The organism is Marinomonas flavescens (assembly GCF_004352835.1).
In the GTDB taxonomy this organism is placed as follows: domain Bacteria; phylum Pseudomonadota; class Gammaproteobacteria; order Pseudomonadales; family Marinomonadaceae; genus Marinomonas; species Marinomonas flavescens.
Genome location: NZ_SJSB01000003.1, coordinates 1 through 57,671, shown reverse-complemented (window position 1 = coordinate 57,671; position 57,671 = coordinate 1). Strand labels below are relative to the sequence as shown.

General features: G+C 42.6%; 50 protein-coding genes (1 of these 50 running past the window's edge). 25 read left to right on the top strand and 25 right to left on the bottom strand.

The window, feature by feature from the left end; genetic code table 11:
• The 9 genes from E0D70_RS04030 to E0D70_RS03990 all read right to left on the bottom strand — a co-directional run.
• Positions 1-261, bottom strand: the start of a protein-coding gene (locus E0D70_RS04030) for a D-alanyl-D-alanine carboxypeptidase family protein (RefSeq protein ID WP_133010998.1). 888 nt of this gene lie to the left of the window's left edge; the window shows 261 of its 1,149 coding nt (coding positions 1-261); its start codon is at positions 259-261; the stop codon falls past the left edge of the window.
• An 85-nt stretch (positions 262-346) separates the two neighbouring features.
• A complete protein-coding gene (locus E0D70_RS04025) occupies positions 347-1,267 on the bottom strand; it encodes a septal ring lytic transglycosylase RlpA family protein (protein ID WP_338068568.1) in 921 nt (306 codons plus the stop codon).
• The gene (gene mltB, locus E0D70_RS04020; RefSeq protein ID WP_240536979.1) at positions 1,264-2,322 is read right to left on the bottom strand and encodes a lytic murein transglycosylase B; all 1,059 of its coding nucleotides are present in this window, start codon (positions 2,320-2,322) and stop codon (positions 1,264-1,266) included. Before mltB ends, E0D70_RS04025 begins: the two co-directional genes overlap by 4 nt.
• Positions 2,319-3,440 carry a rod shape-determining protein RodA gene (gene rodA, locus E0D70_RS04015; RefSeq protein WP_133010997.1) on the bottom strand — a complete coding sequence of 374 codons (1,122 nt, stop codon included), beginning with the start codon at positions 3,438-3,440 and terminating at the stop codon, positions 2,319-2,321. Before rodA ends, mltB begins: the two co-directional genes overlap by 4 nt.
• Positions 3,437-5,320 (bottom strand): penicillin-binding protein 2, encoded by a 1,884-nt coding sequence (gene mrdA, locus E0D70_RS04010; RefSeq protein WP_133010996.1) that lies wholly within the window; start codon positions 5,318-5,320, stop codon positions 3,437-3,439. Before mrdA ends, rodA begins: the two co-directional genes overlap by 4 nt.
• An 11-nt stretch (positions 5,321-5,331) precedes the next feature.
• Positions 5,332-5,799: a 23S rRNA (pseudouridine(1915)-N(3))-methyltransferase RlmH gene (gene rlmH / locus E0D70_RS04005; protein ID WP_133010995.1), complete on the bottom strand. Its 468-nt coding sequence runs from the start codon at positions 5,797-5,799 to the stop codon at positions 5,332-5,334.
• A gap of 9 nt (positions 5,800-5,808) precedes the next feature.
• Positions 5,809-6,162, bottom strand: coding sequence for a ribosome silencing factor (gene rsfS / locus E0D70_RS04000; RefSeq protein ID WP_133010994.1), 354 nt, complete (start codon positions 6,160-6,162; stop codon positions 5,809-5,811).
• Positions 6,159-6,830, bottom strand: a complete 672-nt coding sequence (gene nadD / locus E0D70_RS03995) for a nicotinate-nucleotide adenylyltransferase (protein ID WP_240536978.1) — start codon at positions 6,828-6,830, stop codon at positions 6,159-6,161. The genes rsfS and nadD overlap by 4 nt, the downstream gene beginning before the upstream one ends.
• On the bottom strand, positions 6,820-8,100 hold the full coding sequence (locus tag E0D70_RS03990; protein ID WP_133010992.1) for a glutamate-5-semialdehyde dehydrogenase: 1,281 nt from the start codon (positions 8,098-8,100) through the stop codon (positions 6,820-6,822). Before E0D70_RS03990 ends, nadD begins: the two co-directional genes overlap by 11 nt.
• A gap of 134 nt (positions 8,101-8,234) precedes the next feature.
• On the opposite strand from E0D70_RS03990, the gene tsaA reads away from it, so the two are divergent.
• Together tsaA and E0D70_RS03980 are read left to right on the top strand one after the other, a co-directional pair.
• Positions 8,235-8,951, top strand: coding sequence for a tRNA (N6-threonylcarbamoyladenosine(37)-N6)-methyltransferase TrmO (tsaA, locus tag E0D70_RS03985; protein WP_133010991.1), 717 nt, complete (start codon positions 8,235-8,237; stop codon positions 8,949-8,951).
• Positions 8,952-8,962: 11 nt separating this feature from the next.
• Positions 8,963-9,214: a hypothetical protein gene (locus E0D70_RS03980; protein WP_133010990.1), complete on the top strand. Its 252-nt coding sequence runs from the start codon at positions 8,963-8,965 to the stop codon at positions 9,212-9,214.
• Positions 9,215-9,348: 134 nt separating this feature from the next.
• Here the strand turns inward: E0D70_RS03980 and rpsA are convergent, their stop codons facing one another.
• From rpsA to gyrA, 6 genes are all read right to left on the bottom strand, one after another.
• Positions 9,349-11,031, bottom strand: coding sequence for a 30S ribosomal protein S1 (rpsA, locus tag E0D70_RS03975; protein WP_133010989.1), 1,683 nt, complete (start codon positions 11,029-11,031; stop codon positions 9,349-9,351).
• 163 nt (positions 11,032-11,194) lie between these two features.
• The gene (gene cmk, locus E0D70_RS03970; RefSeq protein WP_133010988.1) at positions 11,195-11,878 is read right to left on the bottom strand and encodes a (d)CMP kinase; all 684 of its coding nucleotides are present in this window, start codon (positions 11,876-11,878) and stop codon (positions 11,195-11,197) included.
• Positions 11,879-11,897: 19 nt separating this feature from the next.
• A complete protein-coding gene (locus tag E0D70_RS03965; RefSeq protein WP_240536977.1) occupies positions 11,898-14,138 on the bottom strand; it encodes a prephenate dehydrogenase/arogenate dehydrogenase family protein in 2,241 nt (746 codons plus the stop codon).
• A 20-nt stretch (positions 14,139-14,158) separates the two neighbouring features.
• Positions 14,159-15,280, bottom strand: a complete 1,122-nt coding sequence (pheA, locus tag E0D70_RS03960) for a prephenate dehydratase (protein ID WP_133010987.1) — start codon at positions 15,278-15,280, stop codon at positions 14,159-14,161.
• A 5-nt stretch (positions 15,281-15,285) separates the two neighbouring features.
• The gene (gene serC, locus E0D70_RS03955; protein WP_133010986.1) at positions 15,286-16,365 is read right to left on the bottom strand and encodes a 3-phosphoserine/phosphohydroxythreonine transaminase; all 1,080 of its coding nucleotides are present in this window, start codon (positions 16,363-16,365) and stop codon (positions 15,286-15,288) included.
• Positions 16,366-16,435: 70 nt separating this feature from the next.
• Positions 16,436-19,108 (bottom strand): DNA gyrase subunit A, encoded by a 2,673-nt coding sequence (gene gyrA, locus E0D70_RS03950; protein ID WP_133010985.1) that lies wholly within the window; start codon positions 19,106-19,108, stop codon positions 16,436-16,438.
• Positions 19,109-19,454: 346 nt separating this feature from the next.
• On the opposite strand from gyrA, the gene ubiG reads away from it, so the two are divergent.
• The 3 genes from ubiG (at position 19,455) to E0D70_RS03935 (ending at position 23,942) form a co-directional block, all read left to right on the top strand.
• Positions 19,455-20,180: a bifunctional 2-polyprenyl-6-hydroxyphenol methylase/3-demethylubiquinol 3-O-methyltransferase UbiG gene (gene ubiG, locus E0D70_RS03945; RefSeq protein ID WP_133010984.1), complete on the top strand. Its 726-nt coding sequence runs from the start codon at positions 19,455-19,457 to the stop codon at positions 20,178-20,180.
• 31 nt (positions 20,181-20,211) lie between these two features.
• Positions 20,212-20,958: a YciK family oxidoreductase gene (locus E0D70_RS03940; RefSeq protein ID WP_133010983.1), complete on the top strand. Its 747-nt coding sequence runs from the start codon at positions 20,212-20,214 to the stop codon at positions 20,956-20,958.
• A 62-nt stretch (positions 20,959-21,020) separates the two neighbouring features.
• A complete protein-coding gene (locus E0D70_RS03935; RefSeq protein ID WP_133010982.1) occupies positions 21,021-23,942 on the top strand; it encodes an insulinase family protein in 2,922 nt (973 codons plus the stop codon).
• Positions 23,943-23,950: 8 nt separating this feature from the next.
• On the opposite strand, the gene E0D70_RS03930 is transcribed toward E0D70_RS03935, so the two are convergent.
• Entirely contained in the window at positions 23,951-24,511 is a 561-nt protein-coding gene (locus E0D70_RS03930) for a hypothetical protein (RefSeq protein ID WP_133010981.1), read from the bottom strand.
• A 103-nt stretch (positions 24,512-24,614) separates the two neighbouring features.
• On the bottom strand, positions 24,615-25,820 hold the full coding sequence (gene fabV, locus E0D70_RS03925; protein WP_133010980.1) for an enoyl-ACP reductase FabV: 1,206 nt from the start codon (positions 25,818-25,820) through the stop codon (positions 24,615-24,617).
• 166 nt (positions 25,821-25,986) lie between these two features.
• Between fabV and E0D70_RS03920 the strand changes: the two genes are divergently transcribed.
• Positions 25,987-27,222, top strand: a complete 1,236-nt coding sequence (locus tag E0D70_RS03920; RefSeq protein ID WP_133010979.1) for a glycosyltransferase — start codon at positions 25,987-25,989, stop codon at positions 27,220-27,222.
• A gap of 55 nt (positions 27,223-27,277) precedes the next feature.
• On the opposite strand, the gene E0D70_RS03915 is transcribed toward E0D70_RS03920, so the two are convergent.
• Both E0D70_RS03915 and E0D70_RS03910 read right to left on the bottom strand, forming a co-directional pair.
• Positions 27,278-27,484 carry a DUF1289 domain-containing protein gene (locus tag E0D70_RS03915; protein WP_133010978.1) on the bottom strand — a complete coding sequence of 69 codons (207 nt, stop codon included), beginning with the start codon at positions 27,482-27,484 and terminating at the stop codon, positions 27,278-27,280.
• Positions 27,485-27,613: 129 nt separating this feature from the next.
• A complete protein-coding gene (locus tag E0D70_RS03910; protein WP_133010977.1) occupies positions 27,614-28,330 on the bottom strand; it encodes a YebC/PmpR family DNA-binding transcriptional regulator in 717 nt (238 codons plus the stop codon).
• 455 nt (positions 28,331-28,785) lie between these two features.
• Between E0D70_RS03910 and E0D70_RS03905 the strand changes: the two genes are divergently transcribed.
• The 3 genes from E0D70_RS03905 to E0D70_RS03895 are packed head-to-tail and all read left to right on the top strand — an operon-like array spanning position 28,786 to position 31,873.
• Positions 28,786-30,192: an ATP-binding protein gene (locus E0D70_RS03905; protein WP_133010976.1), complete on the top strand. Its 1,407-nt coding sequence runs from the start codon at positions 28,786-28,788 to the stop codon at positions 30,190-30,192.
• An 18-nt stretch (positions 30,193-30,210) separates the two neighbouring features.
• The gene (locus E0D70_RS03900; protein WP_133010975.1) at positions 30,211-30,888 is read left to right on the top strand and encodes a response regulator; all 678 of its coding nucleotides are present in this window, start codon (positions 30,211-30,213) and stop codon (positions 30,886-30,888) included.
• 28 nt (positions 30,889-30,916) lie between these two features.
• Positions 30,917-31,873 (top strand): AEC family transporter, encoded by a 957-nt coding sequence (locus E0D70_RS03895; RefSeq protein ID WP_133010974.1) that lies wholly within the window; start codon positions 30,917-30,919, stop codon positions 31,871-31,873.
• A gap of 114 nt (positions 31,874-31,987) precedes the next feature.
• Here the strand turns inward: E0D70_RS03895 and E0D70_RS03890 are convergent, their stop codons facing one another.
• Entirely contained in the window at positions 31,988-32,620 is a 633-nt protein-coding gene (locus tag E0D70_RS03890) for a YiaD family glycine zipper/OmpA-like lipoprotein (RefSeq protein WP_133010973.1), read from the bottom strand.
• A gap of 206 nt (positions 32,621-32,826) precedes the next feature.
• On the opposite strand from E0D70_RS03890, the gene E0D70_RS03885 reads away from it, so the two are divergent.
• From E0D70_RS03885 to E0D70_RS03870, 4 genes are all read left to right on the top strand, one after another.
• On the top strand, positions 32,827-33,717 hold the full coding sequence (locus E0D70_RS03885; RefSeq protein ID WP_133010972.1) for a helix-turn-helix transcriptional regulator: 891 nt from the start codon (positions 32,827-32,829) through the stop codon (positions 33,715-33,717).
• A 22-nt stretch (positions 33,718-33,739) separates the two neighbouring features.
• Positions 33,740-34,276, top strand: coding sequence for a flavodoxin (locus tag E0D70_RS03880; protein WP_133010971.1), 537 nt, complete (start codon positions 33,740-33,742; stop codon positions 34,274-34,276).
• Between the two features lie 238 nt (positions 34,277-34,514).
• Positions 34,515-34,829, top strand: a complete 315-nt coding sequence (locus E0D70_RS03875) for a DUF3301 domain-containing protein (RefSeq protein ID WP_133010970.1) — start codon at positions 34,515-34,517, stop codon at positions 34,827-34,829.
• A gap of 226 nt (positions 34,830-35,055) precedes the next feature.
• The gene (locus E0D70_RS03870) at positions 35,056-36,942 is read left to right on the top strand and encodes a methyl-accepting chemotaxis protein (protein ID WP_133010969.1); all 1,887 of its coding nucleotides are present in this window, start codon (positions 35,056-35,058) and stop codon (positions 36,940-36,942) included.
• A gap of 87 nt (positions 36,943-37,029) precedes the next feature.
• On the opposite strand, the gene gltX is transcribed toward E0D70_RS03870, so the two are convergent.
• Both gltX and xni read right to left on the bottom strand, forming a co-directional pair.
• Entirely contained in the window at positions 37,030-38,511 is a 1,482-nt protein-coding gene (gltX, locus tag E0D70_RS03865; protein ID WP_133010968.1) for a glutamate--tRNA ligase, read from the bottom strand.
• 131 nt (positions 38,512-38,642) lie between these two features.
• Positions 38,643-39,425, bottom strand: a complete 783-nt coding sequence (gene xni, locus E0D70_RS03860) for a flap endonuclease Xni (protein WP_133010967.1) — start codon at positions 39,423-39,425, stop codon at positions 38,643-38,645.
• 117 nt (positions 39,426-39,542) lie between these two features.
• Between xni and E0D70_RS03855 the strand changes: the two genes are divergently transcribed.
• Positions 39,543-40,778 carry a hypothetical protein gene (locus tag E0D70_RS03855; protein WP_133010966.1) on the top strand — a complete coding sequence of 412 codons (1,236 nt, stop codon included), beginning with the start codon at positions 39,543-39,545 and terminating at the stop codon, positions 40,776-40,778.
• 174 nt (positions 40,779-40,952) lie between these two features.
• The gene (locus E0D70_RS03850) at positions 40,953-42,275 is read left to right on the top strand and encodes a TolC family outer membrane protein (protein WP_133010965.1); all 1,323 of its coding nucleotides are present in this window, start codon (positions 40,953-40,955) and stop codon (positions 42,273-42,275) included.
• Between the two features lie 166 nt (positions 42,276-42,441).
• Here the strand turns inward: E0D70_RS03850 and E0D70_RS03845 are convergent, their stop codons facing one another.
• Complete coding sequence (locus tag E0D70_RS03845) at positions 42,442-43,740, bottom strand: M18 family aminopeptidase (protein ID WP_133010964.1); 1,299 nt, start codon at positions 43,738-43,740, stop codon at positions 42,442-42,444.
• Between the two features lie 122 nt (positions 43,741-43,862).
• On the opposite strand from E0D70_RS03845, the gene E0D70_RS03840 reads away from it, so the two are divergent.
• The 5 genes from E0D70_RS03840 to E0D70_RS03820 all read left to right on the top strand — a co-directional run bounded on the left by E0D70_RS03840 (position 43,863) and on the right by E0D70_RS03820 (position 49,325).
• A complete protein-coding gene (locus E0D70_RS03840) occupies positions 43,863-45,923 on the top strand; it encodes a carboxy terminal-processing peptidase (RefSeq protein ID WP_133010963.1) in 2,061 nt (686 codons plus the stop codon).
• Between the two features lie 211 nt (positions 45,924-46,134).
• Entirely contained in the window at positions 46,135-46,434 is a 300-nt protein-coding gene (gene ybfE, locus E0D70_RS03835; RefSeq protein WP_133010962.1) for a LexA regulated protein, read from the top strand.
• Between the two features lie 67 nt (positions 46,435-46,501).
• Positions 46,502-47,077: a thymidine kinase gene (locus E0D70_RS03830; RefSeq protein WP_133010961.1), complete on the top strand. Its 576-nt coding sequence runs from the start codon at positions 46,502-46,504 to the stop codon at positions 47,075-47,077.
• Positions 47,078-47,082: 5 nt separating this feature from the next.
• Positions 47,083-47,985 carry a recombination-associated protein RdgC gene (locus E0D70_RS03825; RefSeq protein WP_133010960.1) on the top strand — a complete coding sequence of 301 codons (903 nt, stop codon included), beginning with the start codon at positions 47,083-47,085 and terminating at the stop codon, positions 47,983-47,985.
• Between the two features lie 176 nt (positions 47,986-48,161).
• Positions 48,162-49,325 carry a cation diffusion facilitator family transporter gene (locus E0D70_RS03820; protein WP_133010959.1) on the top strand — a complete coding sequence of 388 codons (1,164 nt, stop codon included), beginning with the start codon at positions 48,162-48,164 and terminating at the stop codon, positions 49,323-49,325.
• 5 nt (positions 49,326-49,330) lie between these two features.
• Here the strand turns inward: E0D70_RS03820 and E0D70_RS03815 are convergent, their stop codons facing one another.
• Positions 49,331-50,644, bottom strand: coding sequence for a DNA recombination protein RmuC (locus tag E0D70_RS03815; RefSeq protein ID WP_133010958.1), 1,314 nt, complete (start codon positions 50,642-50,644; stop codon positions 49,331-49,333).
• A 66-nt stretch (positions 50,645-50,710) separates the two neighbouring features.
• Here E0D70_RS03815 and E0D70_RS03810 point away from each other — a divergent pair, with 66 nt between their 5' ends.
• The 5 genes from E0D70_RS03810 to E0D70_RS03790 all read left to right on the top strand — a co-directional run bounded on the left by E0D70_RS03810 (position 50,711) and on the right by E0D70_RS03790 (position 56,304).
• Positions 50,711-51,328: a YigZ family protein gene (locus E0D70_RS03810; RefSeq protein WP_133010957.1), complete on the top strand. Its 618-nt coding sequence runs from the start codon at positions 50,711-50,713 to the stop codon at positions 51,326-51,328.
• A 2-nt stretch (positions 51,329-51,330) separates the two neighbouring features.
• On the top strand, positions 51,331-54,159 hold the full coding sequence (rapA, locus tag E0D70_RS03805) for an RNA polymerase-associated protein RapA (RefSeq protein WP_133010956.1): 2,829 nt from the start codon (positions 51,331-51,333) through the stop codon (positions 54,157-54,159).
• A 6-nt stretch (positions 54,160-54,165) separates the two neighbouring features.
• Positions 54,166-54,822: an RluA family pseudouridine synthase gene (locus tag E0D70_RS03800; protein WP_240536975.1), complete on the top strand. Its 657-nt coding sequence runs from the start codon at positions 54,166-54,168 to the stop codon at positions 54,820-54,822.
• A gap of 124 nt (positions 54,823-54,946) precedes the next feature.
• Entirely contained in the window at positions 54,947-55,564 is a 618-nt protein-coding gene (locus tag E0D70_RS03795) for a MarC family protein (protein WP_133010955.1), read from the top strand.
• Positions 55,565-56,049: 485 nt separating this feature from the next.
• On the top strand, positions 56,050-56,304 hold the full coding sequence (locus E0D70_RS03790) for a hypothetical protein (RefSeq protein ID WP_240536974.1): 255 nt from the start codon (positions 56,050-56,052) through the stop codon (positions 56,302-56,304).
• A gap of 383 nt (positions 56,305-56,687) precedes the next feature.
• Here E0D70_RS03790 and E0D70_RS03780 read toward each other — a convergent pair whose 3' ends face one another.
• Positions 56,688-57,506: an alpha/beta hydrolase family protein gene (locus tag E0D70_RS03780; protein ID WP_133010954.1), complete on the bottom strand. Its 819-nt coding sequence runs from the start codon at positions 57,504-57,506 to the stop codon at positions 56,688-56,690.
• Positions 57,507-57,671: the final 165 nt, after the last annotated feature.

Here is a 57,671-nt window from a genome sequence, read left to right as displayed (position 1 = left end):
AGTGACTTGGTCCGTCATTGCTATATCACCTCGAGCTAACTCGTACTCAGTAATATAGGCCGTCATTAATTTGGTTAAGCTTGCTGGTGGCAATTTTTCATCAGCATTATGCGATACCAAAATATCACCAGTATAGGCATCCATAAGGATGTAGCTACTAGCGGCAATTTCTGGAGGTGCTGGAATTAGCGTAGGTTCTGCGTGAAGGACATTGGCGGTAATGCCCAGAAATACGGATAAAATAATTAGGAGTCGTTTCATGCTCTACAACATCTGGTTAAAAAAAGTTTACAAATAATACTAGAGGATATGACGAATCTCTAGCCCATGGAATTCGCCTTTACAGTTACATGGCAACTCGTACAGGCTTAGCAAACCCAGCTTTATGAAGTTTATCTTGCCAATTCGACAACTCAACATCACTTGCATAAGGCCCTACTAACACTTTATACAGAGCATCATTCTGTTTAACTATCTCGATATTCACTTGAGTATCAAAAACAGAAAATAGCTGCTGTTTCAAACGATTAGCCGCTTCTTTAGTTGAGAATGCACCCAGCTGTAAGTGCGTAAAAACCGGTGTTTCTTTCGTACTTTTCGGCACGCTAACAACAGGGCTAGGAGCCAATATAATCGGGGGATTAACCTCTTTTTTCGTCACTGATGACGAGGTAGGTTCCGCACGATACACACCACCTTTAGGCGGTGTGATAGCTTCTATTCTAACACGAGCCAAACCTTTTTTCTGATAACCTAACCGCACGGCCGCTGCATAAGAAAGATCTATTAATCGATTACCGTGAAAAGGTCCTCGATCATTGACCCTAACAATTACCGAGCGCTGATTATCAAGGTTCGTCACTTTCAAATACGTCGGTAAAGGAAGGGATTTATGTGCCGCTGAAAAAGCATACATATCATATGTTTCCCCATTTGAAGTAGTGTGTCCATGAAACTTCATCCCATACCAAGAAGCAGTCCCTTCCGCAACGTACCCTTTAGCGGATTTCATCACCCAATACTTCTTACCCCAAACCTCATAAGGACTTTTATTTCCTCCGCGGCTTTTGGACTCCCATTTAGGGACCAAATTAGGTAAATGATCCACTTTGACATCATGATCCGGAGCGTGATCTTTAAGGATAGTATAGCGTCCGCCAGCAGAAGCCTTATCATAGTCAGCAGAACTCATCGTATTACCAGTACAACCACTCAACAATACGACACTAAAGCTCACTAATAAAAAAACAAAACAACGATTAATCACTGCTCTCCTATACTCTTGGCAAGTTCCAATACAGACATTGCGTAACGCCTGCTTGGATTATAATCCATGATAGTGAAAAAGTTTTCATAAGCTAGCCAATAAGACGTCTTATCTTCAGCTGTACGCAATCCAATCAGCCCCATTTTCTCTGGTAAAAATGACTGGCTTGGCAATATATCTAACGTAGACCACTGCGCTGCCGTTTTGATTGGTTTACTATCAAAATTCACCCATTTTTTCACTGTTTCAGGGGATTTTACATTTGCCATAACCAAGCAAGGCTTATCGAATTCCCAACCATGATGTTTCAAGTAATTAGCAACACTGCCTATTGCATCAGCATCAGAATGCCAAAGATCAATTCGCCCATCACCATCATAATCAATTGCTAATTTGCGGTAATTAGAAGGCATAAACTGAACCATTCCCATAGCACCACTATAAGAGCCTTTAGTCGCACCAATGTTCCAACCATTTTCACGAGCAAGCAAAAGATAGGCTTTCAGCTCACTTTGAAAGTACTTTTGTCGTCTAGGGTAATCAAAAGCAAGCGTAGTTAAAGAAGTAAAGACATCTTGCGACCCTGTAATACGACCATAATAGGTTTCAACACCAATCAAAGACACGATAATATGCCAGTCGACACCGTATTCTTTTTCCGCTTTATCGAGCCAATATTTATTCTTTATGGCAAAAGCCTTACCGCTTTCTATCCGCTGACTGCTTACAAAACGAGTGCGATATTTGTAATAGGGAATGAGTACTTCAGGTTGATTATTAGATTTTTCAATCACCTTCTCACGAACTTTAATTCGAGAAAAAGCAAGCTCTAATCTTTTCTTATCAAAGTGATCGTTTTTTACTAAACGATCTATGAAAGCTTGCACCTGAGGGTTGGCTGCGTAAGAAGACGCTATGCTTTGTGGTGCATCTTCAAGTAATTCATTGCTTACTTTAAGCTCATCCCCTAATTCTCTACTTTTTGCTTGGTCTAAACTACTGCACCCAGCGAGGCCAAGCACTAGTAGTATTCCTACTGCTAGTTTTATCATCATCTTGCTCTTTTGTGTGTTTGCACTGACATAAGAATGCCAAAGGTTGCCATAATCGTTATGATCGATGTTCCACCATAACTCACTAGAGGCAAGGGTACCCCAACCACAGGTAAAATGCCTGATACCATGCCGATATTTACAAACATATAAACAAAAAATGTGAGTGTTAAACTACCAGCCAATAAGCGAGCGTAATTATCTTCAGCCGTACCTGCTATATATAAACCACGAGAGATAACCAAGAGATATGAGAAAATCAAAATACCGCAACCCAGCATGCCAAATTCTTCGCCAAGCACTGCGACAATGAAATCGGTATGGCTTTCAGGTAAGAAATTAAGTTGCGCCTGAGTCCCTTCTAACCACCCCTTGCCGTACAAACCACCGGAGCCAATGGCTGTTTTAGATTGAATAATATTCCAACCAGAGCCAAGGGGATCGCTTTCTGGATTTAAAAAAGTAAGTACTCGCTGGCGCTGATAATCATGCATAAAATGCCAGAGAGCATAACCCGCAGCAGGCGCTAAAACAGCAGCACTGACAATATAGCGCCACCCTAGACCTGCCAAAAATAAAACAAAAATACCGGACACTGCCACCAATAACGCGGTCCCTAAATCGGGCTGTTTAGCAATCATGACGACTGGAATCAAAATAAGCGCCAGCACAGACAACACTTCTTTGAACGTTGGTGGGAGCTGTCGATCAGAAAAGTACCAAGCAATCATCATTGGCATAAGGATTTTCATAATTTCGGAAGGTTGAAAACGCAACCCGCCAGGCAAAGCCAACCAACGCTGCGCCCCCTTTGCCCCCACACCAAAAAGTAGCACGCCGATCAGCAGCAAAACCAAGAAAACAAATAACGCCGGAGATGCCCTACGCATGTACTTAGGTGGCAGTTGCGCCAAACCCAGACAAACTCCCATGCCAATGCAGAAACGGACACCTTGTCGCTCTACCATAGCCATATCTTCGCCAGAAGCAGAATAAAGCACAACTAGACCGCCAGCCATCAATAACAGCAGCGCGCCCAAGAGCAATATATCAACGTGGATCAGTTTCCAAAGACGAGCGTTAGCAAAAGTAAGCGCCCTCTTATAAACATTATCAGTCACTGATTTTTACCTTTTAAATAGTCGTAACGTTTTGGATATTTACCATCGATATAGGCATCAAAAATCTTTTTCGTTAAATCAGCTGGTAAAGCGGCACCGCCGCCATTTTCGAAAATGGCAAAAATCGCAATTTTAGGTTTTTCTACAGGTGCAAATGCAATAAACAACCCATGGTCATGAAGTCGCTTGACTAACTTATCTGCCTCGTACTCTTCACCATCTTGCAGACTGAAAACCTGACCAGTCCCTGTTTTACCCGCAATCGTATAATCCGTACCTTGCAAGCGACGACCAGTGCCTTTAGGGTCAGTGATAACTTTGCTCATGGCGGTTACTATCTTTTCCCAATTACTTTGGTCTTTGAGAATAATATTATGCACCCCACCAGAATCACCTTGGAAAGTAGCCGGCTTACCACCTATCGTCCTAGCCATACGCGGATAATAATAATGCCCACGTGCGGCAATAGCGGAAACCGCTGTTGCCATTTGTATCGGCGTCGCCACCATAAAGCCCTGACCAATACCAATATTTACTGAGTCACCTGGGTACCAAGGCTGGTTATACTTGGCGCGCTTCCACTCTTTAGATGGCAACAAACCCACACTAGCGCCATCAAGATCTAATAACGTGCTCTTACCAAAGCCAAAGCGCGATAAAAAATCATGAATAGGTGTCACGCCCATTTTATTTGCCAGCTGATAAAAATAGGTATCCACTGATTCAATAATAGCGCGCTGCAAATTAATCCAACCATGACCACCACGCTTCCAATCACGGTAGCGACGACCGCCTGGATTGATTTGATAATAGCCTCGAGCAAAATAGCGTTCAGTCCAAGAAGAAAAACCATATTCAAGCCCAGCCAGCGCCATAAAAGGCTTGATTGTTGAGGCCGGCGGGTACCCTCCTCGCAATGCACGATTAAACAAAGGCAGTTCTTTAGAATTACGCAGAGTAGAATAATTTTTGTAAGAGATTCCCCTCACAAATAAATTAGGATCAAACCCTGGTTTAGATACCAAGGCCAAAATGCCGCCCGTATTGGGGTCAATAGCAACGACAGAGCCTTTATAATCGCCCATCAAGTCATAGGCATATTGCTGTAGTCGTGCGTCCATATAAAGGTGAATATTCTTACCTGGAACAGGGTTGACCTGACTAAGCTCTTCCATGATACGACCACGGGCATTCACTTCTACTTTTTTAATACCAGCTTTACCAAATAAAGTGCTTTCGTAGTAACCTTCAACACCGGTTTTCCCGATAAACAAAGCGCCTTGATAAGCTTGCTTATCTACACGCTCTAAATCCTTGGAAGTAATGCGCCCAACATAGCCGATAGAGTGAGCAAAGGCTTTATCTTTTCCATAAGGGTAATATCGAGTTAGCTGCGCTTCGACTTGAACACCATCAAGCTTATAAAGGTTAACAGCAATTCTGGCCCACTGCGCATCAGTGAGTTGTGATTTTAAGGTAATAGATTGGTAAGGGCGACGATACTCTTTTAACTTTTCGTCAAACTGATCCCATTCGTCTTGGCTAATATCAATCATGCCCGAAAGCGTTTTTTTCAACCAAGGCAGACTCTTAATCCGTTCAGGAGTGACTGTTAAACTGTGTATAGGACGGTTATCAGCAAGCACAACACCATTGCGATCATAAATAAGCCCACGTGGCGGTGGCATAGTGACCAGCATCACGCGGTTCTCATCTGATTTAGTTTGATAAAGCTTGTACTGCACAACTTGAAGATAGAATAAGCGCGCCATCAAAACACCGGCTAAGAGCAACACCAAGAGCCCTGCGATAATAATACGCGATTGCGTCAGTGTTTTTTCTTTGCGGTAATTACGAAAATTTTGATGTCGACGACTCACCGAATTACCCTCTATCTGTGATACGGATGATTATTCATTAAGGTCCAAGCACGGTATATTTGCTCAGCAAGAATAATCCGTACCATAGGGTGCGGAAGTGTTAAACGAGATAATGACCAGACTTGGTCTGCTCTAGAAGTACAGCGAGGGTCCAGCCCATCAGGCCCACCCACTAACAAACTGACATTGTAGCCGTCCATTCGCCATTGTTCTGTTTGATCGGCTAATTGCGCTGTTGACCACTCTTTACCAAGCACTTCCATCGCGATAACTTTATCACCCTGGGGAATCGCATCGAGCATCAAATCACCTTCTTTGCGAATTGCTTTAGGAATATCGGTATTTTTCCCTCGTGGCGACATAGGAATTTCTACCAATTCTAAAGCAAAATCTTTGGGTAACCGTTTGGCATAATCATCATAGCCTTGTGTTACCCATTTCGGCATCTTTGTACCAACAGCAATCAATCGAACACGCATTTCAGAGCCTTACATTACTTCTGGTTTAATGTCCCAAAGCTTTTCTAGATCATAAAATGCTCTAGCTTCTTCCGTCATCACATGAACGACAACATCATGCAAGTCTACCAAGACCCAATCACTGCCTGACCCACGACCTTCAAAACCCAATGGCTGAAGTCCTTTAGATTTCAGATGCACGATGACATTTTGACCCAAGCCATTAACATGACGCTTAGAGGTACCAGTACAAATGACCATATAGTCCATCATGTCTGTGTGCTTTGAAACATTCAACACAGTGATCTTATCACCTTTGACATCTTCCAGTGCTTCCACTGCTAAAGCTAAGATTTGATCTGCTGTGAGATTAGGCTGACTCATAAAGTTACGATATCCTGATATAATTTATTTTCTATTATGTATGTTTGTACGGGCTCTGGTAGCAGATACGCAATGGATTCCTGTTTATTACACAAGATCCTTATCATGCTGGAAGAAATCTCCAAAGATGGCAGCATTTCTAGCCAAACAGAGCCTGAGGGCGCGCATTGTAACTCATGCGATGAAGCGGCACGATAGTTTTCGCAGAAAGCGCTCAATTCTGAGATTAATTCTGGCTCCCAACCAGGTCGAGAAACGACCAAGATGTGCGCATATTCAATTAATTTTCGCCATTCAGCCCAAGTCGGTAGTGATAAAAAGCTGTCCATTCCCAATACCATAATCAATGGCACATCCGGTCCGATTTCGGCTCGAATATCTCTCAAGGTATCAATTGAGTAACTCGGCCCCGCTCTTAAGATCTCTCTTGAATCTACCGCCAATCTAACATCGCTAGAAATAGCCATTTTAGCCATTTCCAAACGTTGCTGAGCGGTGACACTGGGTAGCCCTTTATGAACAGGTTGAAAACAAGGAATCAACTTCATCGCCTTGAAATTAAAACGATCTAAAATCTCCACGGCTACTCTTAAATGACCATTATGAATAGGATCAAATGTCCCACCCATAATGGCCACACCAGAAGACTTTTTTGTTTTAATTGTCACGCGTATGACCATCACCTAAAACTATGTATTTCTGACTGGTTAAACCAATCAAGCCAACGGGGCCGCGAGCGTGTATTTTATCCGTAGAAATACCAATTTCTGCCCCTAGACCATATTCAAAGCCATCTGCGAACGCTGTGGATGCATTCACCATTACAGACGATGAATCCACCTCTGCCATAAAGGCCCGAGTCTTTGAATAATCTTGAGAAACGATCGCATCTGAATGGTGCGAGCCATAGTGATTAATATGAGCGATCGCTTCATCCATATCTGTCATTATTTTAATTGATAATTTAGGGGCAAGGTATTCGGTAAACCAATCTTCTTCTGTGGCTACGCCAATTGTTATCTGCGATGCAACGGATTTGGCAACGATAAGTCGAGTCGTTTCACAACCGACGAGCTCAACCCCTTTTTCATGAAACGCCGACACCAGTGTTGGCAACACTTCTGCCGCAATCGCCTGATGAATCAACAAAGACTCCATCGCATTACAAACACCATAGCGACGCGTTTTTGCGTTTATCGCTATATTGAACGCTTTTTCTAAATCTGCCTCATCATCAATATAGACATGGCAATTACCATCCAAATGCTTAATGACAGGAATTCGAGCATCACGACTGATGCGCTCAATTAATCCCTTACCACCTCGAGGTACTATCACATCAACATAGTCTGGCATGGTAATTAATTTGCCTACGGCGTCACGGTCAGTGGTATTTAATACTTGCACCGCATGCTCAGGCAAACCAACAGCATTCAAACCAGCTGAAACCGCCTTGGCAATGGCTTGATTCGAATAGAAAGCCTCAGATCCACCTCTTAAAATGGTAGCGTTGCCGGATTTTAAACACAGACTTGCCGCATCAATCGTAACATTTGGACGAGATTCGTAAATGATACCAACAACACCTAAAGGCACTCGCATTTTTCCCAATTGAATACCAGAAGGTCTATAAAGCATATCGGTTATCTCACCAATAGGATCAGGCAAAGCCGCCACCTGCCTAAGACCTTCAATCATGCCGTCAATACGAGCATCATTAAGTAATAAACGGTCTAATAACGCAGCGTCTAACCCTTTTTCTTTACCATTTTTAATGTCTTTAGTATTTTCTTCTATTAGTCGAGGTCGAGCATTTTCTAACGCGTCAGCCATCGCCAATAACGCACTATTTTTATGTTCTGTGGAAGCTTTTACAAGCAAACGAGAAGCGGCTCTCGCTTGCTGACCAATTTGATTCATATAGGATTCTAAAGACATTTTTAATCTCTAATTACGTTAATAAGTAGTATCGATAGCAGTAAAGTTTATCGTGTGGGCAACCATATAATCAGTATACTAACACAAACTATTTAATCCTTTAGTCTTGAATTTGATCATAAAAAGGAAGCACCTTGTCTGTTCCACTACATTTTAACCTAGCCACCGTTGGCATCGTTCACTCATGCTACAAAGAAAAATTTGGCATCCCCAGACAACCGGGACTGGTCACGGAAGCGACCGCAAGAATAGAACTACTTCCTCCATACAACAGACTAGACACATTAAGTGGGTTAAGTGATTTTTCCCATATCTGGATTCAGTTCATTTTTCACGCCACCATGAGCGAAAACTGGAAAGCCAAAATACGTCCACCACGATTAGGCGGAAAAATTAAAATGGGGGTTTTTGCCACTCGTGCCACGCATAGACCAAACCCGATAGGGTTGTCTGTCGTAAAACTTGGCAAAATCTACCAGGAAAACAGCAAAATATTTATCGAGTTACACGGAGCGGATTTACTAGATGGCACGCCAGTTTTAGATATAAAGCCATATATTCCTTATGCCGACAGCATTCCAGATGCTCAAGGTGGCTTCGCACCACAAGCGGACAACACCACCAAGGTAGTTTTTTCTGAGCTGGCCAACATCCAATGCGCACACTACCAATCATTGCATCAACGAGATATTAAGACTTTAATTAAACAGATTGTTGAGCAAGACCCTAGGCCATCCTACTTACAGAATAAAGAAGGCAAAGAGCATGGTATAAGTTTGTGGGATTTGAACATTAGATGGCGAGCCCATCCAGAGCATTTTGAAATACTCCATATTGAGCACACCCAATAAGGACAACTAAGATGAATAAAAAAGACTTCTTAAAGACGTACAAGAATATCGATAAATTAAAACAAGCGGACGATTCTAAAAGCGAGAAAACTCCGCCACTGTACCGCTCTCCTTATGATGAAAAGCTCATCAAAGACATGCATTTTGCAAAATTTCAGAAGAACCTTCAGCAAACTCAAAACAATGACTCACTGAAACAGTTATTAGAAAAAGAAAACTGGGACGAAGAAGACACAAAGACACTGCTAAAATCACTCCGATAACAGGTCACACAGAGTCTATACCCACAGTTATCCACATGTTTTATGTATAGTTTTCTTGTCAACGCGTTATCGTAATTTTGACATAAAAAAAGCGGGCCTAAGCCCGCTTTTTAATAGCTAATGAAAATCAAAACTTAGTTTTGGTTTTCTAGTTGTGCTTTGATCAAATCACCGATAGTGGTAGGACCGTTCGCTTCAACTTGTTGCTTCTCAGAATGATTCTTAAGAGCAGTTTTTTCTTCAGTTGCATCTTTCTGCTTGATAGAAATTGTAATAGTACGAGCTTTACGATCAACACTAATGATCGCTGCTTCTACTTTATCGCCTTCTTTCAATACTGTTGTTGCATCTTCAACGCGCTCACGGCTAATTTCAGATACTTTCAAAGTAGCTTCAATGCCTTCAGCTAGAGTAACAACCGCACCTTTAGCATCAACAGAAGAGACAACACCGTTTACGATAGTGCCTTTGTCGTTTTCAGCAACGAAACCAACAAATGGGTCTTCTTCAAGTTGTTTAACGCCAAGAGAAATACGCTCGCGCTCTGCATCGATAGACAATACAACAGTTTCAAGAACATCACCTTTCTTGTATGCACGAACTGCGTCTTCACCTGTTTCTTCCCAAGATAGGTCAGAAAGGTGTACAAGGCCGTCAATGCCGCCGTCAAGACCAATGAACACACCAAAGTCAGTGATAGACTTGATTGCGCCAGAGATTTTGTCGCCTTTGTTGAAAGATGTAGCAAATTCTTCCCATGGGTTCATGGTGCACTGCTTGATACCCAAAGAGATACGACGACGTTCTTCGTCGATATCAAGAATCATAACTTCAACTTCATCACCGATCTGAACTACTTTAGATGGGTGGATGTTTTTGTTAGTCCAATCCATTTCAGATACGTGAACTAGACCTTCTACGCCTTCTTCAAGTTCTGCGAAGCAACCGTAATCAGTCAAGTTAGTAACTTTAGCCGTTACTTTAGTACCTTCTGGGTAACGCGCTTTGATAGCTACCCATGGATCTTCACCCAATTGCTTAAGACCTAGAGACACACGGTTACGCTCGCGGTCAAATTTAAGGACTTTAACATCGATTTCATCGCCAACAGCAATGATTTCGCTTGGGTGCTTAATGCGTTTCCAAGCCATGTCAGTGATGTGTAGAAGACCATCAACACCACCAAGATCAACGAACGCACCGTAGTCTGTAAGGTTCTTAACGATACCTTTAACTTCTTGGCCTTCTTCTAGAGAAGCAAGTAGTGTTTCGCGTTCAGCGCTGTTAGTCGCTTCCATAACGGCACGACGAGATACAACAACGTTGTTACGTTTTTGATCAAGCTTGATAAGTTTGAACTCTAGATCCACACCTTCTAGGTGAGACGTGTCGCGGATTGGGCGAACATCTACCAAAGAACCAGGTAAGAAAGCACGGATATTAGCGATATCAACTGTGAAGCCACCTTTGACTTTACCATTGATAACACCATTGACGATGGCGCCTTCTTCGTAGGCTTTTTCAAGAACAGCCCAAGTTTCAGCACGTTTCGCTTTTTCACGAGACAATTTAGTCTCGCCGAAACCATCTTCAACAGCTTCAAGTGCAACTTTAACTTCGTCACCGACTTTAACGTTGAACTCACCACTTTCCGTTAGGAACTGAGCACGAGGAATTACGCCTTCAGATTTAAGACCTGCATGAACAGTTACCCACTCGCTGTCAATATCAACAACAAGACCGGTAACAATTGAGCCTGGCGCCATTTCGACGGTTAACAGGCTTTCTTCAAACAGTTCTGCGAAGCTTTGAGTCATTGTATTTCCTATATAGTTGACCAAAAAATCTTGGTCTTATCCGTATCACCAGCAAATACGGGTCAGTTTTTATGATTGTTGCGATAAGAGCGTTGCTGGTCTCCCACCGACTTGAATAACATTTAATCTATTCTAGCACATTTAACACACACAAAAGAACAGGTTATATAAGACCAGCCTTTGCTGTTTCAGCAAATACCATCTCAACCACCTGATCTATTGTAAGTTCAGTACTATCTATAACTAGGGCGCCTGCTGCAGGCACTAAAGGCGCGATGGCTCGGTTGGCATCACGCTCATCTCTTTCTTTTATAGATTTTACTAATTCTTCAAAATTAACCACGGCACCTTTCTGCTCCAATTGAAGCAAACGTCTTTGCGCTCGCTCCTCTGCAGAGGCCGTTAAAAAGACTTTAATTTGTGCATCAGGAAACACAACAGTCCCCATATCACGCCCATCCGCAACCAACCCTGGAGTCTGTGCAAAAGCACGCTGACGCAACAATAAACCTTCTCGAACTTCAGGAATAGCCGCTAATTTAGATGCATTATTACCCACTTCTTCGGTTCTAATCGCCTGGGTAACAATTTCACCTTCTAAAATAATTTCAACTTTACCATCTTCCGCTTGCTCAAACTGAATATCCAAATGCTCAGCCAGCACCTTTAATGTTTCTGCATCGTCTACTGACATACCATGGTGAGACACAGCCAACGCCAACAATCGATACAATGCACCGCTATCAAGCAAACGCCATCCCAGTTTCTCTGCGATTAGCTGGCTGACAGTGCCTTTACCGGCACCACTTGGACCATCTATCGCGATGACTGGAGCTTGATTTATCATAAACATTCCTCTTCAATTACTACTGCATTACCGCACAATGAAAACCCAACTGTGCCGTAATACTCTCTAATTCGTTAAATTCTTCTAATAATTTCTGACAATCATTTACCTTGGTTATTTCTTTACTGCGCAAACCAAGCGTCAGCATAGCCAAAGCCAAACGATCGTCACCAGCACAGTCCACTTCACCACCCGATGGCATACCACCAGTGATTAATAAATTACCTGAGCTGTATTCACATACGATGCCAACATGCATTAATGCATCAATTAAAGACAAAATACGATCTTCATAATAATACGGTAAATCAGACACACCTCGTATTACACTAACACCAGAAGCATAAGCCGCCGCCACACAAACAAACGTCAACTCTTCACGCAAACAATAAACCTCGTCAGCACTGAGTTCAAAAGAAGATAATGGCGAAAATGAAACATTCACCGTACCAACAGAAAACCCACCTGACGCTTTTTCTATAATCCGAAGATTCGCCCCAATCCTTTTCAAAAAAGGCAAATAAGGTGATGCCATTTCACCAATCAACGCATTCTGAATACTCAATCTTGAACCCGGCGATAGCGCGGCAGACAGTGCTAACCAAGCCGTTTGATTAACATCTCCCGGCAACTCAATATCCGTTCCTTGCGGTGTTGTTGGCACCAGACTGACAACACGGTCGTCAATTGCAATATCAAGACCAAAACATGAAAACAAGGTTTTTATCTGCGACACACCCTGTCTACAGGCACGGAACTCAGAACCCTTTGGGCAATACAACATGGCAAACATAGCCGCAGCATGTAGCTTTTTCGAGCCATTACTTAATACTAAAGACACTCGCTGCGAATTTGATGGGGCCAAGGATACTGGCAAACAATCCGCAGTAGCCGTCATTACGTGACCACCCATGGAGCGTGCAATATCAAACAATTCTTTCATCGGCTGATTCAACAAAGCCCCTTCACCGATTAAAGTAACAGGAAAGCTTTGACCCGCTAAAACAGGCAACAAAAGAGACAAACTCACGCCAGACTGATGCACATTGATCGGTGCAATAGGTGCTTGCAACCCTTTCAAACCAACACCATGAACCCTTAGCTGATTGGAAGCAACCTCTTCAATGACTACCCCCATATCCCTAAAGGCCTGCATGGTCACACGAACATCGCCAGTCAAATCGACATTACGCAAATGACTCACACCATGAGACAGACTCGCTAGCGTAATCGCTTTATGTGACAATAACTTGTCACCTGATAAAGAAACATCTCCCTTTATCGATGAGGCCGGTGCAACACTGATAGTGACAGGCTTTACTTCTTTAATGACTTTAGAAGTACGCTGCTCTAATAATCTTAAAAAATGATCTCGCGCAGACTTTGCTCGGGTAAAAACACCAAACATACTCGCACCATCACCCTGTTCGATGGCAGACCTCATGACCGATAATCGCTCAGTAAAGTGATCTAAGGTCGCTAATGTTGCGTCTTTATTAGATAAGAAAACATCTCGCCACATGACAGGATCGCTTGACGCAATACGCGTAAAATCACGAAACCCACCCGCAGCAAATTTGAATACATCTTGACTACGATCACTGTTAGCTAATGCATCAACCAATGTATAAGCAAGCAAATGTGGCAAATGGCTAGACGACGCTAAAACATGATCATGATGCTCAACATCCATACTCACCACATCAGCACCAACCGCCACCCACAATTGATGCAACCGATCCAACAAAACCGGATCACTGCTGACCAAAGGCGTCACAATCGCCATGTGCTTTTCAAACAACTGAGAATTAGCGGCTAATACACCACTTTTTTCCGCACCTGCAATAGGATGACTCGGTATAAAATTCGCAGGCACTTCACCAAAGACTTTTTTGGCGGCACTGATTACACTGCCTTTCGTAGAGCCCACATCGGTCAGCAGAGTCGTCGCTTTTAAATACGGCTGTATTTCTAATAGCACGGACTCCATAGCTCTAACGGGAGTCGCTAAAATGATCACATCCATGCGCGCAATGTATTCTTCTGTCAGAGCAGCAGGATGATCAATAACACCTGTCGACACACCTAAGGCCAACTCACCTTCTCTACGGTCTGCACCGTAAAGCGTGGCCAAACCTCTTTCTTTTAGCGCCTTGGCAAAAGAGCCACCAATCATGCCAAGCCCGACAATCAATACACTACCGAACGGCTTAACCTCCTGGAGAAGATCAAGCACGCTTTCTGAATCATTTCTATTCACAAACAACACCAACCATTAGACTAAAGAACGGCAATCGGGTAAGAGCCAAGCACCTTCACTTCAGACGCTCGAGCTCTTAACTCTTCAATTACCGCCTGACAACCTTCGTCTTGATAATGACCAACAAAATCGATGTAAAAGATATATCCCCAACGACTCATCAGTGAAGGTCTTGTTTCAAGGCGGGTCATATCAACACCATGACGCTCAAACGCCTCCAACAAACGATATAGAGCACCCGGCTCATTTTTCGCACTGATCAACAAGGAGGTTTTATCTTTACCACTCGCTGGTACATCCTGATTCCCAACAATCAAAAAGCGCGTCGTGTTATCAGGACGATCTTCTATATTGGCAGATATCGTCATCAGACCATACAATTCACACGCCACTTCACCCGCAATGGCCGCTACAGCACGACCGTTCTTGCCCGCTTCTGCCGCAAGACGTGCCGCTTCTGCATTAGAACTCACCGCCACGCGCTCGGCATGTGGCCAATAACGATCCAACCAAGCACGACATTGCGCCAATGATTGTTGATGCGAGTAAATATGCGTCACTTCATCCGCATTACTATGCGGACTCACTAACAAATGGTGATGGATACGCACTTCCACTTCACCACAAATTTTTAATTGCGAATCTCGAAAGCTGTCCAAGGTGTGATTTACCACACCTTCAGTGGAATTCTCAACTGGCACCACACCATAATTGGCCGCGCCAGACTCGACTTCACGAAACACCTCATCAATCGCCGCCATCGGCGCACTGACAATAGATTTACCGAAGTGCTTCAATGCCGCCTGCTGCGTAAAGGTCCCTTCTGGCCCCAAAAACGCAATGCGCATCGGCTTTTCAAGCGCCAAGCAAGAAGACATAATTTGACGAAAGATCTTCGCCATTTCTTCATTGCCAAGCGGCCCTTCATTGCGCTCCATTACGCGACGCAATACTTGAGCCTCGCGCTCTGGACGATAAAACACCACGGCGTCGCCACCTTGATCAGCCAACTTCACTTCTGCTACTTTTTGAGCACACTGAGCTCGTTCATTAATCAATGATTGAATTTGCGAGTCGATCGAATCAATTCGATCCCTGAGCAAAGGCAGTGTTTCAGGCACAGACTGTTTCGTATTTGCCATAATAATTATCCGTGACGCTGTTCAAAAGAATGCATGAAGTCGATCAAGGCTTGCACCCCTTCCATCGGCAAAGCGTTATAAATACTCGCACGCATACCACCGACAGAACGATGGCCTGCTAAGGTTCTCAAACCGGCCGCTTCTGACTCTTCTAAGAACAAGGCTTCAAGAGACTCATCCGCCAACACAAAAGGCACATTCATACGCGAACGATACGCAGGGTCGATCGGATTAGAATAGAAACTGCTTTCGTCAATCGCACGATACAAGGCCTCAGCCTTACGGATATTGGCTTGCTCAATGGCGCCTACACCGCCTTGATTTTCCAACCACTCAAACACCAAGTCCGCTAAGTAAATCGCGAAAGTAGGTGGAGTATTGATCATCGAATCATTTGCCGCCAAATTTGCAAAATTCCACGTTGTCGGCAAGTCATCACTGCTGCGCGCCAACAAGTCTTTACGAATAATACAAATAACCACACCCGCCGGGCCCACGTTTTTCTGAGCGCCCGCGTAAATCAAACCGTATTTGCTAACGTCTATTTTACGAGACAAAATAGTAGACGATAAATCCGCTACAATCGGCAAAGACGTTTCTGGTAATTCAGAAAACTCCAAACCACCAATGGTTTCATTCGGACACAAATGCAGATACGCCGCACTTTCATCCAATACCAAAGAAGCAAAATCAGGTACAGTTTGGTACTTCTGCTTTTTAGAAGACGCTACCACATTAACCTGACCGTATTTTTTTGCTTCTTTAATTGCCTTGGTGGACCATGCGCCCGTATCCAAGTAACAAGCCGAGTCAAAGCCATTCATTAGGTTGGCAGGAATCTGTGCAAACAAGGTAGACGCGCCACCCTGTGCAAACAAGATTTCATAGTCATCACTAATATCCAGCAACCGCGTCAAACGCGCTTTTGCCGAAGCAAGAATAGACATGAACTCAGCACTACGGTGACTCATTTCCATTACGGAAACGCCAGCGCCATGCCAATCCAACAATTCAGACTGCGCTTTCTTTAGAACTTCTTCAGGGAGTGCAGCTGGACCAGAACAAAAATTATAAACTCGGCTCATCCTGTTTTTTACCTCTAGTATCCAGGATCTAACTTAAACAAAAGCGACGCACCAAGGTGCGCCGCTTTTATTACTCTTTGTCTTCGGTGGTATCAGGCGTCTCACCAGAAGCAGTAGTCGGCGCTGCCGCCTCATCTACTCCAAGCTCTTCACCCTCTTCCACATCACCTTCATCGTCCTCGACAACACGAACCACACCCACTAGGTGTTCATCATTTGTGAGGCGAATCAAGGTAACACCTTGTGTGTTTCGACCTTGACAAGAGACTTCGGTGACGCGCGTACGAACCAAGGTTCCTTGATCTGTGATCAAGATAATCTCATCCGTTTCGTCCACTTGAGTCGCACCAACCACTGGGCCATTACGCTCAGACACTTGGATACCGATAACCCCTTGACCACCACGACCATAGACAGGGAAGTCGTCAATCGCAGTACGTTTACCATAACCATTTTCACAGGCCATCAAGACGGCAGCGCCTTCTTGAGGAACGATCAAAGAAACCACTTTAGCGTCTTCGCCTAAACGAATACCACGAACACCTGCTGCAGTACGACCCATGGCACGAACATCGCCTTCAGAGAAACGAATCGTTTTACCAGAGCTAGATACCAACATAATGTCATCATTGCCAGTTGTTTGAGCAACACCCACAAGGGCATCCGTCTCATCCAAGCTCAATGCAATCAAACCGGTAGAACGAGGGCGAGCAAAATGCTCCATCGCCGTTTTCTTAACCGTACCGTTAGCAGTTGCCATAAAGATGTAGCTGCTTGCTTCTTGAGCGTCTTCATCAACTTCTGCATCAGCATCTGACTTTTCTGGCGCCGTCAGTGGTAGCAATGCTGAAATATGTTCGCCTTCAGCCAGTGGCAACAAGTTAACAATCGGACGACCTTTCGAGTTACGACTGGCCGTTGGAATCTCAAACACTCGCAACCAGTACACTTTACCGAAGTTACTAAACAGCATAACCGTGTCATGACTGCTTGTTACCAACAAATGACTAATGTGATCTTCGTCTTTCATGGCTGAAGCAGATTTACCACGACCGCCACGGCGCTGAGCTTTGTATTCTTCTAATGGTTGAGATTTCGTATAACCTGTATCCGAAATAGTCACAACCATAGGCGCTTCATCAATCAAATCAGCAATCGTCAAATCTTGACGAGAGGTTAAGATCTCAGTTCGACGCACATCACCAAAAGAATCACGAACATCCTCTAACTCTTCACGAATAACTTCCATCAAACGATCAGGGTTAGACAAGATTTCCAACAGTTCAGCAATCAACTCAATCAGCGCTTTGTATTCCGCCATGAGCTTTTCGTGCTCTAACCCTGTTAAACGATGCAGACGTAAATCAAGAATAGCTTGCGCTTGGTCTGGAGAAAGGTGGTAAGCACCATCAACAAAACCATATTGCACATCCAGATCATCAGGACGACACGCATCAGAACCTGCTCGCTCCAGCATTGCCATTACATTGCCTGGCTGCCAAGATTCCGCAACAATTCTTTCTTTTGCTTCAGCCGAGGTTGGCGACATTCTGATCAATTCAATAACACGATCGATATTGGCCAGAGACACTGCCAAACCTTCCAGAATGTGACCACGTTCACGCGCTTTGCGAAGCTCGAAGATAGTACGACGAGTCACCACTTCACGACGGTGTTTAACGAAACATTCAAGAATTTGTTTCAGGTTAAGCAATTGTGGACGACCATCTACCAAGGCCACCATATTGATACCAAAAACAGACTGTAGCTGTGTTTGAGTGAAAATATTATTTACCACTACGTCTGGATTTTCACCGCGACGCAATTCAATAACAATACGCATGCCGTCTTTATCAGACTCATCACGCAATTCACTAATACCTTCTAGCTTTTTGTCTTTTACCAGCTCAGCGATTTTTTCAATGACTTTCGCTTTGTTCAGCTGATAAGGAATTTCAGTGAAAACGATGGATTGGCGATTGCCCTTTTCCATGTCTTCAAAATGATGACGAGCACGCATATAAATGCGGCCGCGACCTGTTTTATAAGCCTCGACAATACCCGCACGACCATTAATAAAGGCCGCTGTTGGGAAGTCAGGCCCAGGCACATGCTCCATCAACTCTTCGATAGTAATGTCAGCATTATCAATGACAGCTAAGCAGCCATCGATTATTTCCCCTAGATTATGAGGGGGAATATTTGTCGCCATACCAACAGCAATACCTGCAGAACCATTTACTAATAAAGCAGGCACTCGTGAAGGCATTACTGACGGCATAAACTCTGTACCATCATAGTTAGGTACAAAATCTACAGTTTCTTTCTCAAGATCCATTAATAGATGATGAGCAATTTTCGCCATACGAATTTCGGTATAACGCATTGCTGCAGCACTATCACCATCAACGGAACCGAAGTTACCTTGGCCATCAACCAATGTATAACGCATGGAAAAAGGCTGAGCCATCCGTACGATAGTGTCATAAACTGCGACATCACCATGTGGATGGTATTTACCGATCACATCACCGACGATACGCGCGGATTTTTTGTACGGTTTATTCCAATCGTTTTTCAGTTCATTCATCGCGAACAAAACACGACGATGGACAGGTTTTAAACCATCTCGTACGTCTGGTAATGCACGCCCAACAATTACGCTCATTGCGTAATCTAGGTAGGAACCCTTTAGTTCGTTTTCGATACTGACGGGAATAATTTCTTTGGCTAATTCACCCATAGATACAACCGATCCTTATGCCTCGGAGTCTGACAGACGCCCTGATATCTTTTTATAAGCGCTGCATTGTATCATAAGGAAATAAATAACACCTCTGCGACAGGATCTTTTGTTTGCTAATTGGCGACTAATTCAAGACCTTCAATTTGACACATTTTAAGACTCGATTCAGACCATTAACTGACAAAGAAACCGTAAGCAAGCTAAGTTTCCTATTGGTTGCCTCTATTGATCTCGCTATAATACAAAGATTACTTTGGCCAATCCGCCACTAAATGGCAGACATCTATCCAAATCAACACCCTAGATGCCAAAAAGCGCCCTACAACACCACTGGAAATTAACCATGACCAACACAAAAGAACAGCACAACAATGTCGATTTTACTGAAGTGGCTAAATTTGAAGCGCTAGCCAGTCGTTGGTGGGATACCGAAAATGAATTCAAACCTCTACACGACATCAACCCATTACGAGTCGACTACATTAACGAACGCGCAGACCTCTCTGGCAAAAAAGTAATCGATGTAGGTTGTGGTGGTGGCATATTGTCAGAAGCCATGGCAAAACTAGGCGCTGACGTAAAAGGCATCGATATGGGCGAAGCACCGCTGGCCGTCGCCAAGCTGCACTTAGAAGAATCTAAACTCGACATCGATTACGAAAGAATCACTGCCGAAGAGATCGCGGCTCGCGAAGCCGGCACTTACGACGTCGTCACCTGCTTAGAAATGCTTGAGCACGTACCTGATCCAGCGTCTGTTATCACAGCATGCATGACTCTTGTAAAACCCGGCGGCCATGTGTTCTTCTCTACTATCAACCGCAATCCCAAGGCGTATTTATTTGCGATCATTGGCGCTGAATATATCTTAAACATGCTACCTAAAGGCACTCACGACTACGCCAAATTCATTCAGCCTGCCGAACTTAATAATTACGCACGACAAGCAGGACTAGAAGTCTCTCATATGACAGGATTGACTTATAACCCAATCACTAAGCAATATAAGCTAACGGACAAAGACGTGTCTGTGAATTACATGGTGCATACTCAAAAACCCAACCTGTAATTGATAAAAACAAAGAGATAAAGGAGGCGTTATGTTTGATTATCAAGCCCCAGAGCAACTACTCAAAGACAAGATAATTCTGGTTACTGGCGCAGGAGATGGTATTGGTAAAACCGCCGCTCTCACCTACGCACAACATGGCGCTACCGTTGTCTTATTAGGCAGAACCACTAAAAAGCTAGAAGCGGTTTACGACATCATTGAAGCGAAAGGCTACCCACAAGCCGCCATCGTACCCCTCAATCTAGATGGCGCCAATGAGCATGATTTTGTGGAGCTAGCCACTACACTAGAAAATGAATTCGGACACTTAGATGGCATTTTGCACAACGCCAGCTTACTAGGAGAACGAACACCACTCGAAACTTATGACGCCGAAACGTTCGACCAAGTCATGAAAGTCAACGTGTTCAGCCAGTTCATGATGAACCAAGCTCTCATCCCCTTACTAAAGGTAGCCCCTAGCGCATCTATTGTATTTACAACGTCCAGTGTGGGTAGAAAAGCAAGAGCTTATTGGGGCGCTTACTCTATCTCAAAATTTGCCACAGAAGGAATGATGCAACTGCTCGCGGATGAATTAGAAAACACCTCCAACATTCGCTGCAACGCCATCAATCCAGGCGCCACTCGCACCGCAATGCGCGCCTCAGCCTATCCTGCAGAAAATCCGGACACCCTTCCTACACCAGAAGATATAATGCCCGTTTACCTGTATTTAATGGGCGCTGATAGCCAAGGCATCAATGGAAAATCATTAGATGCTCAAATAAAATAAAATTGCACGCAATGGGAATCCTTCCATTGCGTGCCCATTAACAATTCAGCTACCATGCTGAAATGACATTATCACCTAGAGCACTAATTAATTTACTTATTTTTTCATTTGCAACCATCGGCATTCATTCTTATGCCGTAGCAGATAGCCCACCATCGCCTACACCCCATTCCCTTCCCAACAAGGCAACAAGCGATAAGAACAACTACAATTTACTTACTCTTAAAAACGGATTGCGCGTCATTCTTGTCAGTGATCCCGAAGCAGAACGCTTTGCAGCGTCAATGGCGATTAATGTTGGCAGCTATCAAGACCCTAAAAACCAACAAGGTTTGGCTCATTTCCTAGAGCATATGCTACTTTTAGGAACAAAAAAATTCCCGACGCCTGGCGAGTACCAATCCTACATCAGCAATCATGGCGGAACTTATAACGCCTACACCAGCATCAACTCTACAAATTTCTTTTTCGACATACAAAAAAATAACTATGAAGGCGCTATTGACCGCTTCTCTCAATTTTTCATATCGCCACTATTAAGCTCATCCTCTGCACAGAGGGAGAAAAATGCCGTTAATGCTGAATACAAAGCAAAACTGACCAGTGAACGCCGAAGACTCAACCAAGCCTTCAAAACCCTACTAAATCCAGATCACCCTCAAAGCAAATTTACTGTAGGAAGCCTCAGCACACTAAAGGACAGACCGCATAACCCGTTACACCAGCAACTACTAAAACTCTACAAACAAAACTATGTCGCCAGCAACATGGCCTTAGTATTAGTCGCCAATTTACCTTATATTCAACTCGAAGCACTGGCCGAAAAGTATTTTTCAGCAATACCATCAGGAGAGATTAAAAAAAGATCACCAGCCCCTCCTTTACTTAAGGCTGGCATGCCTCAGCTGCAATTCACGCGACCGAATATCAATAGCAACATGCTGTCTTTCTGCTATCAAATTGACAGCCAAAACAAAAACTTTCGCACGCGCCCAGCTCGCTATTTATCATATTTACTGGGAAATGAAAGCAAAGGGTCGCTTTATGCCTCACTGAAAGACAAAGGACTTATAAACAGCCTAGATAGCAGCCTCTCACCCGATTACGAAAAAAATGCTTTATTCTGCACAAGAATACGTTTAACGGATAAAGGCAACCAACAAATAAACGACGTTGCACAAGCATTTTTTGCAACCATCGATACCATTAAATCCACCCCTATCAACCCCACCTATCTAGATGAAGACTTAATACTTAGCAAGTTAACTTACGATTACCACAACTACATAGAACCTCAAGCTCTCGCAAAACTGTTGTCTTCAAGAATGCTATCGATCCCCCTGAAAGACACCTTAAGCAGCTTTAGAATCGAAAAATCAGCCAGTGAAGAAGTCATCACTCACATCTTGAACGAACTAAATAGCAAAAATCTTTTAGTACAACTTTCCACCCAGCAGAAACTTCCAACGTCGTGGGCAAAAGAGCCACTAAAATGGCAGACAGAACCTTGGTATCAGAGTCAGTACAGTAACAACCAATTTAGCCAAAGCTTTTTAAATATCGTACATTTATCGGCAAAAAGTACGCTCGTTACGCTGCCTAGGAAAAACCCATTTATCCCCAAAACGCTGACATTAATCGATGAACAAGATGCAACACCACACGTCATTTATCAGAAAAAAGATTTTGTATTTTGGCATAAGGCAGACACCAGCTTTAAAAAACCAACTGGCATCAACTTTCTGGCCATTCGGTTTAAAAATGCAGCTAATACAGCTAAGCACACCGCATTAAATTACCTATGGACCAGAACGTTTAACGACAGCATCAGTGACTCAACTTACGAGCCGTATATTGCCGGACTAGGTTATAGCTTATATCCCCATTTAAATGGCATCACCATAAACACCACAGGCTACTCCGGTAAACAAGGGGACTATTTAGTTTGGCTTGTCGATCAACTTTTCTTATTTCGTCCAGATCAAGAAGACTTTGAACGCATAAAATCTCAACTTCAAAAAGATCTTGATAACCAAAAAAGTCGCCAAGCCTATCAAGGTGCTAATATGGCACTCAATTCGCTCATTACAAAAAATAATTTCACGACCAAAGAGCTAGAAAAAGCCCTTCAACATTTATCTTTAAATGATCTACAAAACTTTATTAAAGAGGCCAAAAGCAGCTTTGATGTTATTGCCTACAGTACCGGCAACCTATCTAAAAGCAGCACAATACAACTAGCAAAAACACTTCACGCGCGCTTTACTGGCAGATTAGCAGATCAGATACCAAGACCTGTAGAAACGAAACATCTAGTACCACAAGAAAAAATTGAATATCGCTTTCCATCTATTAGTAAAGACAGCACCATCCTTTATTCACTAATTGATACAGACCCTCAAACAGCCAAAAAAACGGAATACGAAGCAACACTACAAATGTCGTATTTTTCTATCTTATGCAATATTCTGAATAGCCGTTTCTACAACCAACTTCGAACCATTCAACAACTAGGCTACATTGTTGCAGTGGAGGATTTAAGCACCCGCAACACCCCTATTTTGGGATTTTTAATACAGTCTCCTAATAAAGACTCCACCACCATTATAAAAGCCATTGAAAAATTCATTCATACACAAGCAATACTATTGCAATCATTACCTCAAGAAGATTTCCAGAATGCTAAAAACAACCTACTTCATAACTTAAAGAACAAAGCGAGAAACTTAGGCGATAACGCCTACGACGAATGGCATGAAATCGCCAAACACCAACAAGATTTCGACCATAAAAAACAAGCTATTCAAGTTGTAACAGAGATGACACAGAAAGGATTTGTTCAATATATCAAGCAAAAGATAGAAGAAGGCAACACCGCAAAGATACTCATTCACAATAAAGCATTAGATAAGAATGTACTTTTAAAAGGAAAGTGGGAAAAAGCTCAACCAGAGGGCAACAATCTTATGTTAGAAAAACCATAAGATAAGATTCAACCGCCTATCAATTTCTCCAACTTATCTTCTTGTGTCGCAACAGGCTTAGACTTTGTCGTCGACGTTGCACCAGAATTATTTGGTCTCACTTCTGAAAATTCGCCTGTATCTAGCGTATTGGACTGAGCTGTATTTGCCCCCTGAGCCTTATCAAGTTTATTAAGCTGATCACCAAACACACCGATTTCAGGCATCATCCGCAAGCGCTTTTCTTGAATATCGTCCGGTATGTGACCAGTGAATAAAACGGTAAATGGCGCGTCTTTAGTTCGCTTATTCACTTCGTCGTAAATGGCTTGTTCTCTGGCTGCAATGGTTTTGCGTTCTAGATAAGAGCGATCATCCCCGGTATCGGTGACAACAACATTTAGACCCAATGGCGAAGCTTTCTTCTGCTCTGCAGGAATAATTGCCACCTTATCTGGCGAATTAAGCACAACTTGATGACGACCATGAATCACCTGATTTCCATAAATAATATCCACAGGCTGAATCTCGACCGTTTGTGCAAAGGTCATTAATGGATACAAAAACGCAACGCCTATAATTTTTTTCATAACCACCCCAAATGCAGAGTCCATACTATAAGAGATAATCAAACAATAAAAAAGGAGACTAAGCCGTTACCTAGTCCCCTTTTTCTACAAGGCTATTATTAGCTTATGGTAACGTAATAACGTCAAATTCAACCAATGGGTTCGAATCAGCATTGTAATCAACACCGTCAAGGCCAAAGCCGAAAAGCTTTAGAAACTCATCTTTGTAAAGTTGATAATCTGTTTCTTCAAACAAGTTCTCATCGGTGATTTGTGGCCACAACTCACGACAAGCTTGCTGTACATCTTCGCGTAATTCCAAATCATCTAAGCGTAAACGGTTAGCAGTATCTACGAATTCAGCCGGATTATGATTGTTATATAAACGTTCAGAGAATAGGCGATAAACCTGATCCATGCAGCCTTCATGAAGACCTTTTTCACGCATTATTCTAAAGACCATAGCAAGATATAATGGCATAACAGGAATGGCAGAAGACGCCTGAGTGACTACAGATTTCAATACCGCCACATTCGCACCGCCATTAAGTGGTGATAACTGGCCATTAATCGCCGCAGAAGCACGATCTAAATCTTCTTTCGCCTTACCTAACGCGCCATGCCAATAGATAGGCCAAGTGATGTCAGAACCGATGTAAGAGTAAGCGACCGTACGAACACCCTCTGCCAACACGCCCGCTTCTTGCAACGCAGACATCCACAATTCCCAATCTTGGCCACCCATTACCGTCGTTGTTGCAGCAATCTCTTCTTCTGTTGCTGGCTCAATTTCCGCTTCGATAATGACATCTTTATTCGTATCAATCGCAGTTGAACGGTAAGTTTCGCCAATTGGCTTCAACACAGAACGAATCACTTCACCAGTCTCTGGCATTTTACGCACTGGCGATGCCAATGAATAAACCACCATGTCAATTTCACCAAGGTCTTGCTTGATCAATTCGATTACTTTGTCACGCGCTTCATTCGAGAAAGCATCACCGTTGATACTCTTCGCATACAAGCCTTCTTCTTTTGCTACTTTTTCAAAGGCTGCCGCATTGTACCAACCTGCCGTACCCGTTTTCTTTTCACTAGCAGGTTTTTCAAAGAAAACACCGATTGTTGCCGCACCAGACCCAAATGCCGCCGCGATACGAGAAGAAAGGCCATAACCACTAGAAGAACCAATGACCAATACTTTTTTAGGGCCGTTTTCAATTTGGCCTTTCTCTTTTGTAAAAGCAATCTGGTCTCTTACGTTTTGTTCACAACCTACTGGATGGGTTGTCGTACAAATAAATCCGCGAATCTTTGGTTTAATGATCATATTATCTTCTCAACGTCATGTTTTGCTTACACCTTGCCCAAACAGAAAATCCTTTCGTCAGACAAGACAAATCTATGCACAATGATACAATAGCTCATCCTATATGTCCTAGCTCACTTTCAATAACCGGACATTCGTTCCCTATTCCCCTACAAAGAGACCACTAATGCATCTACTCGTCATTGGTTATGTATGGCCAGAACCAAATTCTTCCGCGGCTGGCAGCCGGATGATGCAATTACTGAATACTTTTCGTAGCGCCGATTGGCAAATTACATTTGCTAGTCCTGCTCAACAAACCGAACACATGAGCAATCTTGATGAGCTTGGCATCACTAGCGACCACATCGCACTTAACGATGCCTCTTTTGACCAGTATATTGCTACGCTTGCCCCCGATGCCGTAATCTATGATCGCTTTATGATGGAAGAACAATTTGGCTGGCGGGTGGAAAAGTTTTGCCCGACGGCGCTGCGTATTTTAAATACCGAAGACCTTCACTCACTACGTGAAGCTCGTCATCAAGCGCTAAAGCAGAAAAGAGAATTCCAATTAGAAGATTTATACAGCGACTTAGGCATTCGAGAAATTGCCGCTATTCATCGCTGCGACCTAACCTTGATGATTTCTGAGTTTGAGAAAGATCTTCTCGTTAATGAATTCCATGTTCCAGAATCACATGTTTTTCACCTTCCCTTCATGTTGGAAAAATCCACTGAGTACGGCGTCATACCGACATTTGAAGAGCGCCAACACTTCATTACCATTGGTAATTTTAGACACGCTCCGAACTGGGATGCCGTGCTATATCTAAAACAAACCGTATGGCCAAAGATACGCAAAAAACTTCCCAAATCTGAGCTGCATATATATGGCGCTTACCCACCACCCAAAGCTACCCAACTGCATAATGAAAAAGAAGGCTTTCTGATCAAGGGCTGGGTAAAAGACGCACAAGAAGTCATGAAGAGCGCCAGAATTTGCTTGGCACCTATTCGTTTTGGTGCTGGCATCAAGGGTAAATTGGTCGAAGCCATGCAAATGGGCACCCCTAGCATCACCACATCAGTCGGCGCCGAAGCCATGTATGGTCACTTGCCTTGGAACGGCGTAATAACTGACGATATAGAAGAGTTTGTCGACGCTGCTGTTTCACTGTATCAGGACCAAAGTAGCTGGCAATTAATGCAACAAAATGGTTTTTGCATTCTGAACACTCTTTACGACAAAGCCGTTTGGGAACCACGACTTTTGACTCGGATTGATCTGCAGTTAACACTGAAAGACAACTTAAGAAGAAACCACTTCCTGGGAAAAATGCTTAGACACCACAGCCTAAAAAGCACCCAATACATGTCTCAATGGATAGCGTTAAAAAACCAAAATGAGGAAAATAAATAACAACAAAATCGACGAGACTAACACTAGAAGCTTATTAACAAGCCAGCAGAAAGAATCAATCAACAAGCGGGCTGGCTTGTTCACGTTCACGTACTTTAATTAGCACATCGCGCTGCTGATGACTCGACATACGACCCCAAGCACTAATTTCTTTACCAGTACGGTAGCAGCCAATACAAACATCATCTTTGTCGAGAGAACACAAATTAACACAGGGAGACGTTATCTTAGAAGGGTTTGCTTTAGAGTATTTCTTTGACACTCAGAACCTCTTATTTAGTTAGCACTATGCTACTTTGCCGAGCAATCAATACACATTGAATATTGAACATAAAACAATGGGATTTGATGCCGTTTGATAGCATCAAATCCCATTGAATCAATCTAACACCTAATATTCAGCATTATGATAAACACGCTGAACATCTTCAAGATCATTAAGAAGATCTAGGAAACGATCAAATTGATCAACATCGTCACCTTCAATGGCCGTCATGTTTTGTGCAACGAACTGAATTTCATCAACATCAAACTCAACTTCACCAAAGGCTTCTGTTAACGCCGCTTTGGCTTTGCCATATTCTGTATTTGGCGTGAAAACGGTTACCTTTCCATCTTCCAACTCAATATCTGTAACATCGACATCAGCCATCATCAATGCTTCTAAAACAGCTTCTTCATCGGTGCCATCAAAAACAAAAATAGCACTGTGGTCAAACATGTGACTCACACTACCCTGACCGCCGATTTTACACTTAACCTTGTTAAAGCAAGTACGTACATCACCAAACGTTCGATTCGGATTATCCGATAGACAATCGACAATAACCATGGTGTTACCAGGACCAAACCCTTCATAACGAGCCGTGTCGAAATCTTCGCCTCCGCCACCTTTCGCCTTATCAATCGCTTTATCAATAACATGGGTTGGCACCTGATCTTTTTTCGCTTTGTCGATTAGCGAACGAAGTGCCAAGTTACCGTTTGGATCAACACCACCGGATTTTGCGCAAACATAAATCTCACGGCCGTATTTACTATAAACCTTGGCTTTTTGATCAGACGTTTTTGCCATGGACTCTTTGCGGTTTTGAAAGGCTCTGCCCATTACATTTTCCTATTCTATGCGTTCTTAAAAGCAAGATTCTAACGTGAAGGAGAAAAAGAAGGAACTGCTAGAATGCGAGATTCCTCCTTTTAAATGCATTTCGAGCGACTGATTGAGTTTACAACCCGTCACAAAAATACCAAGAGAATCAATTTAATAGCCAATACGAAAGATATATAAACATTTTTCTAGATCAATACAGCAAGCTGAAACGTCGCTAAAATACATAAAAGATTCTTCATTGAGCACGAAAACAACAAAAAACCAGAAAAAACAAGCAAATCCTCATTGTTTACACCGCGACTAAGTAGCGAACATTATTATTAAAACTGTATGATAAACATTCTATTCGGAGCCATTACTTTTAGCCTATAGATAGGTTATTTTTATTTAACTCGTTACGACTTTCTAAGCATAAGAAAGTCCACACATAACAGGATTTTATTGACTCCATTATGAAGATTACTAAGAAATTCAAAATTCGCCATAAACTGTTTGCCGTCTTCGTATTGAGCAATATCTTAGTGATTGTTTCTATGTGGCAGGTTTTTCAATGGAGCTTTGACCGTGGCTTTGTATCTTATGCCACAGAAAGAGACCGTGATTTTCTTGAACAAATGGCGAACAGAACCGCCAACTTATACGTTTATTACGATGACTGGTATTTCTTGGTACAAGAAAGCCAAATGGAAAAAGCATGGCATAAACAAAAACTAGAAAATCTTAGAGATCTTGTGCCACCACCAAGCACTCCAAATTTGGATCTTATCTATCCTTCTCAATATTATCGCCAACGATTTTTGTTATTTAACAAAAATCAGAAAAACCTTATTGGTGATACCTCGTTTGATAAAGCCGAGACGCACGCCGTTATCGTCAATAAAAAAATTGTGGGCTACATTGGGCTTCGCTCAATTCGCGCACTAGTGCAAGACCAAACCCTACGATTCGTTCGGCAACAAGGGGAAGCCTTCTTATTGATATCTGCTTTTATGTTAGCCATTGCTGCATTGCTCACTTGGCCGCTTGCCCAGTGGCTAAGCCGACCTTTGTGCACAGTGCGTGAAGCAACGCGCAAACTATCAAAAGGCCACTTTGATACTCGTATTAAAATTCACGGCTCTGATGAATTAGCGGATTTAGGTACAGATTTTAATCACCTCGCCATCACACTAGAGAATACAAGAGAATCCAGAAAAAGATGGGTTGCCGATACCGCTCATGAATTACGTACTCCTGTGGCGATATTAAGAGGCGAGATTGAAGCAATGCAAGATGGGATTATCAAAGTTTCACCAGATAGCCTTGCCTCGCTGCAACAAGAAACGATTCATCTTGCTCGACTTATAGATGACTTAAATCAATTATCCATGCATGATGTGGGTAATCTTAATTACAAAATGGAAGACGCGGATCTAAATGAAATTATCGAACAAACCGTTCAATCAATGTCTCTTCGTTATAATGAAGCGGGCATCGAACTAGAACTTGATATTATTAAGAAGGCCCCGATAATCATTACTGGTGACACGGATCGTTTACACCAACTTTTTGCAAACTTAATGAATAATTCGTTAAAGTACACAAATGCTCCTGGAAAACTGAAAATAGTATTAACAAGAGAAGACGAGAAAGCCGTTGTGCTATTTGAAGACACGCCTCCAGGAGTGAACGAAGAAGAGAAAAACCGAATTTTCGAACAATTCTATCGAATAGAAAATTCACGTAACAGAGCAACAGGCGGTAGAGGTTTAGGCCTTGCCATCTGTACTAATATCGTAGATGGCCATCAAGGCAGTATTAATGCCTATCACTCGCCACAGGGTGGTTTAGGAATAAAAATAGAATTCCCTTTAAATTAATATGGAACATAGAGAATTATGAGCAAAATACTAATTGTTGAAGACGAACCGAAATTAGCCGAATTAGTGGGTGCTTACCTAGACCAAGCTGGTTATGAAAATCACCATATCGACCGTGGCGATCAAGCGGTTGATTACGTAAAGAACAATCAAGTGGACTTGATTCTTCTAGACCTTATGCTACCTGGTTTAGATGGCATCGAAATCTGTAAGCAAGTTCGTCAGTTTAGTGGTGTTCCAATTATCATGGTGACGGCAAAAGCTGAAGAAATTGACCGTTTAATCGGCCTAGAAATGGGAGCAGATGATTACGTTTGTAAACCTTTCAGCCCTCGTGAAATTGTGGCCCGCGTTAAAGCCAATCTTCGCCGTGTTGAACTTGACCAAACCGAATCACCAAGAACAGATGGCTTTGATCTGGACGTTGACCGTCTTCGTGCCACTTATAAAGGTGAGTTAATTGATCTAACAACTGTCGAATTTCAATTGCTTCAGTTGCTAATCAAAGAACCTGGTCGCGTTTTTGGCCGCGACCTTATTATGAAAAGCATCTATGCTGATAGCCGCGTAGTAAGTGACCGTACTATTGACAGTCACATTAAGAAACTACGTAAAAAAATCTCTGCGGTTGCACCTGAATTAAATGTAATTCATTCTGTATACGGCGCCGGCTACCGCTTTGAAAACAATGACTAATCAATAAAGGCTAGTCATTTTAAAAGGAATGGCGTTGAACAATTTTTTAGATGTACTCGGTTTTTCTTTCTCTATCACCATGCCAATTTTTTTGATTTTGGTGCTAGGGATTCTGTTATACCGAATACAGCTAATCAATGATAACTTCATTGATATAGCCTCTAAATTAGTTTTCAACGTCACTCTCCCCTCCTTACTATTTATCAATATATCAAAAGCAAAACTCAGCCGAGAGACAGACTTTTCCCTTGTCATTTACGCCATGCTGGCGGTCGCTGTAACCTATGTCATTTTAGAATTACTCACCACCAAATTAGTTCACAACAAATCTGATCGTGGGGTAGCTATCCAAGGTGCCTTTCGTTCAAATATGGGTATTATTGGTCTCGCCTATTGTGTTAATGCTTATGGAGAAGACGTTTTCTCTGTCGCTTCAATTTATTTAGGTGGCGTTACCATTCTTTTTAATATTCTCTCTGTAATTTGCTTAAATAAGTCTATGGGCGCGAATAATACTATTGCCCAGACACTTAAGGGAATCGCGAAAAACCCACTAATTATTGCGATAAGTGCTGCTCTAGTCTTCTCTGCTAGTGGCCTTACACTGCCTTCTACACTCCATAAAGCAGGCGCTTACTTTGCACAAATGACATTGCCTCTGGCTCTGTTATGTGCCGGTGCCTCACTAAGTTTTAAAGCGCTACAAAAAGACATGTCCGTCGCTTTACTCGCTTCTGCAGGCAAACTTATTTTTATCCCAATAGTGATTACCTTTGGTGGTTACCTTCTTGGCTACAGGGAAATGGAGCTTGGCGTGCTGTTTCTTATGTCCTCTGCACCATCTGCCTCAGCAGGCTATGTTATGGTAAGAGCAATGGGGGGAAATGCTACTTTAGCTGCGAATATTATCGTTATAACAACCATCGCCTCGTTAGTAACGACCAGTATTGGTGTTGCCGTACTACGCAATTTCAATCTGATGTGAATTATTGATTTATACTTATAAAAAAACGCCATAAAATCATTTATGACGTTTCAAATCTGCACTTACCCATTTTTCTTAATGGAAAATAAGTAACAAACACTCAAAACAATGACTTTACTGCACTAAAGGCTGAATTTTTAACTCAACACGTCGGTTCTCTCGACGATTCGCCGCACTAGTATTAGGCACTTTCGGCTGGTATTCCCCTAAACCAATCGCCGTAATACGCTGAGAATTCACACCATCTGTTATTAGTAAATTTTTCACCGATTTCGCTCTTCGCTCTGACAGTAGTTGGTTATATTGCTCAGAACCCGAACTGTCAGTATGCCCTTCGATTAACAAGGTCGTTTTAGGATAGTGATTTAACACCTTTGCCACATCGTTTAGCACTGGATCAATACTTTGGTTTACTGCCGCACTGCTTGTCGAAAAAGTAATATCACTAGGCATAACTAAACGAAGATTATCGCCTTCACGCACAACCTGAACACCAGTACCAGCAAGCTCATTCTTAAACTCTTGCTCTTGATTGTCCATATAACGTCCAATCGCACCACCAGCTAAAGCACCAACCGCAGCACCCCATACATAACGACTTTTGTCATTATCACCTGTCGCCTTACCCAAAATAGCCCCGACAACAGCACCAATACCCGCCCCTTTTTGCGTATTATTTGGCGTAGTCGTACAACCACTTAATGCTATCGATATAGCAATACCTGTTATTACTAATGACTTATTCATAATTTCCTCAGACTGTATTTATTAATCAATGCGCCCAGTGTAACAAGTACCTAATTGCCAAGACTAGCCAGCAATACATAACAACACGCTAGCTTATTGCCCATCCACACAGAACAAGATAATAATTTAAATTATTAATGATAATCACTTGCATTTGAAGGCATATAATATTTTAATGATAACCATTATCAACAGAGGCCAAGCCTATGCGAAATATTTACTTACACGAAGCCTATGACGAACATGGAGACGTCAATATGGACCTTACTGATATTATAAGTGGGCACAAACGACACACAAGCCCGCTCCCTAACTTGCAACTAATAGACCAGCAGCTTTGTAGTCATTCAGACATATTATGCATCGAACAAGCTCGTCGAGGGCTGTATTTCTCACTCCTAGGTAGTAGCCAAATTCTAACAGTAAATGACATTGAGGCCATTCAGATTAGTTATCAGGAGCAAGATGTAATCGGCGACTTCATCATGGCCAAAGATGACGCTAAATCTTTATTTCAAATACATATAACAGCAGAACAAGTTGCTACGTTATTTAACGAAACAGAAGAGCAAGTCGTGCAATATTTTTTAGATGTATTTGAGTCTATTAACAACGGGCAAAAATCACTTACCTTGCCAATTACTGAAAAAAATAGAGCCGTTTGTCATTCAATGCTGACCAATCAGGAGCAAACTTTGAGCCTTATTGGGCACGTTTATTCCTGTATCTTCACATTAGTCGAACAAATCAAAACCTTGAATCACCTAATAAAGTGTGAAGACTGTCAAAGCAAAATATTTCAGGCTCAAAACTGGTTAGAGATTCCTAATCAGCCCCCTATAAAAATTGGACAACTCGCTCATCACGTGGGTTTGAATAAAGATGCGCTAACACTTGGATTCCAACATCTGGTGGGTCAATCTATCGGTCATTATTACATGAGAAGCCGAATCAATTATGCCGCGGCTATGCTGCGTAAAAACCCAAAATCAAAACCCTCCGTGATTGCCGGAAGCGGTTTCACCGAATCTCAATTTGAAGCGGCTTTTATCCAGCATTTTGGTATTAGCAGCCATCAATATGGGCAAATTCATTAAGCAATAGGATTAACGAAGAACCATGAATCAACCCGCAATAGGCCTTATTTATGGCACAGATACCAATAACACTGAAGAAGTCGGTGCGAAAATAGTTAAACAGTGGAAAGAACTTGGCATTGATGTCGAAATGCTCAATGTAAAGGACATTGCTATCAGCCAACTAGAAAGCTACGAAATGCTGATTTTAGGCATACCAACTTGGGATTTTGGCGGCATTCAAGAAGACTGGGAAGAATTAGGTGACGCCCTAAGTGAGCTAAACCTAGCCAATAAAATCATCGCTATTTATGGTCTTGGCGACCAATTTGGTTATGGTGATTACTTTGTTGATGCTATGGGCTGGCTTTACGAAAAACTGGTCCCTACACACGCCACTTTTATTGGTGAATGGCCGACTGAAGGCTACGATTTTGAAGCGTCTAGAGCCTGCATAAAAGACAAGAAACATTTTGTCGGTTTGGCTATAGACGACGATCAACAGTTTGAACTTACTGATCAGCGCATCGAACAGTGGGTTATCCAACTTTACGCAGAAAGAGCAGTTGAAGCCGCGTAAATATCGCCTGACTGGCACATTAGAAAGAGGTTCACGACTCAAAATTTGGACGACTGCACATTCGCTGCCCCGAATGACCAAATTACACCTTATCTAATGGATATTTATGTTGCTTGCTCATAAAAGCGTGAAGCACGTGACCACCCTTCCTTTCTCTCCTGCTTGGGGGTGGTCACGCATTTCTTTTTTTCTCTACTATTAGCTATGATGTATTTTCATTTTATTTAAAGCGACCGCTATGAATCTACAACTTTCCGACATCGTTTTTATCTTACTCATTTTTGCGCTTTTTTATGGCTGGTGGTGCAACAGTAACGTGCGAGAAAAAGCGGTCGCTACCGCAAGGGATCACTGTAAAAAGCTGAACCTACAGCTTCTCGATGAAAGTGTCGCAGGTGATGGTTGGAGGCCTTCTTGGGCAAATCACCAACCCTGTATAAAACGAACCTATCTATTTGAATTTTCCTCTACTGGCCGTGTTCGCTACCAAGGCTATGTTGTGTTTATAGGCAATAGAATGCTGAGCATCTGGCTGAGCCCTCATGACATCTAATGAAATACACAATATCTCATTTTTTATGTACTTTTTTATCACTTAAAAATTATATTTAGCGTATCTAAATAATTTCTTTTGATTTAATTGCAAAACAAGATCCACAAGAAATAGAATAGTCATGGAACTGTCAACTAAGCACGAATGGTTTCAACTTTACTCGGATATGCGCTGTTTTCAGACATCGTCGACTCATAAAGCATAATAAAAAAGATAGGGATCTATCATGTTGTTAAACCTAAGTTTTCGCACCAAACTTATGGCTTTATTATCTGCCGCTATTATTGGTTTTGTCATTGTTACTGCCGTCGCCCTTCAAGGGCTTAATACTCAAACATCCGCTTCTGAAAAGTTCGAAGTGCTAACACGAGTAGATAAAAATCTAGATTCGCTTGTCATCGCGTCAATGGAACAATACGACACGCTTTCGAATATTAATGATAAATCCTATAAAAGCTTTTTAAACTCTTTGAACACTGAATTTTCGAATTCAATAGGTACTCTAGATACAAACATAAAGGCCGTGTCTTCACCCGAGGCAAAAGAGCGCTTGAAGAATGTAAAAATGACGCTAACCACGTATAACGCCACCTTAACAAAACTGGTTCATCAACGACAAATGATAGGGTTTAATGGTTCATCTGGCTTAAAAGGTCAAATATCTGAACTAAGCACTAAAGTCCTCGACAAAATTTCATTCTTAAGCCTAGTAAAACAACAATTCCTCCCCGTTCGTGAAGCAGAAAAAAACTTTATTTTTGAACCGACCAAAGCGAATAAAGATGCCTTCATGGAAAAGTACGAAAAATTTCATCAACGCATCGTAGACTTTGGGCTTGAGGAGCGTTTTAGCGACATTATTGGGCAATATTTCTCTGCGATGCAAAGCTATGAAAAATCCAACGATGCTCTTGTCACACTACAAAACGCATTTGAAAAAAACAAACAAATCTTCTATGAATCCCGCTTAGCGGCAGCAGGCTTCATGCAGAGTGCGGTTCAAAATGCTCGTCAACAAGCATCAGAAAGCTCAGAGCAAGCCAGTATCGGTTTAATCATTGTGAGCATCATTGTTGCGATCTTATCTGCTCTGATGATGATGGGGATTGGACGAAGTGTAAATAAAACCCTTAATCAAATTATCCGAGACTTAGGCAAAGTAAAAAGCGGCGATCTAACTGCACGATTATTTGTAAACAGCAAACGCAATGATGAGTTTGACTTGCTGTGCAGCTCTGTAAATGAAATGACGAACGGGCTAGGTTCTGTGATTGGCGATGTTGTTCATACGACCAAAGATGTCTCTGGCATGGTCGCTGAACTAAATACTGCGGTAAAGAACATTGCGGATAGTAACCGATCTGTTAGTGAACAAACTAACTCTCTGGCTGCGGCAACTGAAGAAATATCGACGACTATTTCAAGCATCTCTATCACTACTGACGAATTAAGTAGCCAATCTCAAGATACTTATGAGTCAGCAAAAGTAGGGGCAGAAACAATCAAAGGCGCCCTGTCTAGCTTGGCAAGCACCATCGCGGTTGTAAACCAAACTGGCGTGCAACTTAATGAACTAGGTCAGCTATCGAAAGACATTGATAATGTAATAGGAATGATCAACGATCTAGCAAACCAAACCAACCTTCTCGCTTTGAACGCTGCCATTGAGGCCGCTCGAGCAGGTGAAGCTGGACGTGGGTTCTCTGTTGTCGCTGATGAAGTCAGATCATTGGCTGAAAAAACGGTCGATGCAACATCTAAAATAACCAACATCGTAAGCACCATTCAAACCTCTACCCAGACAGCAATTAAAACCATGCAAAGTGGGCAAGAAAGCCTTCACTCAATTGAAAGCTTCAGCGAGAAAGCCGAAATAGCTATTCGTGAAATTGAACAAAATGCTCAAACGAGCTCAGCTTCTTCTATCCAGATGGCGCATTCAATTCAAGAAGTCTCTAAAACAGCAGTTCACATGAGTGAAGAGATGGATCGAATTGCACAACAGCTACAACGCGATAATAACGACATCAATAGTATTGAAGGAAATACTCGCCATATTCACGATCAAGTGGCTAGCCTTGACAGTAAAACAAGTGTGTTCACGACCAAGTAGTCAAAGAATACTATCCACTAAAAAGCCGGCTTAGCATTTTGCTAAACCGGCTTTTTTTATTGCTCGTTAACTAATCTATAAAATGAATTACAAATCAGCGAATTCTTTTTCCCAACGCTTCGCTTCTTTTTTAGACGGCCCGCCCAACACATTCACCGCGGTACGCATGCGTGCACGAGAAAGATCAGGTCCTAGGATCGCCATTGAGTCAAATACAGAGACAGAAGCACTGGAGCCAGAAATAGCCACAAACAAAGGCGCAAAGAAGTCTTTTGGTTTCACTTCCATCACCTGAGCAAGAGACTTCAAGGTATTAAAGATTTCATCTTTTTCCCAAGTGCGTAATGCTTCCAGTTTCCACAAGGCAAACTGCATCGCTTTGCGCAATGTTTCTTCTTCCATTTTCACCGATGCGAAATCTTCTTTAGTAATCGGCAACATGCCTTTCAAGAAGAAACCTGCTACGTTAGCAACGTCAGAGAAGGTTTCTACGCGCGGCATGATCAACGGAATAATTTGCATCAAATACTCTGGGTTTAACGCCCATTCAACGTATTTCTGTGCGAAGGTTTCAGGATTAAGATTCTCACGAATCCACATACCGTTTAACCAGCTCAATTTTTCTACGTCAAAAACAGGACCACCTAGAGAAACACGCTGAATATCGAACTGCTCAACCATTTCGTCTAAAGAGAATTTTTCACGCTCATCCGGCATTGACCAGCCCATGCGACCAAGGTAGTTGATCACAGATTCCGCCATGTAACCCATACGTTGGTAATACAAGATACTGGTTGGGTTTTTACGTTTTGATAATTTTGACTTATCAGGGTTACGCAACAATGGCATATGGCACAATGTTGGCATGTCCCAACCAAAATATTGGTACAACAAGATGTGCTTAGGCGCAGAGTTAATCCACTCTTCACCACGAATAACATGGGTGATCTTCATCAGATGATCATCCACCACGTTAGCAAGGTGATAGGTTGGCATGCCATCGGCTTTCAGCAAGACTTGCATGTCGACTTGAGACCAATCGATTTCGATGGTGCCGCGCAGCATATCTTGAACAACACAGGTACCTTCTTCAGGAATCTTCATACGAATAACGTACGGGACACCGGCGTCTAGTTTGGCTTGCACTTCTTCAGCGCTCAATGCCAATGCTCGGCCATCGTATTTCTGCTGCAAACCTTGTTCTTTTTGCTCAATACGCATTTGATCGAGTTCTTCTGATGTTTCAAAGGCATAAAAGGCATGGCCTTTTTCCACCAATTCCACTGCGTATTGTCCGTAAATGTCACCACGTTCACTTTGACGATAAGGGCCGTATTCGCCACCAACGTCTGGACCTTCTGCCCAATCCAATCCTAACCAACGAAGCGCATCGAGAATCATTTTTTCTGATTCTGGTGTACTGCGCGTTTGGTCGGTATCTTCTATGCGTAAAATAAATTTACCGCCCATTTTTCGAGCAAACGCCATATTGAACAAAGCAATATAAGCCGTACCAACATGGGGATCACCTGTTGGAGACGGTGCAATACGAGTTCTTACCTCTGACATATCAATCTCATTTATCCAGTTCGTGAAATACCGCTATTATAATCTTCTTAGTAGCATGGGGTAAGAGCGGTTTCACATCTTTTCCAACCTCATATTTGCCGTTAAGCAAACAAACCATAATGCCTGCTCTTTTATGTCGGTTGATAAACAAGCTGAGAAAGTCTCACACCAATTTCAGCATCTACTTTTAGTGACACTAGCCGACGTGATAATAAGCATTGCTCATAGTTGTCTGATAAAAGATGCTGAATGCGGTCTGAAAATGACGTTACATTTTGGTAGATGCTTTCTATCGTGGAGTGCGTTTCCATAATAGACAACGCTGTTTTTGGACCTATGCCTTTTACGCCTGGTATACGGTTAGTGGTATCACCAACAAGCGCCCAGTAATCTGCCAGTTGAGTGGCTTGAACGCCGTATTTACCCGGTACCCATACCTTGTCGTACCCGAGCTTGGCAAAATAATCGTATTGCAGGATATTTTCATTATCAAGCAACTGAGTGAAACCTTTATCGGTAGAAACAATGTATGACTTAACCCCTTTATTTGCGGCCTTTACCGCTAGGGTTGCAATTAAGTCATCCGCCTCCCAACCCGCTAATCGTAAACAATGGATCTTGTTATATCGAAACACTTTAGCGAAATCAGGTAACGACTCCAGTAATTGATCATCCATTGGAACTCGACCTAACTTATACTCAGGGAAAATTTTATGACGCCAAGTTTGTCCACTAGAATCGAACACAACCACCATATGAGACGGTACGATTTGATGAATTAATTTGACCAACGCATCAATAGAAATACTTTGTGTGCGTTCCACTCGACGATCTAAATCTTTCTCAGATTCAAGTGCTGCATAAAGACGGCGAATCAAATTCAGTCCATCAATGATTAGTAATCGTTTATCCACTCTCGACCCTTTATTTACACGCTGTGATATTAATGCCATATTTTGCTTGTAGATTACCATGCTCAGGCAAGTAGAACGACACAGCGACGCTCAATCATTGATGAACAGAAGGACTTTATGAAAAGCTTGACGATATATTTCTGCCTACCATTATTATTTATTGGCACTCAGGGCATCGCCCACGCGTCACCAATACGAGCAGTAATTGATGCTCAGAATAGCCAGATTGTCGAAAACATTGCACCGTCCAAAACACCTAGCTTGTCGGTTAACCAAGGCAGTCTGTTGCCTTTAGTAGCCAACTTCTCACCCGTTACACAAATACGTCCTGCAAACTATCATGATTGGTCTTCTCAAGTCGGCTACCAAGTAACAGTCGACAGTAAGCAAAGAGACCTCTCTTATTCTGGAGAGTTGGTTAATATTGAGCAACCTAACGGCAGCTTTGCTCTTAAAGTAAATAACACATTAATCACTCTGCCCATGAATGACTTTTACCTTATCCCAACAAAAGCTCACTCTCTTCATAAAAGTGACATCGCTCAGTACCCAAGTATTGTAAGCTATCAATCCAATGACGTATCTTGGACACCTAAACGTACGCTTATCTTTGCAAATGGCCTTGTTTCCATTATCAACTCAGCGGAAATTCATAACAGATCAACGCATGCTATTACCTTAAACAAGAGCCTCCTCCACTACTCGCCAATCTCTATGATGAGGGCCAAAGCGCTACAGAGCACAATGAGATTAAATGAAAGTGATGCTTCACCTAGCTACGCAAACAGTGAAGTCACCTATCCGTTAGGAACCACTCATTTAAAAGCTAACTCAGACACATTAGTTAAACTTATTCGACTAGAATCAAACATCGAAAAAAGTCAGCATAGCGCCACTATTTTCACCTCGCTTAGTAACTCAGGCAATATGCCACTCACTTTTCAAAATACGCTCTACTTCACCCTTAACAGCACAGCACTCCCTGGACAATACCAGACATTTTGGCAACGTAATGGCCTGCTCATTCCTAGCAACAGCACTAACATTAATAGTGCACGAGCCAAACAAGAAATTCGTGTGATCACCAATAAAAGCTTTGATTTAACAGGCAATTTATCTCTTATTAGCAGCACGTCGCAAAAGCTGCCAACAACACAAGTTTGGGAACTTACTATTAGCAACCATGCCAACAAACCGCAAAGCTATTTTATTACGCAAAATACACGGGGCATCATTAGTAATGTGGAAGGCGCAAACATTAATAAGAAAACAGCCAGTAGCCTAGAGATGAAAGGAGAACTTCAGGCAAATAAAACTCAGAAAATTCGCTATCAAATTCATCTAAAAGAATAGATATTGCAAACAATAACAACGCGATGCATTGAATTTACACAATGCATATCTTTTTAACTTTTCTGATTATGATATGGTCAACAGTAATAATAGATATACTCTTTACCCTACTGCCATCTACTCGCGCCGTAGGGTAATATAACTATATTTCATACTAAGAGCCGATCAAAATCCATGAAAAAGCATATCATCTCTACTCTTATAGCTGCTGCGACAATCAGCAGCGCGACCGTTCATGCTGAAAGCTTATATGATGTCTATAAGTTGGCAATCCAAACGGATCCAGGTCTTAGAGCTGCTGCCGCAACTTACAATGCTCAAAAGGAGCAGGTTACTGTAACAAAAGGCAGTCTATACCCTAGCATTTCCCTTAATGGGAGTTTGGGGTATGCAAAGAATGACACTCCAACGACCAACTACGACGCAAAAACTAATGCCGTATCATTGGATTTAGATTATCCCATCTATTCGCCAGCTTTAAATTACGGTGTTGACGCCGTTGAGCTAAATTATAAAAGTGCTGGCGTTAGTTACGACAATAAAAAAGAGAACTTATCTCTTACCGCTCTCACTGATTATTTTAATTTACTAATGGCTCAGTCAACGCTTAATACGACCTTGTCACAAGTAAAAAGCACCAAAAGTGAACTTGATCAAGTTCAAAAACAATATGACGTAGGTTTGGTATCTATTACTGATCTTCAAGATGCTCAAGCTGAATACGATGCCGTCAAAGTTACCGAACTAACCGATCGATCCAATGTGGCTTACGCTCAAAAAGTACTTTTACAATTAACCGGACGTGTCATTACCAACATCCCAGAATTGTCAAAAAGTTACCCTATTAAACTTGATCCAACGATGACAGTTGATTCTTTGATTCAACAAGCCATTAAAAATAACAAAGAGCTTAGTATTCTTGATATTTCCGTGCAAAGCGCTGAAAACAATATAGACATCAAGAAGGCCAGTGGTCGTACACCAACCGTTTCCATTACTGGCTCATTATCTCGCTCTAACAGCCAAAGCAATCCAAATACTAGCACCCCTGATGGTACTTATAATAAGGGCGCAATTGGTCTAGCGGTTAATATGCCTTTATACAGTGGTGGATCGATTAATGCGTCCATTAGACAAGCCGCTGCCGAAGCTGAAGCAAGCCGCGAATCTCGTGACAGTGCCTTACAATCGATTGAACTCAACATTAGAAGTTTGTTCTTAGAGCTTCAAACGTCTGTCGCACGAATCCATGCACAGCAAGTGTTAATTAAATCACGCCAAAGCGCCCTCGAAGCCAGTAAAGCGGGCTACGAAGTCGGTACACGGAACCTAGTTGAGCTATTGACAGCGCAATCAAATTTATTTGATGCTCGCAACGCTTACCAGCAATACCGTTACAGCTTTGTATTGCAAAAACTGCAATTGCTTGAAGCGACTGGGGATTTAACAGAAGATAAAATCAAAGGATTGGATAAGTGGTTAGTCGCCACTAAATAATCTAATTTCTAAAAAAACGCCGTGAAACTTTCGCTTCACGGCGTTTTTTTTGCATTGCTGTTTCACTAACAAAAGTATTAATACCTCTATCTTAATATCTCTGCCTTAATACCTCTGCTCTAATACTTTTGTTTTAGTACCCATTCGCTAATACAAAGTTAGCATATTAACGTGTTATCAACTTTCCACGTTTCATAAAGCGCGCCAATACTTTATAAAGACCATGGGCATCATGACTGCCAGCTAATTCTCTGATTGAATGCATACCGAAGGTTGGTAAACCGATATCAATCGTTGGTACGCCAATTTCTCCAGAGGTAATAGGACCAATCGTACTACCACAAGCCATATCGCTTCGCACCACAAAACTCTGCACCGTATAATCTTCTTCTGCAGCAATATCACGATAGATGCTAGACGTTTCACTGTTGGTCGCATAACGCTGATTCGCGTTAACTTTAATCACCGCTCCCTTATTGATCATAGGAGCATGATTTGCATCGTGCTTACTCGCATAATTTGGATGTAGCGCATGAGCATTATCCGCTGAGACTAGCATAGAGCGCTGCATGGCTTGAACATAGCGCTCTGGGTTAGGAGACAATCTTCTTAATACGTCGTCAAGAAACGGCCCATTGGCTCCGCATGCGGACAAACTGCCAATTTCTTCATGATCAGTACAAATAAGCAAACTAGGACGCTGCATATCAGAATCTACTAACGCTTGAAGACCAACAAAGCAACTTAGCAAGTTATCCAAGCGAGCAGAACAAATGTACTCTTGATGAAGTCCTACCAAAGCAGGTGCTTGAGTATCATAAAGACTCAGCTCAAAATCCAAAATAGTGGCGACTTGTGCAGCAGGATGTTGTTTCTCAACTTGCGTTTTCAACAGAACCTGTAAATCAAACTCATTTTGTGCACCACATAAAATAGGCAATATTTCCGTTTGTGGGTTAACGGAAAAAGCCTCGTTGGCTTGTCGGTTTAAATGAATAGCTAAATTGGGAACGACGGCAATAGGGTCCTTAAAATCGACCAAACAACTAACGATACTCCCCTCTTGATTCTTAAAACTAACCCGCCCAGCAATAGATAAATCGCGATCTAGCCATGTGTGAAGTAAAGCGCCGCCATATACTTCAACACCTAATTGATGATAACCATGACGCTGAACGTGAGCATTGGGTTTTAATTTCAAACATGGACTATCGGTATGAGCCCCGACCATGCGCCACCCTGTTTGATGAAAATCTATCTGTGGTGTGGTAAAAGCAATGATGGAAGATTCATTGCGAGTAACAAAATATTTTCCACCTTCATCGATAACCCAACTTTGCTCTTCAAACAACTCAATGAAGCCGGCATCGGTTAACGCGTTACGCATACTGTCTGTGGCATGGAAAGGAGTAGGAGAATCTTTTAAAAAGGACAACAATGAATGATTAAAGTTAGAATGTTCCATAATTTCCTGAAGGACAATACCTTAAAAAAGTGACTTTTTAGCAGTTAGGCTAGCCTTACTGCTCTGTGTCTAATATGATTTTAACTAATTACATAAATACAGACTAAGAGAACCCATACCGGATGAACTATAAACGCCTATTATTTTGCCTTTTCACGGGTCTTATTTTTGCCTCGGCACAAGCAAATGCCTACACAGACCTTCAACCACCGCATGAGTATGACAAAGTCTCCAAGCAACTAGTAAGTATGCTAGAAAGCGAACACTATGACAAACCCACTATTGATAATCAAATCTCAGAAAAGGCGTTCGGATATTACCTAGATGCTCTAGACCCATCCAAAAGCTTCTTGCTGCAAAGTGACGTTGATGCCTTGTCTAAATACAAAGACAGCCTTGACGATGCTCTACGTAACGGTGACACACAAGTTGCCTACACTATCTACAATCTCTTCGACAAACGCATCGAAGATCGTTTAAATGAAGTTGAAAAAGACATTCCTAGCATCGTTAAAGGCTTCGATTACACAAAAAAAGAATCACTGAATAATGACCCAGAAAAATTGAAATGGGCCACCAGCGAAAGTGAACTCAATGATTATTGGCGAAAACGTTTAAAGAACAGAGCACTTGTTCTAAAAATGAACGGAGACTCTCAAGAAAAAATCATCGAAACGTTAACTCGTCGTTATAAAAATCAGCTTAGACAAGTTGAGCAAACAAACGCCGTCGACGTATATCAAATTTTTGCTAATTCCATTACCGCAACACTAGACCCTCACACGTCTTACTTTGCACCACGCGCTTCTGAGACCTTCAACATCAATATGAGCCTGTCACTAGAAGGCATTGGCGCTGTATTGCAAGCTGACGACAATTACACAAAAATCGTTCGCTTAGTTCCCGGCGGTCCAGCTGCAACGCAAACAGATTTAGCTCCTAACGATAAAATCATTGCAGTAGGTCAAGAAGGCAAACCTATGGTAGATATCGTCGGAATGCGTCTTGACGATGTTGTTGAGATGATTCGTGGTGAACGAAACACCAAGGTGAATCTAGAAATCATTCCGAGTAAAGGCAATGGCCAAACCAGTAAAAAAATTACTATAGTCCGCAAAAAAGTTAAGCTTGAAGATCAGTCTGCGAAAAAAGACATCATTGAGGTTAAGCGTGACGGAAAAACCTACAAAGTAGGCATTATCCACTTACCAACTTTTTACTCTGATTTCGCCGCTATTCAACGTGGTGACAAAAACTACAAGAGCTCAACTCGTGATACTAAAAAATTGATCGATGAGCTGAAACAAGAAGGCGTTGTTGCATTGATCCTTGATCTAAGAAACAACGGCGGTGGATCACTTCAAGAAGCTAACTCTCTCGCCGGCCTATTCTTCCCATCAGGCCCTGTTGTGCAAATTCGCGATCAAAAAGGCCGCGTAACGCCACTTGGCGACAGCGATGGTAAAACAGATTACAGTGGCCCATTGGCTGTTTTAGTTAACCGAATGAGTGCTTCTGCTTCTGAGATTGTTGCTGGTGCCCTACAAGACTATGGACGTGCATTGATTCTAGGTAGCCAAACATTTGGTAAAGGCACGGTTCAAGTATTGCAAGATATGGACAAAGGCCAACTTAAAGTCACTCAAGCGAAGTTTTATCGTGTATCAGGCGAAAGTACGCAACATAAAGGCGTTATACCAGACATCACTTTCCCATCCCTGATTGACGACAAACTGGTCGGTGAAAGCGCTTTACGCAATCCACTACCGTGGGACAAAATTCACGAAACTCGTTACCCAGTGTACTGGAACATGAAAGCGTACTTGCCTATTCTTGAACCTCATCACGAAGCTCGCATCAAGAAAGATCCCAACTTTATTGCAGTGGTTGATCAAATTAAAGAATACAAAAAGCAAGCAGAGACTTACAAAACGATTTCTCTGAATGAGAAAACCCGTGAGAAACAGTCCGAAGCCGCGAAGAATAAAGACCTTGAGATTGAAAATGCTCGACGTAAAGCTCTTGGTCTTAAACTGGTTAAATCAGTCGATGATATTAAACCGACCGATAAAGCAGAAGATGATGCCTATGCCCACGAAGCATCAGAAATCTTGCTCGATTTTATAGCGACCAACCAACAAGCGGAAAAAGAAGCGAAAAATCAGCAAGCAAGCCATAACTAACATTAATATAGGCTAGATAGAGTCCAAAGGCAGTGTGTGATCACACTGCCTTTTCTTTATTAACGCAAATCGAATGGCTTTTGCCTTGGCCTAAAATCAAAATTCCCACATAATAGCGATCTTAAATCTATAAAATACGATTTATTGGTTAACGCGATATATTACCGACATCGTATTGTTCCACCCTTTTTTATTATATGAATTTAATAACATGGCAAAATCGTCCGCCGACAGAAACACCATTGACTTATTTGGCTCATCACGAGGTCGACCTCGTAGCCAACCGTTGACTCGAAAAGATCAGCTAAAAGCCAATAAACGAGCCCAGCGTGAGAAAGAGAAATCCCTCGGGCTAAAGCGATTAGAATTAGTCGTTGATGAAGAAACCATTGCTAAGCTCGACCAACTTTGCGAATTGAATGACGTAAAACGTTCGGAATGGCTAACCATGCAAATCGCGTTGTCTTTTTCAAAATCGAAAACTGGAAAGTTAAAAAAACAGCCCAAATAGTCATCCACATCAGAGTTTGGCTAGACAATTAAATTTAAAAAAACAAACAATGTGATCGACTGACTTTATGGCCAAACTGTATTTTTATTACTCTGCAATGAACGCAGGTAAATCCACCATACTTTTGCAATCTGCTCATAATTATCAAGAGCGTGGCATGGCAGTTATGCTATTCACCGCCGCGATTGATGATAGATATGAAATAGGTCAAATTGCGTCACGAATTGGCATCAATGCTGAGGCAAATCTCTTTACTAAAGAGTCTGATCTCTGGTCTCTGATTAAAGACCAACATCAAACATCGCCATTAAGTTGCATTTTAATTGATGAAGCCCAATTTTTGACCAAAGAACAAGTTTACGCCCTCTCAGATGTCGTCGATACATTAAAGATTCCCGTGCTTGCCTTTGGCATTCGAACGGATTTCCAAGGCGAGTTATTTGCAGGAAGCAAAGCCCTACTCGCATGGTCAGATAAGCTAATCGAATTAAAGACCGTCTGTCACTGTGGTAGTAAAGCCATCATGGTCATTCGAGTTGATGAACAAGGTAAACCAGTAAAAGAAGGCGCTCAGGTAGAAATTGGTGGCAACGACCGCTATTTATCTGTTTGTCGAAAACACTTTAAAGAAGCCGTGAGATAATAATTATGTGGTTCAAGAACGCCCAGATTTTCCAACTAAAAGACACAGAATCACTCGATACCAATGAACTGATTGATAAAATCCCAGAGTTCCCACTGAAAGAGTGTGGCTCTCAAGAAGAGTTTTCCTTCGGTTGGCTGCCGTTGATTCGTAACAGTGAACAGTGGAGTTTAGCCAGTGATCATTGCCTTTTGTTCCGCGCCGGCAAAGAAGAAAAAGTACTACCAGCGGCCGTTGTACGCGAAGAACTAGAAGCCAAAGTAGCTGAGATAGAACTTATCGAAGGCCGTAAAGTTGGCCGTAAAGAAAAGACCGATATGAAAGACGAATTGGTCTTCACCTTGCGCCCTAAAGCCTTTTCAAAACGCACTGATATCTGGGCATACATTGATTTAAAAGAAAAAATATTGGTTATCAACAGCACTAATGCCAGTATTACGGAACAGCTTTTTAAACATCTACAAACCACACTGGGCAGCTTCCCTATGTCGCCTTTACAGGCACAAGTCTCTCCCGCGTCTTTAATGACCGATTGGTTAACCAAAAACGAAGTACCTGCAAGCCTTGAGACTGGCGATGAGTGCGAGATACAAGACGGCTCTGAAGATAAAGCCACTATTCGTTTCAAATCCCTAGAACCACTTTCAGAAGACGTTACACGTCACTTAGAACAAGGAATGGCCGTGAAGAGCTTAGCGCTTCGCTGGACAGACAAGCTTAGCTTTGTCCTCCATGAAGATCTTACCTTACGTAAAATCAAATTTGACGACGCGCTTAAAGAAGCGGCTTTCAACGACTCCCAAGGGGGTGGTTTGTCAGATATGGACGCTAACTTCTCTCTTATGTCATTAACCATGCGAGAGTTTTACGCGTCTTACTGCCTTTGGTTTGAAATATCACCGGCATAAAAGACAGTAACGACTGGACTATTTTTCCCTGACCTTTTCCACAGATATCGTGGATAAGGCTGGGGAGAACATCCGGTAACCCAGACAACACGCCGATTCACCCAAGTAGTCAATAAACAACGGATTTCGGTACGCGTGACCAAGCACTCTTTTTAAGTCGCATTTACGAGCATTTCATGACAAAACTGCAACAAGAACAATCTATTGCCAAAAGAGTCACCTTAGTCGGTGCTATTTGGGATGCCATTTTGGGAATAGCAAAAATTATCGCCGGCTATTTCTCGCAATCTCAAGCTTTAATTGCCGATGGAATACACTCTTTATCAGACTTAATTACAGATGTTTTTGTCTATTTCGCGTCTTCTAATGCTCGCCAAGGTCCTGACGAAGAGCATCCATACGGTCATTTGCGCTTTGAAACGGTGACAACCGTCTTTTTAGGCATGGTGCTCATCGTTGTTGCTGCTGGTATTGGCTATGAGTCCATTCAATCTCAAAAAGAAGCACAAGTAACCTGGTATGGTGTTGCCGCGCTAATGGCGACTATTGGTATTAAAGAAGCCATTTTTCACTATACAAAAAAAGCCGGTGAAGAAATTGGCAGCAAACTACTTATTGCCAATGCATGGCACAGTCGAAGCGATGCCCTCTCTTCGGTTGCGGTACTAGCCGGCCTGGTTGGTGTCTATTTTGGCTACGCGTGGGCCGATATGCTAGCGTCTATCGTGGTTGCCGTGTTGATCGGAAAAATGGCATTGGGGATGATCTGGGAAAGCCTAACGGAATTGGTAGACACAGCACCAGACCCTAAAACAATTGCCCGCATTAAAGAAACTGCTGACAGTTTAAAAAATGTTATGGCCCCTCATGATGTTCGTGCGCGCTCAATGGCAGGTAAAATCTATCTTGATATGCACATCCACGTGGCCAGCCACGCCAGTGTCAGTGAAGGTCATTTTCTTGGAGAGCTCGTTTCCTATACGATTCGTAAAGCACACCCACAAGTCGTTGATGTGCTAGTCCATATAGACCCGGAAGAAGATTTTGATGAAGTCTTATCCGTCGAAGGCGCTCGACCAGACTATTTAAAGCAACCCGCAAGACATCAAGTCCTTGCTGACCTTAGCTTTTTACTGCGCCAACATTCAGCCTACTTGGATATCAACCAGACTCGCTTACACTATTTGGCCCATAATTTAGACATCGAACTGATTGGTCGTGCCGATAAACTGCCTGAAGAGGCTGACATCCAAAAAGTAACTCAATCTATTTATTTGGATATTCAAGCCGCATCTTATGCTAATTCAGTTGATGTTCTTTGGTCTTTCCCTAAGAAATAAATAACCTAGTTATCCTCTAATTCATCGCTCAGGGCGTCGTGTAGGCGCTCTTGCGGTAATGCCTTCGTCGTTTTCGCGCCCATTTGCTTTAACTTTTCAGCCCGCGACAGTAAATTCCCTCTGCCTTGACTTAATTTTTTCAACGCTGACTCATGACTACGGCTGACAGCGTCTAATTTGCCCCCAATATCATCCATATCCTGAACGAACGCAGCAAACTTGTCGTACATGGCCCCTGCTTGGCGTGCAATTTCAATGGCATTTTGGCTCTGTTTTTCGTTACGCCAAATGTTTTGAATAGTGCGTAGCGTAGCCAATAAATTAGATGGCCCGACAATGATAATATTGTGTTCAAACGCTTCACTAAACAAGCCGTTATCTGCCTGTAGAGCAAGCCCAAACGCCGCTTCGATAGGAATAAACAACAACACAAAGTCCAACGAAGTAATGCCAGGCAGATCATGATAAGACTTCGCACTTAAATCTTTCATATGACGACGAACAGCTTCAAGGTGCTGTTTCAACGCTCGATTTCTAGCCTCGTCTGACTCCGCTTCCATGTAAGCCAAGTAGCTGACCAAAACCATTTTAGAGTCCACTACAATCTGCTTACCTTCCGGTAAATGAATCACTACGTCAGGCTGCAAACGACGCCCTTCTTGGGTTTGAAGCGACACTTGAATATCGTATTCACGTCCCTTTTCCAGGCCAGATTTTTCAAGAATACGCTCCAAGATCACTTCGCCCCAGCCACCTTGCAACTTATTCTGTCCTTTTAAAGCCGACGTCAAACTCATCGCATCATCACTGATTTTTTGATTCAACTGCTGTAAGCTTTTAATCTCTCTCACCAAAGAAAAACGCTCGCGTGCTTCTTCTTGGTAGCTTTTGTCTACGCTCTCTTGAAATTTCTGAATCTGACTCCCAAGTGGGGTTAATAAAGTTCCGAGCTGACGTTCATTTTCTTTTGCCAATTGCAGACCTTGTTGGCTCATAATGTCCTGAGCCATTTGTTTAAATTCCGTTTCGTTTTGCTTTTTCTGCTCTCGATAAAAGGTTTCTTTTTCTTGCCAAACACTTTGCGCAGCGGCAAATTGCTGCTCTAAAGTAATCGATTCTTTTTCAAGATAATGAATATGTTCCTTAGATTGCTCAACAAGACGCGTTAACTCTTCATTTTGTTGCTGCATTTTTTCTTGCGTAAGGTGCCACTGGCGTCGCATAGCCTGTACAATAAGCCCGGCAAGGCCAGACAGTAGTATCGCGCCCAAACAAAAGCCCGATAACGCCCAAACCGATTGTGAAAGCCAATCTGTCATATGAATTAAAACCTGCTATTTTTTATAGTGAAATCAATCACTCTTGAATTCAATTGATAAGTTTACATGGATTACTACTTAAGCCCAACACACACACAACGCTTTGATCTTGAAATCAAAAATAGTCAGTTCATTACCACCGTGAGCCGTACTAAAGGTCGAGATGCAGCAAAAGCCTTTATTGGTGAGATGCGCGAACGCTACCCAGATGCCAATCACAATTGTTGGACGTTTGTGGCTGGCGCACCAGACAATGTTCATTTGTGGGATCAAAGTGATGACGGCGAACCAAAAGGTACTGCCGGAAAGCCCATGATGAATGTGTTACAACATTCTAATTTCGGTGAAACAACCGTCGTTGTGACACGCTATTTTGGCGGCATTAAACTCGGTGCAGGCGGTTTAGTAAGAGCCTATAGCCAAGCAGTACAAGAAGCATTATCGCAAACAGAATATGAAAATATTTATCCTAGAGTCCCTGTTGAGTTAACAATCACCTATCCTTTACTGGGCAAGGTGGAATACTTTCTCGAACACAGCGACATTGAGATAAGCAATAAAACTTACACCGACAGCATTGTCATTGATCTTGCTGTTATAGAACGCACTTGGCCTGAGCAGAAACAAGCACTGACTGACTTATGCCAAGGCAGCTTAACGTTAATTGAACCGGACAACGTATAACTATGTACCAAACTGGACAAAGATGGAGTAGCCGCAACGAGCCTGATCTAGGCGTCGGCATGATCATTGAAAAACAAAACAAATCCTTCTTATTGCATTTTCCTGATGCAGAAGCGGATCGCCAATACTCAAACGACCAAACCAGTCTTGTACGCCGTTCACTTACCCCTGGCGACCAATTATCTTTCAGAGACGAAACCTTTACCGTCTTAGAAGTAGAAGAGATTGATGGACTCATCGAATATCGCATTAGCGACGATGACGACTGGCTTGAAGAATCACTTATTCAGTTTCCTCGCAACGACAAAAACGAACTAGATTCCATTCTAGCCTTGTCGCCTGCACGTCGTATGTGGTTTGACTTACGTCGCCACACTCTTGAACATCAAGCGGTAAATGCCGCGTCTCAAGTACGTGGACTAATGGGACTAAAGGCGGAGCTATTACCGCACCAAATTTATTTGGCACACGACATCGCCAACCGCCCACAAGCGCGCGCGCTTTTATGTGACGAAGTTGGCATGGGTAAAACCCTAGAAGCTGGCTTGATCTTACATCAACGTCTGCTAAACGGCCTTTGTAAACGCGCCTTGATCCTGACACCAACTAATCTACAACACCAATGGTTAGTAGAGATGCTGCGTCGTTTCCACCAACCATTTAGCTTGATCAGTGAAGCGGTCTATGAAGATTTCATGGACGGTGATGACAACCCATTTGAACAGCAGCCTTTAGTCATTGCACCGATTGATTGGGCCAGCCAACACCCTAAAGCAGCACAACATATGTTGGAAGCAGAATGGGATATGGTTATCGTCGATGAGGCTCACCACCTTACATGGCATCCTGAAACACCTAGTATGGGTTATCAAATTGTGGCTCGCCTTGCAGCGCAATCTGAGTCTTTATTGCTGCTCAGCGCCACCCCAGAACAAACTGGCGAACGCGAACATTTCTCTCGTTTACAATTGCTAGATGCAGACCGTTACCACGATTTTGAGCGTTACCAAGCACAGCAGAATGAACTAAAACAAGCGGCCACATTAGCGGACGCATTACTGCCTCTCACCGAAGAAGACAACGACACGACTAACGTCAATTGGGAACATGCCTTTGGCAGTTATCTAGACGAAGTCACAGCCAAAGAATGGTTTACCCAACTCTCTGCAAACACCCCAGAGCAACGCGCCAGCGCCGCCAAAGACGCGATCAGTTGGTTAATTGACCGTCATGGTACAGGCCGAGAAATGTTCCGTAACACCCGTGCTGCAGTTGGTGGCTTCCCTAATCGAGAGCTGCACAGCTACCCACTTGAGAACAATGAATTTTTCGAATCTGCTACCAACCATGTTCAACCTGAAACCGATATTCAGGATGGTCTATGGGAAAAAGATCCACGCTGGAGCTGGCTAAAAGAGTTCCTTGAGTGCCAAGCGGATAAAGTACTGGTTATTTGTCATACCGCGGATATGGCCCAATGGCTGAATGACCAATTAACCTTCGCGGGTTTCCAAAGCGCCGATTTCCACGAACAAATGCCCTTAATCCATCGTGATCGTGCAGCCGCTTACTTTGCTGACGATGATGGCGCTCAGATTCTCGTGTGTTCAGAAATTGGCAGTGAAGGTCGTAACTTCCAATTTAGCCATCACATCGTCATGTACGATTTACCAGAGCATCCAGATTTATTAGAACAACGTATTGGTCGTTTGGATCGCTTAGGACAACGTGAAGACGTACAAATCCATGTACCGTATTTATCAAACAGTGTTCAAGAACGCTTGTTCCATTGGTATCACGATGCCCTTAATGCATTCTGCCGTACGACTGGATCTGGCGATAAAGTTGAAGAAGCCTTCCGCGATAGTTTATACGCCTACTTGCATGGACAAGACGACGACACCAACTTACTTGAAGAAGCGAATGTGTATCACACCGCCCTTCTTAAGCAAATGGAAGAAGGTCGTAACCGCTTACTCGAAATGAGTTCTTGCCGCCCTGAGCGTGCTCGCGAGCTGATCGATCTGATCAATGAACAAGCGACCCAAGGTTTGCATAACTATATTGAAGACGTGACACATGCCTTTAATATTCACGCGGAATGCATGGACGACACGCCAGATAAAAGCGCTTGGTTCATTCAACCCTCAACTGACATGATGCTAGAAGCACTGCCTGGTATTGAAGAAGAAGGCAAAATGCTCATGCTGGATCGTCGTCAAGCCAGCCAACGTGAAAATGTTGCGTTTGCCACTTGGGAGCACCCACTGATCACCATGCTAATGGATGAAGTCCAAGGCTTTGACTCTGGTAGATTAACCTCCGCTATCTTACCGATCGCAGGTTTACCAGAAGGCACTGTACTGGTCGAAAGTATGTTTGTGATCGAAGCCACTGCGCACCCGCGCTTGAAGCTATCTCAATCTCTACCGATGACACCAATGTGGCAATTATCCGATTCCAACGGTAAATTTCTGCATCAGCAATTTACTGCAGACAAATGGGCGGAAAAACTTAAAGGCGTGCCGAACCGCGTTGCAGAACAATGGGTTGCCGCCTTACGCAAAAATCTGATCGAAGTATTACAAACTCATCAGTTAAATGCGCAAGACCAAGCTCGCCCGATTGTTCAAGCGGCTAAATCGTCTTATCAACATCGTTGTCAGAGTGAAATTGAGCGTTTAAGTGAACTTAAAACGTTCAACTCAGCCATCTCTGAAGAAGACATTCAGCTACTAGAAACCAACATGCAAGAAGGCTTGGTTCGTATTGATGAGCATCAAATCCGTCTGGATGCGATTCGAATCATTTTAACCACGAAACCGGAATAGTCATTCGTGCTAACGCCATCATCTACACGAATGCAACACGCCACGCTAGACATCCTCTATGAGGATGACTGGTTTGCCGTGATCAACAAACCAGCGAATTGCTTATCTGTACCGGGTCGCGGCCCAGAGAAGCAAGACTCTATTTTGTATCGTGCTGAGCAACACTTCGGTGAAGCCTTTACCATTCATCGTCTGGACGAAGCCACTTCAGGATTGATCCTAGTGGCCAAAACCCACGAATGCCAAAAGCGCATGAATGCCCACTTTCGTGAACGAGAAGTCAAAAAAGAATACCGCGCATTACTGCGTGGTAAACTTTTAGGCCAACGGGGCGAAGTTCGTAAACCACTGCGTTGTGATTGGCCTAATCGACCAAGACAAATCATTTGCACCGATGAGTGGAGTAAAGACTCCATTACCTTTTGGGAACCCATTGCCTACGAAGGCAACAATACCCGCATTCGGCTCACCCCCTACACCGGCCGCTCCCATCAACTTCGCGTGCACATGCAAAGCATTGGTCACTCCATCATCGGCGATGAATTCTACGATCCAGAATACACCGAAGCCGATCCTCGCCTGCTACTGCATGCCTACCGACTGGAGTTTCGCCATCCTTTCACAAAAGCATGGCTGGCCTTCGTCGCACCCTGTCCTTTTTAACCCTTTGACCCGCCGAGGCGAATGACCGCTAGGCTATTTATTGCGGCTGACAAATGGTTAGTAGTAACATGGCAACACAACTGACTCACAAGCGCGTTAGCGCCATCAATGGAATAGTAACTATATGAGCGATCTGTATACGCAAATGATCACCGTTTTTTTAGGTTTTTTTGCCATAATGAACCCGATCGCAAACACGGCAGCTTTCGCGGGCTTAGCCGGAGACAAAAGCAAAGCCGAACAAGTCAAAATCGCCGCAAAAGCATTAATCATTACATTTATCGTCATCTTATCTTTTGCTCTACTTGGCAAAGCCATCTTTCATTTATTTGGCATTACCATTTCTGCATTGAGGATAACGGGGGGCATTCTGGTGTTTCTAGTCGGCTATCACATGCTTAATGGACGCACCTCTAAAATGCATTCCGCTGAACAGCATGAAGAAGCAGACATCGCCGTATCACCTTTGGCCGTGCCACTGCTTGCTGGCCCCGGCACCATTGCTACCGCAATGAATTACTCCTCATCAGGCGGCTTAACCGGCATATTAGTAACATTGTCGGTATTCGCCGTTTTATGCATCATCACTTTTTTCTGCTTTGTGTTCAGCTCACGTATTCTGGCACTCATAGGAGAAAGCGGACTCGATATCGTCACTCGTCTAATGGGATTAATTCTGGCCGTCATAGGCATGCAAATGGCAATTGCTGGCGTTACCGAAGTAGTCAAAGCCATGAGCTAAAACGACTCAAAGCCTAGTCAATAATCTTTAACGAGAAGGTGGAGAATTGGGATTCACTGACTTTTATACACTGCTGGCACATCGCCAGCTCAACCATGGCTTCCCTTCGAAAGCACCGCCTACCTCATCGAAAGCACCAATTGATCTTACCTAAAAACCACCAAGCCTCATGGGCTTGTTACAATTTTGAGGTAGCTGTGGTGTTATTTACCCACTAAATAGACTATTGAGCGCTCTTCCCTTATCTTTTACCCTATCTATACCAATTTTAATCAAATTAAAGTAATCAGATGACGGTGTTATGATGTAAGATGTTGATCTATACATTGCTGTATATCATAGTAGTTGACGTTCCTATATTGTACATTAGAACTACATATCTAAAGGATGGTGTTTGCTACACTCCATTCTGAATACGCTTCGCTACTTTATCCCAAAACTCCACACTACAAAGACGCTTTCTTAGAAAGGCGTTAACTGTATTTATGATTGGAGCAACAACCTTATGTCAAACAAGAGAAATACCTTATATGAAAGATAAAAACTATATCTTTGAGCGAATTCAAAACTTCGCTGGAAAAGATTTTGATCCGACTGCTGATAGCCAGGTGGCGGCGGTGTTGCGTTCTAAGTTTAATATTTATTTACCACAGAGAATATCCATTGATAAATCGTTAGAATCAACAAGCAGTGATCATGAAATAATCAGTCTTATTTTAAAATATCGCACGATGAACTAAGAACAACTCGATCGTCCACAGCCGTTGCTTTCAAATGACACTTTCTTCATGCAGACCTGTTCAAAGTACGCTTTATACCAACACCACTAGCATGACAGAAATCTTTTTTTCCAAACTCGATCTGCAGCTTGGTGCAATAAACTATGACGCCAAGCGACACGCTCTTCTTGTCGATCGTAGCCACCACCAATCACACACGCCACTGGCAAACCTTGTACACCTGTTTATTAGGAGAGGCACCCCCCAACTCTTTGTTATTAATAGGTTTTAAAGGTGCCTGTCCTAGCTAAATCTAGCCAATCGTCTCGTTAAATGTAACAAGCTGAATGGCGGTTTATTAGAGTATCCATGCTTATTTTAAATATTTTTGGCAAAGCGTTAACTTAATGACCCATCTTACTTTTCCATTCCATACCAACAGAATAGCGCTTATCAAAACCAAACCATGGGTGGTCTTCATCTGCATTAGATCTTTCAGGTAGTGATAAATATTTACACTGTTTAGCGATATTTTTTACGTAGCAATCCATCATCGCTAAAGCAAAATGTTTGTTTATAGTATTTAATTTTTGAGTATCCCAAGTGGGTTCGTCGTAATGCCCTAAATCAAATGCATTTTTATACGCTATAGCCGGCGCTGGATGAGGGGCAGTATTATGTCGAGCATTTTCATAGGTCAGCAAGAAAGTATTTTTAGAACCAGTATTATTATACAGTTTTACAATACTTTTATAGTCAGCCACATCATCAAGATCACCAGCAACATACAATAGTGGCGTTGTTATTTTTGCCAAACTATCCAGTGAAAACAAACGATATGCCTCACCCCATGGATCCATGGCTATCACAGCATCCCAGTGACTCATACGCTGTTTTTCAGAAGGGCATTTATTCAGAAGGTTTTTAATATCATTGGCTACTTTTATATCTTTAACACCCATAAATTTGTTTATATTTTGATCGCTAAAATGATAACAACCTCCTGCTGATTTTATAGCGCCATACCCTCCCATAGAATATCCAATTAAACCGGATTTCTGTGTATCAAGTACTCCTGAAAGAAATGTTTTATTATGATTGAAATACTTTTTAGTGAACTCTTGATCTCTAGACCGGTTTATTAGAGTGCTTGGAAATCCTGAATAGGGGGATGATTTAAAATCGACTTCTGCATTTGTTGAGTCGGTATGATCAATACCCACTACTATGTACCCGTTAGATGCTAAGTGCTCACCTAAATAAAACACCTGAATTCAAGTCCGAAGTGCGACACTTTTCATTTCAAGCAACCAAGCATAATTCCTTGAAAATCATAGCTGGTTGCTTGAACCCTAGACACTTTCTTGGGCGATTGTTTATTCGTCCCA

What these genes read in the sequence shown, in the direction of transcription:
- E0D70_RS03810 (WP_133010957.1), top strand. Translation starts at nt 50,711, where the DNA reads ATGGATTACTACTTAAGCCCAACACACACACAACGCTTTGATCTTGAA.
- E0D70_RS03830 (WP_133010961.1), top strand. Translation starts at nt 46,502, where the DNA reads ATGGCCAAACTGTATTTTTATTACTCTGCAATGAACGCAGGTAAATCC.
- pheA (WP_133010987.1), bottom strand. Translation starts at nt 15,280, where the DNA reads ATGGCAAATACGAAACAGTCTGTGCCTGAAACACTGCCTTTGCTCAGG.
- E0D70_RS03920 (WP_133010979.1), top strand. Translation starts at nt 25,987, where the DNA reads ATGCATCTACTCGTCATTGGTTATGTATGGCCAGAACCAAATTCTTCC.
- E0D70_RS03905 (WP_133010976.1), top strand. Translation starts at nt 28,786, where the DNA reads ATGAAGATTACTAAGAAATTCAAAATTCGCCATAAACTGTTTGCCGTC.
- rapA (WP_133010956.1), top strand. Translation starts at nt 51,331, where the DNA reads ATGTACCAAACTGGACAAAGATGGAGTAGCCGCAACGAGCCTGATCTA.
- E0D70_RS03940 (WP_133010983.1), top strand. Translation starts at nt 20,212, where the DNA reads ATGTTTGATTATCAAGCCCCAGAGCAACTACTCAAAGACAAGATAATT.
- E0D70_RS03850 (WP_133010965.1), top strand. Translation starts at nt 40,953, where the DNA reads ATGAAAAAGCATATCATCTCTACTCTTATAGCTGCTGCGACAATCAGC.
- E0D70_RS03840 (WP_133010963.1), top strand. Translation starts at nt 43,863, where the DNA reads ATGAACTATAAACGCCTATTATTTTGCCTTTTCACGGGTCTTATTTTT.
- E0D70_RS03980 (WP_133010990.1), top strand. Translation starts at nt 8,963, where the DNA reads ATGAATAAAAAAGACTTCTTAAAGACGTACAAGAATATCGATAAATTA.
- E0D70_RS03900 (WP_133010975.1), top strand. Translation starts at nt 30,211, where the DNA reads ATGAGCAAAATACTAATTGTTGAAGACGAACCGAAATTAGCCGAATTA.
- E0D70_RS03880 (WP_133010971.1), top strand. Translation starts at nt 33,740, where the DNA reads ATGAATCAACCCGCAATAGGCCTTATTTATGGCACAGATACCAATAAC.
- E0D70_RS03825 (WP_133010960.1), top strand. Translation starts at nt 47,083, where the DNA reads ATGTGGTTCAAGAACGCCCAGATTTTCCAACTAAAAGACACAGAATCA.
- ybfE (WP_133010962.1), top strand. Translation starts at nt 46,135, where the DNA reads ATGGCAAAATCGTCCGCCGACAGAAACACCATTGACTTATTTGGCTCA.
- E0D70_RS03820 (WP_133010959.1), top strand. Translation starts at nt 48,162, where the DNA reads ATGACAAAACTGCAACAAGAACAATCTATTGCCAAAAGAGTCACCTTA.
- E0D70_RS03855 (WP_133010966.1), top strand. Translation starts at nt 39,543, where the DNA reads ATGAAAAGCTTGACGATATATTTCTGCCTACCATTATTATTTATTGGC.
- E0D70_RS03930 (WP_133010981.1), bottom strand. Translation starts at nt 24,511, where the DNA reads ATGAAAAAAATTATAGGCGTTGCGTTTTTGTATCCATTAATGACCTTT.
- E0D70_RS03895 (WP_133010974.1), top strand. Translation starts at nt 30,917, where the DNA reads ATGGCGTTGAACAATTTTTTAGATGTACTCGGTTTTTCTTTCTCTATC.
- E0D70_RS03790 (WP_240536974.1), top strand. Translation starts at nt 56,050, where the DNA reads ATGATTGGAGCAACAACCTTATGTCAAACAAGAGAAATACCTTATATG.
- serC (WP_133010986.1), bottom strand. Translation starts at nt 16,365, where the DNA reads ATGAGCCGAGTTTATAATTTTTGTTCTGGTCCAGCTGCACTCCCTGAA.
- E0D70_RS03815 (WP_133010958.1), bottom strand. Translation starts at nt 50,644, where the DNA reads ATGACAGATTGGCTTTCACAATCGGTTTGGGCGTTATCGGGCTTTTGT.
- E0D70_RS03795 (WP_133010955.1), top strand. Translation starts at nt 54,947, where the DNA reads ATGAGCGATCTGTATACGCAAATGATCACCGTTTTTTTAGGTTTTTTT.
- E0D70_RS03885 (WP_133010972.1), top strand. Translation starts at nt 32,827, where the DNA reads ATGCGAAATATTTACTTACACGAAGCCTATGACGAACATGGAGACGTC.
- E0D70_RS03990 (WP_133010992.1), bottom strand. Translation starts at nt 8,100, where the DNA reads ATGTCTTTAGAATCCTATATGAATCAAATTGGTCAGCAAGCGAGAGCC.
- mltB (WP_240536979.1), bottom strand. Translation starts at nt 2,322, where the DNA reads ATGATGATAAAACTAGCAGTAGGAATACTACTAGTGCTTGGCCTCGCT.
- cmk (WP_133010988.1), bottom strand. Translation starts at nt 11,878, where the DNA reads ATGATAAATCAAGCTCCAGTCATCGCGATAGATGGTCCAAGTGGTGCC.
- fabV (WP_133010980.1), bottom strand. Translation starts at nt 25,820, where the DNA reads ATGATCATTAAACCAAAGATTCGCGGATTTATTTGTACGACAACCCAT.
- E0D70_RS03890 (WP_133010973.1), bottom strand. Translation starts at nt 32,620, where the DNA reads ATGAATAAGTCATTAGTAATAACAGGTATTGCTATATCGATAGCATTA.
- E0D70_RS03935 (WP_133010982.1), top strand. Translation starts at nt 21,021, where the DNA reads ATGACATTATCACCTAGAGCACTAATTAATTTACTTATTTTTTCATTT.
- gltX (WP_133010968.1), bottom strand. Translation starts at nt 38,511, where the DNA reads ATGTCAGAGGTAAGAACTCGTATTGCACCGTCTCCAACAGGTGATCCC.
- rsfS (WP_133010994.1), bottom strand. Translation starts at nt 6,162, where the DNA reads ATGAGTCAGCCTAATCTCACAGCAGATCAAATCTTAGCTTTAGCAGTG.
- E0D70_RS03910 (WP_133010977.1), bottom strand. Translation starts at nt 28,330, where the DNA reads ATGGGCAGAGCCTTTCAAAACCGCAAAGAGTCCATGGCAAAAACGTCT.
- E0D70_RS03875 (WP_133010970.1), top strand. Translation starts at nt 34,515, where the DNA reads ATGAATCTACAACTTTCCGACATCGTTTTTATCTTACTCATTTTTGCG.
- rlmH (WP_133010995.1), bottom strand. Translation starts at nt 5,799, where the DNA reads ATGCGTGTTCGATTGATTGCTGTTGGTACAAAGATGCCGAAATGGGTA.
- E0D70_RS03845 (WP_133010964.1), bottom strand. Translation starts at nt 43,740, where the DNA reads ATGGAACATTCTAACTTTAATCATTCATTGTTGTCCTTTTTAAAAGAT.
- ubiG (WP_133010984.1), top strand. Translation starts at nt 19,455, where the DNA reads ATGACCAACACAAAAGAACAGCACAACAATGTCGATTTTACTGAAGTG.
- rpsA (WP_133010989.1), bottom strand. Translation starts at nt 11,031, where the DNA reads ATGACTCAAAGCTTCGCAGAACTGTTTGAAGAAAGCCTGTTAACCGTC.
- E0D70_RS03870 (WP_133010969.1), top strand. Translation starts at nt 35,056, where the DNA reads ATGTTGTTAAACCTAAGTTTTCGCACCAAACTTATGGCTTTATTATCT.
- gyrA (WP_133010985.1), bottom strand. Translation starts at nt 19,108, where the DNA reads ATGGGTGAATTAGCCAAAGAAATTATTCCCGTCAGTATCGAAAACGAA.